Origin of the sequence: Nonomuraea sp. NPDC048881 (genome assembly GCF_040649795.1) — a bacterium.
In the GTDB taxonomy this organism is placed as follows: Bacteria; Actinomycetota; Actinomycetes; order Streptosporangiales; family Streptosporangiaceae; genus Nonomuraea.
On record NZ_JBEZGC010000006.1, the window covers coordinates 328,028 to 385,086 of the forward strand.

At 73.2% G+C, this 57,059-nt stretch carries 49 protein-coding genes and 1 tRNA gene (1 of these 50 cut by a window edge); 29 read left to right on the forward strand and 21 right to left on the reverse strand.

The annotated features are described in order from the left end of the window. Positions 1-360: the 5' portion of a CGNR zinc finger domain-containing protein gene (locus AB0C33_RS23635; protein ID WP_358291412.1), read on the reverse strand. Its footprint begins 162 nt before the window's first position; only the first 360 of its 522 coding nucleotides appear in the window; its start codon is at positions 358-360; the stop codon falls past the left edge of the window. Between the two features lie 97 nt (positions 361-457). Between AB0C33_RS23635 and AB0C33_RS23640 the strand changes: the two genes are divergently transcribed. Both AB0C33_RS23640 and AB0C33_RS23645 read left to right on the forward strand, forming a co-directional pair. Next, positions 458-1,318: an alpha/beta hydrolase gene (locus AB0C33_RS23640; RefSeq protein ID WP_358291414.1), complete on the forward strand. Its 861-nt coding sequence runs from the start codon at positions 458-460 to the stop codon at positions 1,316-1,318. Positions 1,319-1,330: 12 nt separating this feature from the next. Further along, the gene (locus AB0C33_RS23645) at positions 1,331-1,978 is read left to right on the forward strand and encodes an HPP family protein (protein WP_358291416.1); all 648 of its coding nucleotides are present in this window, start codon (positions 1,331-1,333) and stop codon (positions 1,976-1,978) included. Positions 1,979-1,982: 4 nt separating this feature from the next. On the opposite strand, the gene AB0C33_RS23650 is transcribed toward AB0C33_RS23645, so the two are convergent. Genes AB0C33_RS23650 through AB0C33_RS23660 form a run of 3 tightly spaced genes read right to left on the reverse strand, consistent with a single transcriptional unit; the run spans position 1,983 to position 4,336 of the window. Further along, a complete protein-coding gene (locus AB0C33_RS23650) occupies positions 1,983-2,900 on the reverse strand; it encodes an aminoglycoside phosphotransferase family protein (protein ID WP_358291418.1) in 918 nt (305 codons plus the stop codon). A gap of 34 nt (positions 2,901-2,934) precedes the next feature. After that, a complete protein-coding gene (locus tag AB0C33_RS23655; RefSeq protein ID WP_352366206.1) occupies positions 2,935-3,813 on the reverse strand; it encodes a 1,4-dihydroxy-2-naphthoyl-CoA synthase in 879 nt (292 codons plus the stop codon). Between the two features lie 10 nt (positions 3,814-3,823). Continuing rightward, positions 3,824-4,336 carry a PadR family transcriptional regulator gene (locus tag AB0C33_RS23660; protein ID WP_357702057.1) on the reverse strand — a complete coding sequence of 171 codons (513 nt, stop codon included), beginning with the start codon at positions 4,334-4,336 and terminating at the stop codon, positions 3,824-3,826. A gap of 76 nt (positions 4,337-4,412) precedes the next feature. On the opposite strand from AB0C33_RS23660, the gene AB0C33_RS23665 reads away from it, so the two are divergent. Further along, complete coding sequence (locus AB0C33_RS23665) at positions 4,413-4,976, forward strand: hypothetical protein (protein ID WP_358291420.1); 564 nt, start codon at positions 4,413-4,415, stop codon at positions 4,974-4,976. Here the strand turns inward: AB0C33_RS23665 and AB0C33_RS23670 are convergent. Further along, entirely contained in the window at positions 4,969-5,301 is a 333-nt protein-coding gene (locus AB0C33_RS23670) for a metalloregulator ArsR/SmtB family transcription factor (protein ID WP_090938046.1), read from the reverse strand. The genes AB0C33_RS23665 and AB0C33_RS23670 overlap by 8 nt on opposite strands. Positions 5,302-5,387: 86 nt before the next feature. On the opposite strand from AB0C33_RS23670, the gene AB0C33_RS23675 reads away from it, so the two are divergent. Next, entirely contained in the window at positions 5,388-5,558 is a 171-nt protein-coding gene (locus AB0C33_RS23675; RefSeq protein WP_358291422.1) for a DUF3073 domain-containing protein, read from the forward strand. Positions 5,559-5,710: 152 nt separating this feature from the next. On the opposite strand, the gene AB0C33_RS23680 is transcribed toward AB0C33_RS23675, so the two are convergent. Further along, a complete protein-coding gene (locus AB0C33_RS23680) occupies positions 5,711-6,538 on the reverse strand; it encodes an alpha/beta hydrolase (protein WP_358291424.1) in 828 nt (275 codons plus the stop codon). 115 nt (positions 6,539-6,653) lie between these two features. Here AB0C33_RS23680 and AB0C33_RS23685 point away from each other — a divergent pair, with 115 nt between their 5' ends. Continuing rightward, positions 6,654-7,220 (forward strand): NAD(P)-binding domain-containing protein, encoded by a 567-nt coding sequence (locus AB0C33_RS23685; RefSeq protein ID WP_358291426.1) that lies wholly within the window; start codon positions 6,654-6,656, stop codon positions 7,218-7,220. Positions 7,221-7,296: 76 nt separating this feature from the next. Here AB0C33_RS23685 and AB0C33_RS23690 read toward each other — a convergent pair whose 3' ends face one another. The 3 genes from AB0C33_RS23690 to AB0C33_RS23700 form a co-directional block, all read right to left on the reverse strand. Beyond that, positions 7,297-8,706 (reverse strand): LCP family protein, encoded by a 1,410-nt coding sequence (locus AB0C33_RS23690; RefSeq protein WP_358291428.1) that lies wholly within the window; start codon positions 8,704-8,706, stop codon positions 7,297-7,299. Between the two features lie 147 nt (positions 8,707-8,853). Next, the gene (locus tag AB0C33_RS23695) at positions 8,854-9,513 is read right to left on the reverse strand and encodes a response regulator transcription factor (RefSeq protein ID WP_358291430.1); all 660 of its coding nucleotides are present in this window, start codon (positions 9,511-9,513) and stop codon (positions 8,854-8,856) included. Continuing rightward, positions 9,510-10,640: a sensor histidine kinase gene (locus tag AB0C33_RS23700; RefSeq protein ID WP_358291432.1), complete on the reverse strand. Its 1,131-nt coding sequence runs from the start codon at positions 10,638-10,640 to the stop codon at positions 9,510-9,512. The genes AB0C33_RS23695 and AB0C33_RS23700 overlap by 4 nt, the downstream gene beginning before the upstream one ends. A gap of 166 nt (positions 10,641-10,806) precedes the next feature. Between AB0C33_RS23700 and AB0C33_RS23705 the strand changes: the two genes are divergently transcribed. Beyond that, positions 10,807-11,844 (forward strand): carboxymuconolactone decarboxylase family protein, encoded by a 1,038-nt coding sequence (locus tag AB0C33_RS23705; protein WP_358291434.1) that lies wholly within the window; start codon positions 10,807-10,809, stop codon positions 11,842-11,844. On the opposite strand, the gene AB0C33_RS23710 is transcribed toward AB0C33_RS23705, so the two are convergent. Further along, positions 11,833-12,315: an MSMEG_6728 family protein gene (locus tag AB0C33_RS23710; RefSeq protein WP_358291436.1), complete on the reverse strand. Its 483-nt coding sequence runs from the start codon at positions 12,313-12,315 to the stop codon at positions 11,833-11,835. The two genes, AB0C33_RS23705 and AB0C33_RS23710, sit on opposite strands and share 12 nt — an antisense overlap. Positions 12,316-12,403: 88 nt before the next feature. Between AB0C33_RS23710 and AB0C33_RS23715 the strand changes: the two genes are divergently transcribed. Both AB0C33_RS23715 and AB0C33_RS23720 read left to right on the forward strand, forming a co-directional pair. Continuing rightward, a complete protein-coding gene (locus AB0C33_RS23715) occupies positions 12,404-14,686 on the forward strand; it encodes a xanthine dehydrogenase family protein molybdopterin-binding subunit (protein WP_358291438.1) in 2,283 nt (760 codons plus the stop codon). Between the two features lie 61 nt (positions 14,687-14,747). After that, entirely contained in the window at positions 14,748-15,431 is a 684-nt protein-coding gene (locus AB0C33_RS23720; RefSeq protein WP_358291440.1) for a DUF2267 domain-containing protein, read from the forward strand. Positions 15,432-15,466: 35 nt separating this feature from the next. Here AB0C33_RS23720 and AB0C33_RS23725 read toward each other — a convergent pair whose 3' ends face one another. After that, entirely contained in the window at positions 15,467-15,727 is a 261-nt protein-coding gene (locus AB0C33_RS23725) for a hypothetical protein (protein WP_358291442.1), read from the reverse strand. A gap of 195 nt (positions 15,728-15,922) precedes the next feature. Here AB0C33_RS23725 and AB0C33_RS23730 point away from each other — a divergent pair, with 195 nt between their 5' ends. The 5 genes from AB0C33_RS23730 (at position 15,923) to AB0C33_RS23750 (ending at position 25,608) form a co-directional block, all read left to right on the forward strand. Beyond that, on the forward strand, positions 15,923-16,390 hold the full coding sequence (locus AB0C33_RS23730; RefSeq protein ID WP_358291444.1) for an ATP-binding protein: 468 nt from the start codon (positions 15,923-15,925) through the stop codon (positions 16,388-16,390). 47 nt (positions 16,391-16,437) lie between these two features. Continuing rightward, positions 16,438-19,728, forward strand: a complete 3,291-nt coding sequence (locus AB0C33_RS23735; RefSeq protein ID WP_358291446.1) for a BTAD domain-containing putative transcriptional regulator — start codon at positions 16,438-16,440, stop codon at positions 19,726-19,728. Positions 19,729-19,779: 51 nt separating this feature from the next. Then, a complete protein-coding gene (locus AB0C33_RS23740; RefSeq protein ID WP_358291448.1) occupies positions 19,780-21,495 on the forward strand; it encodes an acetolactate synthase large subunit in 1,716 nt (571 codons plus the stop codon). A 90-nt stretch (positions 21,496-21,585) separates the two neighbouring features. After that, on the forward strand, positions 21,586-24,372 hold the full coding sequence (locus AB0C33_RS23745) for a BTAD domain-containing putative transcriptional regulator (protein ID WP_358291450.1): 2,787 nt from the start codon (positions 21,586-21,588) through the stop codon (positions 24,370-24,372). A gap of 45 nt (positions 24,373-24,417) precedes the next feature. Further along, positions 24,418-25,608, forward strand: a complete 1,191-nt coding sequence (locus AB0C33_RS23750; protein WP_358291452.1) for a hypothetical protein — start codon at positions 24,418-24,420, stop codon at positions 25,606-25,608. Here the strand turns inward: AB0C33_RS23750 and AB0C33_RS23755 are convergent. Further along, complete coding sequence (locus AB0C33_RS23755) at positions 25,600-26,979, reverse strand: MFS transporter (protein ID WP_358291454.1); 1,380 nt, start codon at positions 26,977-26,979, stop codon at positions 25,600-25,602. The two genes, AB0C33_RS23750 and AB0C33_RS23755, sit on opposite strands and share 9 nt — an antisense overlap. 85 nt (positions 26,980-27,064) lie before the next feature. On the opposite strand from AB0C33_RS23755, the gene AB0C33_RS23760 reads away from it, so the two are divergent. The 3 genes from AB0C33_RS23760 (at position 27,065) to AB0C33_RS23770 (ending at position 31,353) form a co-directional block, all read left to right on the forward strand. Continuing rightward, positions 27,065-28,045: an AsnC family transcriptional regulator gene (locus AB0C33_RS23760; RefSeq protein WP_358291456.1), complete on the forward strand. Its 981-nt coding sequence runs from the start codon at positions 27,065-27,067 to the stop codon at positions 28,043-28,045. Positions 28,046-28,106: 61 nt separating this feature from the next. After that, positions 28,107-29,081 (forward strand): zinc-binding dehydrogenase, encoded by a 975-nt coding sequence (locus AB0C33_RS23765; protein ID WP_358291457.1) that lies wholly within the window; start codon positions 28,107-28,109, stop codon positions 29,079-29,081. 40 nt (positions 29,082-29,121) lie between these two features. Then, entirely contained in the window at positions 29,122-31,353 is a 2,232-nt protein-coding gene (locus tag AB0C33_RS23770) for a polysaccharide lyase 8 family protein (RefSeq protein ID WP_358291459.1), read from the forward strand. 5 nt (positions 31,354-31,358) lie between these two features. On the opposite strand, the gene AB0C33_RS23775 is transcribed toward AB0C33_RS23770, so the two are convergent. The 6 genes from AB0C33_RS23775 to AB0C33_RS23800 form a co-directional block, all read right to left on the reverse strand. Next, positions 31,359-33,497, reverse strand: a complete 2,139-nt coding sequence (locus AB0C33_RS23775) for a peptidase domain-containing ABC transporter (protein WP_358291461.1) — start codon at positions 33,495-33,497, stop codon at positions 31,359-31,361. Then, a complete protein-coding gene (locus tag AB0C33_RS23780; protein WP_358291463.1) occupies positions 33,497-33,739 on the reverse strand; it encodes a hypothetical protein in 243 nt (80 codons plus the stop codon). Before AB0C33_RS23780 ends, AB0C33_RS23775 begins: the two co-directional genes overlap by 1 nt. A 154-nt stretch (positions 33,740-33,893) precedes the next feature. Continuing rightward, on the reverse strand, positions 33,894-34,580 hold the full coding sequence (locus AB0C33_RS23785) for a hypothetical protein (RefSeq protein WP_358291465.1): 687 nt from the start codon (positions 34,578-34,580) through the stop codon (positions 33,894-33,896). Between the two features lie 151 nt (positions 34,581-34,731). Beyond that, on the reverse strand, positions 34,732-35,934 hold the full coding sequence (locus AB0C33_RS23790; protein ID WP_358291467.1) for a cytochrome P450: 1,203 nt from the start codon (positions 35,932-35,934) through the stop codon (positions 34,732-34,734). A gap of 9 nt (positions 35,935-35,943) precedes the next feature. Beyond that, positions 35,944-36,603 (reverse strand): helix-turn-helix domain-containing protein, encoded by a 660-nt coding sequence (locus AB0C33_RS23795; RefSeq protein ID WP_358291469.1) that lies wholly within the window; start codon positions 36,601-36,603, stop codon positions 35,944-35,946. Positions 36,604-36,682: 79 nt separating this feature from the next. After that, positions 36,683-37,561: an NAD(P)H-binding protein gene (locus AB0C33_RS23800; protein ID WP_358291471.1), complete on the reverse strand. Its 879-nt coding sequence runs from the start codon at positions 37,559-37,561 to the stop codon at positions 36,683-36,685. Between the two features lie 110 nt (positions 37,562-37,671). On the opposite strand from AB0C33_RS23800, the gene AB0C33_RS23805 reads away from it, so the two are divergent. The 3 genes from AB0C33_RS23805 to AB0C33_RS23815 all read left to right on the forward strand — a co-directional run bounded on the left by AB0C33_RS23805 (position 37,672) and on the right by AB0C33_RS23815 (position 40,706). After that, positions 37,672-38,559: a LysR substrate-binding domain-containing protein gene (locus AB0C33_RS23805; RefSeq protein ID WP_352366157.1), complete on the forward strand. Its 888-nt coding sequence runs from the start codon at positions 37,672-37,674 to the stop codon at positions 38,557-38,559. A gap of 177 nt (positions 38,560-38,736) precedes the next feature. After that, positions 38,737-40,068 (forward strand): histidine kinase, encoded by a 1,332-nt coding sequence (locus AB0C33_RS23810; RefSeq protein WP_358291473.1) that lies wholly within the window; start codon positions 38,737-38,739, stop codon positions 40,066-40,068. Further along, a complete protein-coding gene (locus AB0C33_RS23815) occupies positions 40,053-40,706 on the forward strand; it encodes a response regulator transcription factor (protein ID WP_358291475.1) in 654 nt (217 codons plus the stop codon). Before AB0C33_RS23810 ends, AB0C33_RS23815 begins: the two co-directional genes overlap by 16 nt. 38 nt (positions 40,707-40,744) lie before the next feature. Here AB0C33_RS23815 and AB0C33_RS23820 read toward each other — a convergent pair whose 3' ends face one another. Further along, positions 40,745-42,187 carry an MDR family MFS transporter gene (locus tag AB0C33_RS23820; RefSeq protein WP_358291477.1) on the reverse strand — a complete coding sequence of 481 codons (1,443 nt, stop codon included), beginning with the start codon at positions 42,185-42,187 and terminating at the stop codon, positions 40,745-40,747. A 338-nt stretch (positions 42,188-42,525) separates the two neighbouring features. Beyond that, a tRNA-Leu gene (locus AB0C33_RS23825) sits at positions 42,526-42,611 on the reverse strand. A gap of 373 nt (positions 42,612-42,984) precedes the next feature. Between AB0C33_RS23825 and AB0C33_RS23830 the strand changes: the two genes are divergently transcribed. Both AB0C33_RS23830 and AB0C33_RS23835 read left to right on the forward strand, forming a co-directional pair. Continuing rightward, positions 42,985-43,512: a hypothetical protein gene (locus tag AB0C33_RS23830; protein ID WP_358291479.1), complete on the forward strand. Its 528-nt coding sequence runs from the start codon at positions 42,985-42,987 to the stop codon at positions 43,510-43,512. Between the two features lie 198 nt (positions 43,513-43,710). Next, positions 43,711-45,834, forward strand: coding sequence for a chaplin family protein (locus tag AB0C33_RS23835; protein ID WP_358291481.1), 2,124 nt, complete (start codon positions 43,711-43,713; stop codon positions 45,832-45,834). Positions 45,835-45,956: 122 nt separating this feature from the next. On the opposite strand, the gene AB0C33_RS23840 is transcribed toward AB0C33_RS23835, so the two are convergent. Beyond that, a complete protein-coding gene (locus AB0C33_RS23840) occupies positions 45,957-46,142 on the reverse strand; it encodes a DUF5703 family protein (RefSeq protein WP_125641854.1) in 186 nt (61 codons plus the stop codon). A gap of 189 nt (positions 46,143-46,331) precedes the next feature. Between AB0C33_RS23840 and topA the strand changes: the two genes are divergently transcribed. From topA to ricT, 8 genes are all read left to right on the forward strand, one after another. Continuing rightward, positions 46,332-49,016, forward strand: coding sequence for a type I DNA topoisomerase (topA, locus tag AB0C33_RS23845; protein ID WP_358291483.1), 2,685 nt, complete (start codon positions 46,332-46,334; stop codon positions 49,014-49,016). A gap of 13 nt (positions 49,017-49,029) precedes the next feature. Then, on the forward strand, positions 49,030-50,259 hold the full coding sequence (locus tag AB0C33_RS23850) for a metallophosphoesterase (protein ID WP_358291485.1): 1,230 nt from the start codon (positions 49,030-49,032) through the stop codon (positions 50,257-50,259). 72 nt (positions 50,260-50,331) lie between these two features. Beyond that, the gene (locus AB0C33_RS23855) at positions 50,332-50,904 is read left to right on the forward strand and encodes a helix-turn-helix transcriptional regulator (RefSeq protein ID WP_358291487.1); all 573 of its coding nucleotides are present in this window, start codon (positions 50,332-50,334) and stop codon (positions 50,902-50,904) included. A gap of 141 nt (positions 50,905-51,045) precedes the next feature. After that, on the forward strand, positions 51,046-53,082 hold the full coding sequence (tmk, locus tag AB0C33_RS23860) for a dTMP kinase (protein WP_358291489.1): 2,037 nt from the start codon (positions 51,046-51,048) through the stop codon (positions 53,080-53,082). A 9-nt stretch (positions 53,083-53,091) separates the two neighbouring features. Next, positions 53,092-54,273 carry a DNA polymerase III subunit delta' gene (locus AB0C33_RS23865; RefSeq protein ID WP_358291491.1) on the forward strand — a complete coding sequence of 394 codons (1,182 nt, stop codon included), beginning with the start codon at positions 53,092-53,094 and terminating at the stop codon, positions 54,271-54,273. Between the two features lie 179 nt (positions 54,274-54,452). Beyond that, positions 54,453-54,980 (forward strand): SigE family RNA polymerase sigma factor, encoded by a 528-nt coding sequence (locus AB0C33_RS23870; protein ID WP_358291493.1) that lies wholly within the window; start codon positions 54,453-54,455, stop codon positions 54,978-54,980. Continuing rightward, a complete protein-coding gene (locus AB0C33_RS23875; RefSeq protein WP_358291495.1) occupies positions 54,977-56,023 on the forward strand; it encodes a permease-like cell division protein FtsX in 1,047 nt (348 codons plus the stop codon). The genes AB0C33_RS23870 and AB0C33_RS23875 overlap by 4 nt, the downstream gene beginning before the upstream one ends. Positions 56,024-56,143: 120 nt before the next feature. Further along, a complete protein-coding gene (ricT, locus tag AB0C33_RS23880) occupies positions 56,144-57,004 on the forward strand; it encodes a regulatory iron-sulfur-containing complex subunit RicT (RefSeq protein ID WP_358291822.1) in 861 nt (286 codons plus the stop codon). Positions 57,005-57,059 lie beyond the last annotated feature (55 nt).

Genomic DNA, 57,059 nt, shown 5'->3' on the forward strand with positions numbered 1-57,059 from the left:
CAGGAGCCGGACGAAGTCGGCGGCCGCCGTCCAGGCCGCCTCCCAGGCCGGATCGCTCACCACGACGGTCTCGCGCGGCCCGTCGGCGTCCACCCGCGGCCTGGTCGAGCCCTCGGCGAGCACCGCGTTGAGCGCGTCGTGCCCCCGGCCTTCGAGCGAGCCGCGCAGCGCGTCCCGCGTCCGGACGAGCCGGTCGCGCACCCGCTCCAGATCGTCCTCGCCCGGCAGGCCGTGGTCGCCGAGCCAGGAGCGCACGCCTTCCAGGTCGTCGAACTGGTCGAGCAGGGCGCCGTGCTCCACCCAGACGGTGTCGACCAGGTCGAGCGCCATGGGCTCGTCGCGAAGCGGCCGTATCCTCACTGCCTCTAACCCCCCAAAGCGATTTGACCGGTTACTGATCGCCATGCTATCACTTAACCAGCAAAACGGATTTAGCCGGTTATAGCTGGAGGATGAGATGACTGTTCGGTACCGCACCGCTGTGGTGGCCGGCCTCGACGTGTTCTACCGGGAGGCCGGTGACCCGTCGGCGCCCACGCTGGTGCTGCTGCACGGGTTCCCGACCTCGTCGGTGGCCTACCAGGAGCTGATCGCCGACCTGGCGGACGAGTTCCATCTGATCGCGCCGGACTACCCGGGCTTCGGTCACAGCTCGGCCCCCGCGGCTGAGGAGTGGGAGTACAGCTTCGACCACCTGGCCGACGTGGTGGACAGCCTCCTGGACACCCTGGGCGTCACCAAGTACGCGCTCTACGTGCACGACTACGGCGCCCCCGTCGGCTTCCGCCTCGCCGTCCGGCACCCGGAGCGCATCACCGGCATCGTCACCCAGAACGGCAACGCGTACGAGGAGGGTCTGACGCCGTTCTGGGAGCCGCTGCGCAAGGCGTGGGCCGACCCCTCCGAGGAGAACACCTCCGCGCTGCTCGGCCTGCTCACCCCCGAGGCCACCCACTGGCAGTACACGCACGGCGTCCCCGACGCCGCCATGGTCAACCCCGACAAGGCGGCCCTCGACCAGGCCCGCCTCGACCGGCCCGGCAACCACGCCGTCCAGCTCGCCCTCTTCGTGGACTACGGCCGCAACCCGGGCCTCTACCCGCAGTGGCAGGAGTACCTGCGCACGCACCAGCCGCCGGTGCTGGCCGTGTGGGGGCGGCACGACGAGATCTTCGGCCCCGACGGCGCCCTCGCCTTCGACCGGGACACCAAGCGCGCCGAGATCCAGCTCATCGACGCGGGCCACTTCGCCCTGGAGACCCGTGGCCGGCAGATCGCCGCGCTGGTCCGCGACTTCCTCCGCCGCCTCTCCGACTGACGGGAGCCTCCGATGCCCCAGCCCCGCCGCCGCGGGAACACCACGGCCCGCCCCGGCCTGTCCGCCGCGGCCGTCCACACGCACCGATCCCTGGGCTCCCGCCGCGCGCCCGCCCCCCACGGGCGCGCGGCGGGCCCGACGGCCGGGCCGCCGCCCACCCGGAGGTGGGGGTGGGCCGGGACGTCGGGGGCGCCCGCCCGTCCGTCCGGCAGGGCGGTGGCCCTGGCCACCGCGGCGGCGCTGGCCGGACTGTCGTTACTGGCCCTGCTGGCCGGCCTCACCGGCATGGAGCTGTTCGCGCTGCCGTTCGCCGCCACCGCCGGGATCGTGGCCCTGGCGCCCGCCGCGCCGTTCGCCCAGCCGCGCAGCATCCTCCTCGGCCACCTGAGCGCCACCGCGCTCGCCCTGGCGCTCACCGCCCTCACCGGCCCCTCGGTGTGGACGGCGGTCGCCGCGGCGGCGCTCTCCACGGCCCCGATGCTGCTGCTGCGGGCCCCTCACCCGCCGGCCGGGGCCACGGCGGCGCTGATCGGGCTCACCGCCCCCGACCCGGTGTACCTGCTCGACCCGGTCCTGGTCGCGAGCGTCGTGGTGATCGCCGCCGGGGTGGCGCTCGGACGGGCGCTGCCGGGCCACAGATATCCCGCCTACTGGCGGTGAACCGTCACTGCCGGTGGCGCACGGCCTCGGCGATCACCAGGGCGGTCTCGTCGAGCTCGTGCTCGCCGTCCTCGACGTCCCACAGGGCGTTCTGCAGGATCCGGCCGAGGGTCCAGCCGGCCGCCCTGGCGGGGTCGAGGCCCAGCCCGTCCACCATCAGGTCGAACCGCCGCAGCACGCCCCTGATCGGGTCGCCGGTGGCGACGACGGCGTCCCAGCGGTTGTCCAGGGCGGGCCACAGGTCGAACCCGGGGTCGCCGGCCAGCGGCTTGGGGTCGATGGCCAGCCACGGCTCCCGCTCGGCGGCCAGCACGTTGTCGTAGTGCAGGTCCCAGTGCAGCAGCCGGTCGCCCGGCTCGGCGACGAGCTCGGCGACCGCGTCGGCGCACCAGCGCAGCCAGTACCTGTCCTGCTCGCGGGGCAGCGCGGCGGTCGCGCGGTCGACGTCGGCCAGCATCTGCGCGGCGATGTCGCCCAACCGGCGCAGCCCCGGCGGGGCGGGGAAGGCGGTCAACCGGCCCAGCAACCCGGTCAGGATCATCAGCGCCTCGGTGTCGTCCGGGACGGCCGACAGCGGGCGGCCGGAGTCGAGGCGTTCCAGCAGCAGGGTGCCGGTCTCGGGGTCGTCGTCGAGCAGCAGGACCGAGCCCTTCCCGGCCCACGTGCGCAGGCCGGGCGCCTCGGTGGCGTTCTCGTCGGTGACGGGCTGGAGCTTGAGCGCCGCCCTGGTGCCGTCCTCCCGTACGACGGGCAGCACGAGGGAGACCACGCCGTGCATGGGGCGGCCCTCGTCCAGCCGCAGCCCCCACTCCTCCAGGTAACGCTCGGCCAGCGCGGGCAGGCCGGCCGACCAGGCCCGCCCCCGCTCGCCGTCGATCTTCACATGTGATGCGGTCAACGCCTCGGGAACCATGATCCTCATCGCCCCAGTCTGCCTCCGGCCGGGGCGCCCGCGGCTAGAAGTGCCAGGGGAAGGGCGACCAGTCGGGCGCCCGCTTCTCCAGGAAGGAGTCGCGCCCCTCGGCCGCCTCGTCCGTCATGTACGCCAGCCGCGTCGCCTCGCCCGCGAACACCTGCTGCCCGACGAGCCCGTCGTCGATCATGTTGAAGGCGAACTTCAGCATGCGCTGCGCGGTGGGCGACTTGCCGTTGACCTTGCGCGCCCACTCCAGCGCCGTGGCCTCCAGCTCCGCGTGCGGGACGACGGCGTTGACCATGCCCATGCGGTGGGCGTCGGCCGCGCTGTAGGTGTCGCCCAGGAAGAAGATCTCGCGGGCGAACTTCTGCCCGACCTGCCGCGCCAGGTAGGCCGAGCCGAAGCCGCCGTCGAAGCTGGCCACGTCGGCGTCGGTCTGCTTGAAGCGGGCGTGCTCGGCGCTGGCCAGGGTGAGGTCGGCCACGACGTGGAGGCTGTGCCCGCCGCCCGCGGCCCAGCCGGGCACCACGCAGATCACGATCTTGGGCATGAAGCGGATCAGGCGCTGCACCTCCAGGATGTGCAGGCGCCCGGTGGCGGGGGTGCCGTCGGCGTACTGGTAGCCGTCTTTGCCCCTGATGCGCTGGTCGCCGCCGGAGCAGAAGGCCCACCCGCCGTCCTTGGGCGAGGGGCCGTTGCCCGTGAGCAGCACGCAGCCGACGTCGGTGGCCTGCCTGGCGTGGTCGAGCGCCCGGTAGAGCTCGTCGACCGTCTGGGGCCTGAAGGCGTTGCGCACTTCGGGCCGGTTGAACGCGACCCGCACCGTGCCCTGGTCGAGGGCCCGGTGGTAGGTGATGTCGGTGAAGTCGAAGCCCTCGACGACCTGCCACATCTTCGGATCGAACAGCTCGGAGACCATGGGGGCGAGCCTAACGGATCTGCCCCTCGGCCCACTCGGCCCACTCCTTCTGCACGGCGCCGAGCCGCAGGCCGTACTCCAGGGCGAGCCGGCCGTAGACCGACAGGTTGTCCTGGCCGCTCTCGACGAAGCCCTTGATGGCCTCCATGTGCTCCAGGTGCTTGCCCACCACCTCGGCCTGGCGGCGCAGGTAGGCGCGGGCCTGCTCGGGATCGACCTGACCGAGGAAGAACACGCGCAGCAGCATGTCGCTGCGCCCGACCCTGACCGGCTCGACCTCGGTGATCCAGCGGCGCAGCTCGGCCCGGCCCTCCTGGGTGATCGCGTACTCCTTGCGGCCGCGGGGGCCCTCGGCCGCGACGCTCACGAGACCGGCGTCGGCCAGCTTGCCGAGCTCGGCGTAGAGCTGGCTCTGCGTGGCCGGCCAGACGTTGGACAATGAGACGTCGAAGGTCTTCAGCAGGTCGTAGCCGCTGGCCGGCCCCTCGGCGAGCAGACCAAGCACGGCGTGTCTCAAGCTCATATTCCTATATTGACATATCTCCACAGGAGGTTCTACATTCGACATGTCTACTTAGGAATGTCAAAGGAGTTGCGCGATGCGCGGTCTGCTCGGTTTCCTCCCCTGGGTCGTCTACGCGGTCATCGCCACGGGTGACGAGTGGCGCTGGGGCGCCATCACCGGCCTCGTGATCGCCCTCGCCCTCGTGGTCATCGACCGGCGGTCCGGCCGGGCCTGGGACGAGATCGTGATCGAGACGAGCGCCGCCGCCTTCTTCGCCCTGCTCACGGTGCTCTCCCTGGCGGCCCCGCACTCGCCGCTCACGCCGTACGGGCCCGCGCTGGTCAACGTCTGGCTGGCCGGCACCGCCTGGGGCTCGCTGGCCATCGGCAAGCCGTTCACGCTGGGCATCGCGCGCACGATGGCGCCGAAGGAGATCTGGGAGACCCAGGCGTTCCGCCGCGTCAACGTGGTGATCACGACGGTGTGGGCGGTGGCGTTCACGCTCGCCGCCGTCGCGCTGACGTTCGTGCTGGCCGCGACCCCCCACGCCACCACGGTCGTCATCGCGATCAAGGTGCTCTCGTTCGTCGTCCCCGCCGTCTTCACCGCCCGTTACCCGAAGGTGGTCAGGCGCCGCGCCGAGGCCGCCGCTAAGTGACCTCCGCCCGCAGCTCGGCCAGGAGCTCCCCCTGGTCGGCCAGCATGTCGGTGAGGATGCGGCGGGCGGCCCCGAGCAGGTCTGCCAGCTCGGGAGTGGCCAGGGTGTAGACCACCGTGCTGCCTTCGCGGATTGCGCTCACGATCCCGGCCCTGCGCAGGACCGCCAGCTGTTGTGAGAGGCTCGACGCCTCGATGTCGATCTGGGCCAGCAGGTCCCTGACGGGCAGTGGACCTTCCTGGAGTAGCTCCAACACTCTGATGCGAGCGGGGTGGCCGAGCGTCCTGAAGAAGTCGGCCTTGGCCTGGTGGACCTCCACGTGCATATTGCAAGACTAATCGAGCGCAGTTGCATAATTCTTCAAGTCGTAACGTTGTTGGATAGCATGACAGCGGGGACTAGGGAGTAGCCATGGGCCGAGGAAGAGCCAAGGCGAAGCAGACGAAGGTCGCTCGCCAGCTGAAGTACGCCAACCACAACATCGACTACGACCGGCTGCGCGAGGAGCTGGGTGCGGACACGCCGCGCGAGGAGATGTACACGTCCACGGCGTCCGAGCAGGAGTCCGAGCGCGCGCAATGACGCGCGCCGGCTTCGCGGGGGCGTCCGCGACGTTCTCGGGCCGCCTGGCCTCCGGCGCCTGACCGGTCGCCGCGAGTTCCAGGCGGTGTTCCCGTGCCCGCCCGGCGGCGTGCCGCAGGGCGCGGGCCGGGCCACGGTGGTCCGGCGGGCTGCTAGCCCGTCACCGCTTCGAGCAGGCGGCGCGCGTCGGCGAGCAGGCGGCCGGTGGCGGCCCGCGACACCGGGTCGGCGTTCTGCTGGAAGCCGTGCGTGAGGCCGGGCTCCCTGCGGCACGTGACCGGCACGCCCGCCTCGGCCAGCCGGCGGGCGTACGCCTCGCCCTCGTCCCTGAGGGCGTCGTGCTCGGCGGTGACCACCAGCGTGGCGGGCATCCCGCTCAGGTCGGGCACGAGCAGCGGGCTCAGCCTCGGGTCGGCGCGCCGCGCCGGATCGGGCGCCCACTGCCGCACGGCCCAGGCGAGGAAGCTCTCGTCGAGGCCGTGACCGGTGCCCTTCTCCCGCACGCTCGGGCAGGAGAGCGTGAGGTCGGTGTTGGGGCAGACCAGGATCTGGGCGGCGGGCGACGGGTCGCCCGCGTCCCGCAGCGCCAGGCAGGCCATCGTGGCCAGGTAACCGCCCGCGCTGTCCCCGGCCACCGCGACCGGACGGGCCTCGCGCAGCACGTCCACGACGTCCTCGACGGCCGCCGGGTACGGGTGCTCGGGCGCCAGCCGGTAGTCCACGGCTAGCACCTCCACGTCGCACTCGCGGGCCAGCAGGCGGCAGATCCGGTCGTGCGTGTCCAGGTCGCAGAGCACCCACGCGCCGCCGTGCACGTACACCACCAGCGGCCGCCGCTCCCGCGCGGGCCGGTAGTGCCGCAGCGGCAGCCCGCGCGGCCCGGCCAGGTCGGTCACCTGCGGCAGCTCGGGCCCGCGCGCACGCAGGTGCGCCCGCTCGGCGCTGCCCCTGCGCAGCTCGTGGACGTCGGGATCGTTCATGGACGACGAGTGTAGGGATCACCGGCGGGCAAAGATCTCGCGGCGCAGGCGCAAAGCCGGGCATGCGGGGAAGGCCGATGGGCAGGTGCCGATCGGCCGACAAGGAGATCCAGACATGCGCGTAGGAATCGTGGGTTCGGGCCGGCTCGGCGCGCCGCTCGGCCGGCTGCTCGCGGCGGCCGGTCACGACGTGCTCTTCAGCGACGCCCGGCCGGCCCTGGCCGAGGAGGCCGCGGCCGCCGCCGAGGGGCAGTCGGGCGTCGGCTCGCCGATCGAGGCGGCGCGCTTCGGCGAGGTCGTCGTCATGGCGGTGTGGTGGGAGGCGTTCCCCACCGTGGTCGAGGAGCTGGGCGCGGCGCTGGGCGGCAAGATCGTCATCGACCCCAGCAACCCGATCACCCGGCTCGACGGCGCCGAGGCGGTGGTGGCCGTGCCGGACGGGCTCACCAGCCCGCAGTACCAGCAGCACGTGCTCGGCCGCGAGGTGCGGCTGGTGCGCACGTTCAACACCAAATACCCCAACGAGCTGCTGGACCTGGGCACGGCCGGGCAGCGGGGCGGCCCGCGGGCCGACATGCCCTACTGGGGCGACGACGAGGCCGCCAAGAAGGCCGTGGTGCCGCTCATCGAGGACGCCGGCTTCACCGCCATCGACGGGGGCGGGCTCGCCGACGCCCTGTGAGCCGGGCCGAGCCGGGCTGGGCCCGGCCGGCCCTGCGTGAGCCGGGACGGGCCTGGGGGAGCCGAGGGGGCCGGAATCAGGCCGCGCAGGTGTCGTGGGTGGCGTCGAAGCCCTTGATCGCCTCGGTGTCGTCGGCGCGCAGCGGCTTGAGCCCCTTCCAGTCGTCGCCGATCACCAGCACCAGGTGGTTCGTCCGGGCGCCGGGGACCAGCTTGGGCGTGGCGGCGAGCAGGTCGTTGGTGAGCGTGGGCACCCGCGTCTCGGCGTTGGGGCCGTAGAGCAGCGTGGTCTTCGCCTGGGGCTTCCTGGCCGTGTCGCCGATCTTGCTGATGTGGTAGCCGCGCTGTTCCAGGAAGGCGGCCACCTGCGTGCCGAGGCCGCCGCGGTAGGTGCCGTTGCGCAGCTCGATCTGGATCTTCGACCGCCCCACCTTGGCCTGGCCGCCCTTGACGCCCTGGACGCTCTGGTCCCTGGCGACGATCTGGAACAGCCGGCCGGCCTGCGGCTGCACCCACTCGACCCGGCCCGGCTGGGTCAGCGAATAGTGCCAGGGGGTGGTGATGAACCGGATCTGCCCGGCGTTGAGGCCCTGGAGGCTGGTGGCGAGGTCCTTCATGACGCCCACCGACAGGTCGTCGTCGACGGTCACCGACTTGGTTCCGGCGTCGAGGAAGCCGAACAGCTTGGACGGGTCGGTGAGCGTCTCGCCGCTCATCACCTTCTTGAGCATCGAGGCGATGAACATCTGCTGCCGCTGGATGCGCCCGATGTCGGAGCCGTCGCCGAGGCTGTAGCGGGCGCGGACGTAGCCGAGCGCCTGCTCGCCGTTGAGCGTCTGCCGCCCGGCGGGCAGGTGGAGCAGGGCCTTCTTGTCGTTCACCGGGGAGGGCAGGCAGACCTCGACGCCGCCCACGGCGTTGACCATGCTCTTGAAGCCGGTGAAGTCGACCTTCACGAAGTGGTCGATGTGGATGCGGGTGAGCGACTCGATCGTCTTCCAGGTGCAGGCGATGCCGCCGGAGTTGAACGACTCGTTGATCATGCCCAGGTGCGGCTGCTGGCCGGGCAGGCCGCCCGTGGCCCGGCAGGCGGGGAGCTGGACCAGCGAGTCGCGCGGAAAGCTGATCACCATGGCGTTGTCCCGCTTGGACGACACGTGCGCCAGCATGATCGTGTCGGTGCGCTCGCCCGCGATGCGGCGGCCGTACCTGGCGTTCTTGCCGTCGCGCTGGTCGGAGCCCACGATCAGGACGTTCATCGCCGAGGTGGCGACCTTGGGGGGCCGCGTCTCGCCGAGGTCCTCCTTGGTGACCGTGGAGCGCTTGAGGTTGCCGCTGAGTTTCGCGGTGACGCCGACGGCCACGCCGGCGACCAGGAGGACGACGGCGACCGCGATCGCGATCACCCAGCGTAGCCAGCGCCCGTGGCGCCTCTTGGGGGCGCCGGGGTCGCTGGAGGGCGGAGCATCGACAAGCCCGCTGCTCACGTGACTCCAGAGGGACGGGGGCCGAGGGGCCACCGCCCCGGGCCAAGAGCCTCGCCGTACAAGTCTCGGCCGTTGAACGTGCCCGAGTGTACTCAGTCCGGGACGGGTATGCGGAGGGACCGCGTTCCTTGACGGTCAAGCCTCGGGTCAGCGCTCGCGCGGGGTCACCAGGCCGGACTCGTAGGCGAAGACCACGAGCTGGGCGCGGTCGCGGGCGTGCAGCTTGGTCATCGCCCGGCTGACGTGCGTCTTGGCGGTGGTCGGGCTGATCACCATCTGGGCGGCGATCTCGTCGTTGGACATGCCGCGGGCGACCAGGGCGGTCACCTCGCGTTCGCGGTTGGTGAGCACGTCCAGGCCCTGGGGCTCGGGCTCGGGGCGGCGGGCGACGTACTCGCCGATCAGGCGGCGGGTGATGGCGGGGGAGAGCAGGGCGTCGCCGCGGGCGGCCACCCTGACGCCCTGGAGCAGGTCAGCGGGCTCGGTGTCCTTGACCAGGAAGCCGCTCGCGCCGGCGCGCAGGGCCTGGAAGACGTACTCGTCCAGGCCGTAGTTGGTCAGGATCACCACGTGGACCCCGGCCAGGCGGTCGTCGGCGGCGATCCGCCTGGTGGCCTCGATGCCGTCCATGACGGGCATCTGCACGTCCACGAGCGCCACGTCGGGGCGGTGTTCCAGGGCGAGGGCGACCGCCTGCTCTCCGTTGGCGGCCTCGGCGACGACCTCGATGTCGTCCTCGGCCTCCAGCAGGGCGCGGAAGCCGCCGCGGATGAGGGCCTGGTCGTCCACCAGCAGCACGCGGATCACCGGGCCTCCTGCAGCGGCAGCTCGGCGCGCACGGTGAACCCGCCCTCGGGACGCGGCCCGGTCGCCAGCCGCCCGCCGAGCGCCGTGACGCGCTCGCGCATGCCCAGCAGGCCCACGCCGGGGTCGCAGGGGCCGCCGTTGGCGCGGCCGTCGTCGTCCACCTGCACGATCAGCTCCTCCTTGCCGTAGTCGACGCGTACCGAGGCGGTGGCGGGCCCGGCGTGCTTGGAGACGTTGGTCAGCGCCTCCTGGACGATCCGGTAGGCCGCCCGGTCGACCTCGGCAGGGAGGTCGCGGCGGTCGCCGGTGACCGTCACCGTAGCCGGGACGCCGGTCGAGCGGGCCCGTTCGACCAGGTGGGTGAGCCGGTCGAGGCCGCTGGCCGCGGGGGCGTCGTCGTCCTCGCGCAGCACCTCCAGCGTGGCGCGCAGCTCGCGCATGGCCTCGCCGCTGGCCTCCTGGATGGCCAGCAGCGCCGCCGGCACCTCCTCGCCGCGCTTGCGCGCGAGGTGCACGGCCACGCCCGCCTGCACCTTGATGACGGAGATGGTGTGGGTGAGCGAGTCGTGCAGCTCCCTGGCGATGCGCAGCCGCTCCTCGCCCGCCCGGCGCAGCGCGGCCTCCTCGCGGGTCCGCTCGGCCTCGGCGGCCCGCTGTTCGACCTGCACGAGGTACGCCTGCCGGTGCCGGGTCACGGTCGCGGTCACCCCGGCCGCCAGGAACCAGCCGAGCAGCAGCGTCGTCTTCTGCACGATCTCCTGCGCGGTCTGCCCGTCGGGGGTGGCCAGGTTGACCGCCAGGGTCCCGCCCAGGAACACCGCGCCGGCCGCCGCCGCGAGCGCCCGGTGACCGGCCCTGACCGTGGCGAACACGGTCACCATCACCGGGAAGGCGGCCGGCGGGCCGGGCTGGGCGTGCGCGGAGTAGACCAGCATGCACAGCGTGGTGACCAGCAGCGCCGGGACCGGCGCCCGCCGCCAGGCGACCAGCGCGAGCGACCCGGCGAGCACGGCAGCGTAGTCCGCGGGCCCCGCGTCCGGCGTGGCCACCACGGTCGCCGTCAGCAGCACGGCCACCACCGCCGCGAGCGCCGCGTCCATGACGGCGGGGTGCCATCGCAAGCTCATGCCAAGCACAGTAGAGCCTGATGTGTCGATAATCGTCCTCACATGGGCGGAATGGGGGACTACTCCCGCCGTCGTACGCCGTCCGCCTCTGCGCCCCGCGCCGTAGCCGCGGAAGTCATCCCGGGCAGGACGACTCCGGCCCGTCCCGCGGCCCACCATGGCGACCATGAACACGACGCAGACGGCCGCAGGCCAGTTCCGCTACGTCACGCCCGTCCGGCCGCAGGACGCCACGGGCCGGGTGGCCGAGGTCTACGCCCGCCTCGCCGACGACTTCGGCATGGCCCGCATGGCGGTCTTCCTGACCTTGTCGCCCGCGCCCGCCGTGCTGGCCGGGACCTGGGCGCTGCTGCGGGAGTCGCTGCTGGCCGGGCCGGGGTCCAGGACCGGCAGGGAGGTGGTGGCGCTGGGGGTGTCGCTGGCCAACCGGTGCCCGTTCTGCGTGGCCGCGCACACGACGCTGCTGCACGCCACCGGCGACCACAGGCTGGCCGAGACCGTCGCGGCCGGGGGCGTGCCGGCGGATCCCGGGCACGCCGCGCTGCTGCGGTGGGCCAAGGACCGGCGGGTGCCCGCGCCCTTCTCCGCGGAGGAGGCGCCCGCGTACGTCGGCACCGCGCTGACCTTCCACTTCGTCAACCGGATCGCCTCGTCCCTGCTCACCGAGAACCTGCTGCCGGGCAACCTGCAGAAGTCGCGCCTGGTGCGCAGCGTCGGCGGCCGGGCCATGTCCCGGACGGTGCGCAGGGAACTCCCGCCCGGCGCGGGCCTGGACGTGCTGGACGGCCTGCCCTCCGCGCCCGAGCCCGCCTGGGCGGCCGGCACGCCGGTCGGCACGGCGTACGCCACGCTCATGGCCGTCGCGGTGACGGGCGGGGAGCTGCTCGGCGAGGCGGCGCGGACGGCCGTCACCGAGGCGGTCGCGGCCTGGGACGGCGAGCACCCGCCGATGGGCGGCGACTGGCTGTCGGGCCCGCTGACCGGCGTGCCCGGCGGGGAACGGCCGGGAGCCAGGCTCGCGCTGCTCGCCGCCCTCGCGCCCTACCGGGTCACCGACGCGGACGTCGCCGCCTGGCGCGGCGCCGCGACGACGGACGAGGACCTGGTGCGGCTCGTCGCCTTCGGCGCCGCCATGGCGACGCGGCACGCGGAGGGCGTCCTCACCGGGACCCGCGTGGGCGCCGGCGGCAGGTCAGGCCGGTAGGCAGGCGGGGGGCCGGCCCGAGGCGGGCCAGACGTATTCCAGGTCGTCGGGCTCGTCGCCGAAGAGCGGGCGGTAGTGATCGGGGTCCTTGCGCAGGAGGGCGGAGCGGTGGCTGAGGTGGAAGGCGTCGTCGCCGAGCCAGGGCGGCAGCTCGCCGGCCGCCGCCAGCTCGTGCTGGGTGCGGATGACGGGGGTGCCGCAGGCGCGGCCCAGCTCGACGGACATCGTGGCCGCGCAGGTGTCGGCCCGGCCGGTCGAGCACCAGCGTTCGCACACGTCGAGCCCGTAGCGGACCAGGGCCTCCTCGTAGCCGGCCCACATCTTGACGGCGGGGTGGTGGCGCCAGCCGTAGCCGGGGACGGTCAGGGCGCGCAGCACCTGCAGAGCTTCCACCCGCTGCTTGCCCAGCCGCAGCGCGTCCAGGACTCCGGCACTGGCCGCGAAATCCGGATACGGAAGAAATGTCTGCATCTACGCCCCCGCTGACCTGGTCTTTCCCGCCTGCCGCCCCGCGAGATCGTATATGGACCGCACGGCTCGCGGCGCGCACAATCGGCCCATGGGCTATGTCGGCGCGCGGACGCCTCGCAGGGAAGACGCCAGACTGCTGACCGGAAAGGGGAGATACGTCGGCAACGTACGCCTGCCCGGCATGGCGTACGCGGTGGTGGTGCGCAGCCCCGTCGCGCACGGACGGCTCCTCGGCTGCGACGCCAAGGCGGCCTGGACGGTCGAGGGGGTGCTCGACGTCATCACCCCCGCCGACGCCGCGGAGCTGCTGCTGCTGCCCTGCGTCACCCTCGCCCCCGGCCAGCGGCTGACCTCCTACCGGGTGCTCGACGACACGATCAGGTACGCCGGCCAGCCGATCGCCGTCGTCGTGGCCGGCACCCCCGCCGCCGCCCGCGACGCCGCGGACCTGCTGGACCTGGAGCTCGACCAGTCGCCCGCGACCGTCGGCGCGGAACGCGCACTCGACGAGGACGCGCCGCTGCTCTACCCCGAGTGGGGCACGAACCTGGTCACCGACTTCCTGCTCGGCGACGCCGACTGCGCGGAGTTCGTCGAGTCCGCCGAGCACGTCGTCGAGATGACGTTCAGGATGGGACGGATCTCGCCGCATCCCGTCGAGCCGCGCGGCGTGGTGGCCTCCTACGCCGACGACGAGCTGACCGTGCACCTCTCCTCCCAGGCCCCGCACCACGTGCGCGAGCACCTGGCCGACGCGTTCGGGCTCACCCACGACCGGGTACGCGTGATCAGCCGGGACGTCGGCGGCGGGTTCGGCGGCAAGGAGCACGTCTACCCCGACGAGGCGCTCGTCTGCCTGGCCGCGATGCGGACGGGCCGCCCGGTGAGCTGGACCGAGTCGCCCGGCGACCGGCTGACGGCGACCCTGCCCGCGCGGGCCGCCGTCCACCGGGCCAGGCTGGCGCTCGACGGCCAGGGCCGGTTCGTCGCCCTGGACGCCGACATCCTCGGCGACCTCGGCGCCCATCCCTCGAACGTGGGCATCTCGCCCTTCGCGGTCTCGGCCACCCTGCTGCCGGGGCCGTACCGGTTCGAGCGGGTCGGCGTACGGGTGCGCGGAGTGGTCACCAACACCACCCCGACCGGCTCCTACCGCGGCTTCGGGCAGCCCGAGTGCACCTGGACCAGGGAGCGCCTGATCGACGAGGCGGCCCGGCGGCTCGGCCTGGACCCGGTCGAGCTGCGGCTGCGCAACATGCTGACGCCGGACGAGCTGCCGTGCACGAGCCGGGTTTACCAGCAGTACGACTCCGGCGACTACCCCCGGGCCCTGCGCACCCTGCGCGACCTGGTCACCCCGGTCACCGGCGTGGACGACGGCCGCCTTCGCGGCGTCGGCTACTCCTGCCACGTCGAGACCACCGGCCTGGGCCCGTCGATGGAGATGAAGGCGTCGGGCATCCAGGCGGGCGGCTACGAGACGGCGGTGCTGCGCATGGAGCCGGACGCGTCGGTGGTGGTGTCGTCCGGGGTGGTCTCGATCGGGCAGGGCATCGAGACCGCGCTGGCCCAGGTCGCGGCCGACCGGATGGGGGTGCCGATCGAGCAGGTGCGGGTGGTGCTGGGGGACACGGCGGCGACGCCGTACTCGTCGATCGGGTCGATCGCCAGCCGGTCGCTGGCGGTCGGCGGCGGGGCGCTCGTCCAGGCCGCCGCCCGGCTGCGGGACAAGCTGCTGGCCATCGCCGCCCACCGGCTGGAGGCGGCGCCCGGCGACCTGGAGATCGCCGAGGAGTGCGTGCGCGTCAAGGGCGACCCGCGGGCGTCGGTGTCGCTGCGGGAGCTGGCCACGTCCGCCTGGCGGGCCTGGGACCTGCCCGAAGGCGTCACGCCGGGGCTGGAGGAGCGGGTCAGCTACGACCCGGCCGCCTACACCTTCGCCTACGGCGCGCACGCCGCCGCCGTCGCGGTGGACCCCGAGACCGGCGCGGTCGAGGTGGAGCGCTACTGGGTGGTCAACGACGCCGGGACGCTGGTCAACCCGTCCGTGGTCGAGGGCCAGATCCGCGGCGGGGTCGCGCAGAGCATCGGCATGGCGCTGACCGAGGAGATCGTCCACACCGAGGACGGGCAGCCGCTCGCCGAGTACCTGCTGCCGACCACCCGCGAGGTGCCCGACATCGAGGTCGTGCTGCTGGAGACCCCTTCGCCGCTCACCCCGGGCGGCATGAAGGGGGCGGGCGAGGCGGGCACGATCGGCCCGCCCGCCGCCATCGGCAACGCGGTCGCCGCCGCCATGCCCGAGCTGGCCGGACGCGTCACCGACGTGCCCCTCACCCCTCAGGCCGTGTGGAGGTGTCGGCACCTCTGACCTGGGCACGAGGAGCCTGAAGGTTCGGATCGGGGGACGAATCATGGAATATCGTGCACTCTTGGCGTCCATCGGCCGCATGACGGGCCTGGGCGCCGGCCCGGCCAGAGCGGCGGCGGAGGCCACGCTGACCACGCTCGCCCGCACACTCGACGACGACGACCGGCGCGAGCTCATCGACGCCCTGCCGCCCGAGCTGACCAACGACTTCCCCATGGACCATCCGCGCAACGACGGCACCGAGGAGGGCTTCGTCCGGCAGGCGGCGCTGCTCGGCCGTCGTCCGCCCGAGCAGGCCAGGATCAGGGCCCAGGCCGTGCTGGCCGCCGTCGCCGAGCAGGACCCCGAGCTGATCGCCCGGTTGCACATCCCCGAGCAGGTACGCCCCCTGTTCGACCCGCCGGACAGCGGCGGCGGCATCACCGGCCCCAAGGGGCACGCCGCCCCGCTCACCGCCGACGAGATCGCCGCGGCCCTCGCCACCCTGCCGCTGTGGACCGGCGACCGCTCGGCGCTGCGCCGCGAGATCTCCCTGCCGCGGGAGAACCTGCGTGCCGTCCGCCGCGCGCTCGACCGGCTCAAGGCCACCTACGGCCGGCAGCCCCAGCTCCACGACACCGCCGACGGCCTGGCCATCGTGGTCAGGACCGTCTCCGTGGGCGCGGTGACGGCCCTCGACGTGCAGCTGGCCAGGCGGGTCGACGACCTCATCGAGGAGGTGGGCGCCGGCATCGGCCGCCCGTAGCCGCGGGCCCGGCCGGTCTCGGGGCGCGGGCCTGGCTAGCCGCGCGGCCGGTCGGGCGTCGTCTCGCCGGTCAGGTCCTCCAGGTGCTTGCCCGACTGCGACAGGGCCTGTTCCAGCGCCGCCTGCCCGGCGGTCTTGTGCTCCGCCGGGATCCTCCCCGCCACGCCCGGACGCCCGGCCGGGCGCTCACCCGGACGTTCACCCGGACGTTCACCCGGGCGCTCGGCCGGACGCCTGGCCGCGTCGAGGAGCGGCGTGGTGTCGGTCTCGGGGGTGTTCTCGTCAGGACTGCTCATGGCCCTGTCCGTACCCGCTGACCTGGGAAGACATGTCGGACCGCGAAGAAAGTCAGGATTTCTCGGAAAACGTTCGACCCGAACGGCCCTTGCGTGCGTACAGGTTTGGACAGCCGCATGTCCGACAACTCGGAGGCAGGTCTCGTGTTGACTGAAACGAGCATTCGTCGCCGCCCTTCCCAGGATGGAGAGGCCATGTCCAGGCTGCGGTCGGCCCGGCGGAGCCGGATGCAGTACGTATGGCCGTTGCGCCCGGACGCCCGGACCGTCGGCCACGCCCGGTCGATCGTCCGCGAGGAGCTGTCCGGGCTCGACCTGCACGACGACGTCGTGGACGACGCCGTCCTCATGGTGAGCGAGCTGGTCACCAACGCGTTCATGTACGGCGAGGGCCCCTACGAGCTGCTCCTGCACGTGGACGCCAAGGAGGTCATGTGCGTCGTCGTGGACGCCGGCCCGCCCCTGCCCGCCCCCTCGGTCCCCGACCCGTCCGCCGAGCACGGACGGGGGCTGCGCATCGTCGCCCGGCTCTCCGACGGCTTCTACGGCTGCCATCCCCAGCGTTACCTGACCCACCCCGACCTGGTCGGCAAGGCCACCTGGTTCGCGCTGCCACGCCGCGGCGGGCCCGGCAACGTCGTGCCGATCAGGGCGGGCACGTAGGGGGTTTCCAGTCTCCTGCAAGTCGGCCCGACCATACTGTGATCAATTTGGACGAAGCCGATGAGTGGGACAACGTGGAATTCCGAGTTCTGGGGCCGCTGGAGGTCCGCGACGCCGACGGGGGCGCGGTCGGTCTCGGCGGCCCCCGTCCGCGAGCCGTGCTGGCCCGGCTGCTGGTCGCGCAGGGGGCCGTGGTCCCCGCCGAGACGCTGATCGACGACCTGTACGGCGACGCCGCCCCGCCCAGCGCCCTGCCCACCCTGCACTCCTACGTCTCCAACCTGCGCCGCGCGATCGAGCCGGACCGGGGGCCGCGCGCCCGGCCCAGGACGCTGATCGCCCGCCCGCCCGGCTACCTGCTGGCCGCCGCCGACGTGGACGCGCTCCGCTTCGCCGAGCTGGTGAACCGGGCCGAGTTCCGGTCGGCCGAGGAGGCGCTGGCCTGCCTGGAGGAGGCGCTCGGGCTGTGGCGCGGCTCGCCGTACGAGGAGTTCCAGGACGAGCCGTGGGCGATCGTCGAGGTGAGCCGCCTGCGCGAGCTGCGCCTGGTCGCGGTCGAGCGGCGGGCCCGCGCGCTGCTCGACCTGGGCCGTCCGCAGGCGCTGATCACCGAGCTGGAGGCCGAGACCGTCGCCAACCCGCTGCGCGAGCGCCTGTGGTGCCTGCTCGCGCTGTCCCTGTACCGCACCGGCCGCCAGGCCGAGGCGCTGGCCGTGCTGCGCACGGCGGCCAGGCGGCTGTCCGAGGAGCTCGGCCTCGATCCCGGGCCCGAGCTGCGGTCGCTGGAGTCGGACATCCTGCGCCAGGCCGGCTCGCTCGCGCCGGTGGACGACACTCCGGCGCTGGTGGCCGCGCCAGGCCCCCTGGACGTCCCGCACGGGCGGGAGGCCGAGCTGGCCGAGCTGGTGGCGGTGGCCGAGCGGGCCGCGCCCGCCGGGCTCGCGGTCGCCGAGGTCAGCGGTGAGCCGGGGATCGGGAAGACGCGGCTGCTGGAGGCGTTCGGCGAGCACTGCGCGCGGCTCGGCCGGCTCGTGCTCCACGGACGCTGCCACGACGCCGAGGGCACGCCCGCGCTGTGGCCGTGGACGCAGGTCTTCCAGGCGCTGGAGCCGCACTGCCCGCCGCCGGACCGCGAGCCCCTGTCCGGCCTCCTCGACGCCCGCCCCGAAGCACCGCCGGACGCCGGAGGCCCGGCCGAGGCGTTGTTGTCGCGCCGGAACCAGGCCGCCGCCCGGTGGCTGGTCACGGCCTCGCGCGCCCAGCCGCTCGTCATCGTCCTGGACGATCTCCAATGGGCCGACCCGGCCTCGCTCGACCTGCTCAGGCATCTGGTCATGCTGCTGCGCGGCGGCGCGGTCACGCTGGTCGCGGCCTTCCGCACCGGGACCGGCGACGTGCTCGGGCGGCTGGTCCGCTACGACCTGTCGCGGGTGCGCCTGACCGGCGTCGGCCCCGAGGCGGTCCGGGCCATCGCGGCCGACCTCGGCGTCGAGCTGGACGACGAGTCGTGCGCCAGGATGGCCGACTGCACCGGCGGCAACCCGTTCTTCCTGCGCGAGAGCATCAGGCTGCTGGCCCAGAACCCGGATGTGGACGAGGTGCCCGAGGCGGTGACCGAGCTGGTCCGTCTGCGGCTGGACGCGCTCGCCGGGGTCACGGACGTGCTGGCGGTCGCGGCGCTGGCCGGCCGGGAGTTCGACCCGGCCGTGGTGGCCCGGGTCGCGGGGGAGGAGGCGTACGGGCCGCTCGACCGGGCCGTGCGCGGCGGCCTGCTGGCGGCGCGGGCCGGCGGGCGGCTGGCGTTCGTGCACGACCTGGTGCGCGAGGCGCTCGTCAGGGACCTGCCGCCGCTGCGCAGGGCGGCGCTGCACCGGGACCTGGCCGCCGCGCTGTCCGCCCGTCCGGCGACCGACGTCGAGGTGATCGCCCACCACGCCGTGCAGGCCGGTCCGGTGGCGTACGGGGAGGCGGTGCGGTGGGCGCGGGCCGCGGCCGAGCAGGCCGAGCTGCGCCTGGGCTACGCCGAGTCCGCGTCCTGGCTGGGGCACGCGGTGACCGCGCACGACGCCTGCGGCGGCGACCCGGCCGAGCACGTGGAGCTGCTGCTGCGGCAGGTGCGCGCGCTGCTCGCGGCGGGCGAGCCGGCCGCCGCCCGCCGGGTCAGGGACCAGGCCGTGCGGGCGGCCGACCGCGTCACGGACGGGGGAGCGGCGCTCCGGGTCCGGGCGCTGACCTCGTTCGACACGCCGACGATCTGGACGCTGCGGGACCCGTACGGCGCGGCCGACCCGCTGCTCGTCCGCCGCTTCGAGAACGCGCTGCGCGAGCTGCCGGAACCGGACGGACCCGAGCGCGCGATGCTGCTGGCCGGGCTGGCCCAGGAGCTCTACGACGCCTCCGGCGACCCGCGGGCCGAGGGGCTGTCCGCGCAGGCCGTGGCCATGGCCCGGCGGCTGGGCGACCGGCGGCTGCTGATGCGCGCGCTCAATGCCAGGCACCTGTCGCTGCCGCGTCCGCCGCACGTGCACGAGCTGGCGGACCTCGCCGCCGAGCTGCACGAGCTGGCGGACGGCGAGCCGGCCTACCAGCTGCTGGCGAACATGATGGACACCCACAATCGGCTGGAGCTGTTCGACGTCACCGGCGCCGACCTGGCCGCGGCCCGCTGCGACGACCTGCTCGACCGGCTCCCGCTGCCCTGGCCGCGCTTCCAGCACACGCTGTGGCGGGCGGGCCGGCTGGTGCTCGGCGGCCACTTCGACCAGGCGGACGACCTGTACGCCGACGCCGCCGACCAGGCGTCCTGCCTCGGCATCTGGCACGCCACCCGCGCGGTGACCGCCGGCCGCCTGGCCCTGGACTACCACCGGGGCACGATGGCCGCCGCGGGCCCGCTCATCGACGTCCTGCGCGGCGCGAACCACGCCCTCGACCAGGCCGCCCGCACCCTCCACCGGCACGCCCAGGGCCGCCTGGACGAGGCCCGCAAGCTGGACGGCCAACCGCTGCTCGACCGGTCGCGCCCGTCCACCCTGTGCCTGCGGGCCGCCGCCGCGGCGGCGCTCGGCCGGGTGCACGAGTGCCGCCTGCTCTACGAGGCGCTGCTGCCCTTCGGCGGCCGGATCACCGTCCTGTCGGCCTGCGCCTGGGTGGGGCCGGTGGACTGGCACCTCGCGCTGCTGGCCGAGGCGACCGGCCGGCACGAGAGCGCGGTCCGGCACCTGACCGAGCTCGAACGGCTGGCCGCCCGCAACGGCCTGACCTGGTGGCGCGACCGGGCGGCCGAGGCCCGCCGGGGGCCCGGCCGCAAGCACCTGCAACTGGCCACCAGCGGATGACAAGAGCCCCCTGATCAACTCTCCTGACGATCGCCGGGAGGGGAGTGCGGGATGACGGGTGCGCAGGCTTTGGTGAGGGCGCTTGAGCGGGTCGGCGTGGACACCGTGTTCGGCATCCCCGGCGGCGCCGTCCTGCCCGCCTACGACCCGCTGTACCGCTCGACCTCGATCAGGCACGTGCTGGTCCGGCACGAGCAGGGCGCCGGGCACGCGGCCGAGGGCTACGCGCAGGCCACCGGCAAGGTGGGGGTCTGCATGGCGACCAGCGGCCCGGGGGCCACGAACCTGGTGACGCCGCTCGCCGACGCCTACATGGACTCGGTGCCGATCGTCGCGATCACCGGCCAGGTGCCCAGCTCGCAGATCGGCACGGACGCCTTCCAGGAGGCCGACATCACGGGCATCACCCTGTCGATCACCAAGCACAGCTTCCTGGTCACCGACGCGGCCGACATCCCCCGCACGATCATGGAGGCGTTCCACCTCGCCTCCACCGGCCGTCCGGGTCCGGTGCTGGTGGACATCACCAAGGACGCGCTCCAGGCCGAGACCGCCTTCGTCTGGCCTCCGGTCATGCGGCTGCCCGGCTACCGCCCGGTCACCCGGCCGAACGCCCGGCAGATCAGGGCCGCCGCCGAGCTCATGGCCACGGCCCGGCGGCCGGTCCTGTACGTCGGCGGCGGCGTGCACAAGGCGGGCGCGTCCGCCGAGCTGCTGCGCCTGGCCGAGCTGACCGGCATCCCGGTCGTCACCACGCTCATGGCCCGCGGCACGTTCCCCGACAGCCACCCGCTGCACATGGGCATGCCCGGCATGCACGGCTCGGTCGCGGCCGTCGGAGCCCTCCAGCGGGCCGACCTGATCGTCGCGCTCGGCGCCCGGTTCGACGAGCGCGTCACCGGCGACCTGGGCACGTTCGCGCCGCACGCCAAGGTCGTGCACGCCGACGTGGACCCGGCCGAGATCTCCAAGAACCGGCACGCCGACGTGCCCGTCGTGGGCGACTGCAAGGAGGTGCTGGCCGAGCTGACCGCCGCCCTGGACGGCCGGCCCGGCGACCGGGCGGACTGGTTGCGCACGCTGGAGGGGTACCGGCGCACGTACCCGCTGGGCTACGAGACGGTCGAGGGCGCGCTCGCCCCGCAGTACGTCATGCAGCGGCTGAGCGCCCTGGCCGGTCCTGAGGCCGTTTACACCTCCGGCGTGGGCCAGCACCAGATGTGGGCCGCCCAGTTCATCGCCCACGAGCGGCCGGGCTCGTTCGTCAACTCCGGCGGCGCGGGCACGATGGGCTTCGCGATCCCCGCCGCGATGGGGGCCAAGATCGGCTGCCCGGACCGCACGGTGTGGGCGATCGACGGCGACGGCTGCTTCCAGATGACCAATCAGGAGCTGGCCGTGTGCGCGCTGGAGGGCGTGCCGATCAAGGTGGCCGTCATCAACAACGGCAGCCTCGGCATGGTCCGCCAGTGGCAGACCCTCATGTACGACGGCCGCCACTCCAACACCGACCTGCGAGCCGCCCGCCGCATCCCGGACTTCGTCGCGCTGGCCGAGGCGTACGGCTGCCACGGCCTGCGCTGCGAGCGCCCCGAGGACGTGGACGCGGCCGTCGAGCAGGCCATGGCGATCGACGACCGGCCGGTGGTGGTGGACTTCGTCGTGCACCGGGACGCGATGGTGTGGCCCATGGTGCCCGCCGGCACGAGCAACGACGACATCCGGATCGCCAGGAACCTGGCTCCGAACTGGGGAGATGACGAATGAGTCAAGTCGTAACAAAGCAGCCAAAGGTGCCGACCCTCATTTAAGCTTCCTTGACCCGGGGCGGCCCGGGCCGCGGAACCGAGGTGGAAAGTGGCGCTGCGCGTCAAGGTGCTGGGGCCCATCGTGGCCGAGATCGACGGGGTGGAGGTCGCGCTCGGCGGCCCGAGACAGCGCGCGGTGCTCGCCGTGCTGGTCGCGGCGCGCGGGCAGGTGGTCTCGGCCGAACGCGTGCTCGACGCCGCCTGGGACGAGGGCGAGCCCGCCTCGATGCCCACTCTGCACTCCTACATCACCAGGCTGCGCAGAGCACTCGAACCCGGCCGGACCAGCCGGTCGCCGCAGAGCGTGCTGGCCCGCGTCGGCAACGGCTACACGCTGCGCGTCGAGCCCGACGCCGTGGACGCCGAGCGGTTCGCCCGCAAGGTCGCCGAAGGGCAGCTCCTGCTGGAGTCGGGCGACCACAGCTCGGCGCTGGCGGTGCTGAGCGAGGCCGTGGAGCTGTGGGGCGGGCAGCCGTACGGGGAGTTCGCGGGCGCGGCCTTCGCCGTCCCGGAGATCGCGCGGCTCCAGGGGCTGTTCCTGTCGGCGCGGGAGAGCCTGTTCGCCGCGCAGCTCGCCCTCGGACGGCACGCGGCCGTGGTGCCGGAGCTGGAGAAGCTCACCGCCGAGCAGCCCATGAGCGAGCGCGGCTGGGAGCTGCTGGTGCTGGCCCTGTACCGGTCGGGCCGCCAGGGCGACGCGCTGGCCGCGCTGCGCTCCGCCCGCCGCGTGCTGGCCGAGGAGCTGGGCATCGATCCGGGGCCGGGGCTGCGCGAGCTGGAGGCGGCGGTGCTGGCCCAGGACGACGCGCTGCGTCCCGGCGGCGCCGCGCCGCTGCCGGAACGCGGCGGCAACCTGCCCTTCCCCGTGACCGCGCTGGTCGGCCGGGCGGCCGAGGTCGAGCAGGTGGCCGCGCTGCTCGCCGAGCACCGGCTGGTCACGCTCAGCGGGCCGGGCGGCATCGGAAAGACCCGGCTGGCGCTGGAGACCGCGCGGGCCAGGGACGACGCCGACGGGCCGTGGCTGGTCGAGCTGGCCGGGCTGGCCGACCCCTCGCTGGTGGCCGGGGCCATCGCCCAGGTGCTCGGGCTCACCGGGCCGGTCACCGGGCAACGCCTGGCGTACGCGCTGCGCGGCCGCAGCCCGCTGCTGGTGATCGACAACTGCGAGCACCTCGTGACGGCCGTCCGGGACACGGTGTCCGAGCTGCTGGCCGGGGCGGGCGGCGTACGCGTGCTGGCCACCAGCCGCGAGACGCTCGGCGTGCCGGGCGAGGCCCTGTACGACGTGCCGCCGCTGTCCACGGCCGACGCCCGCGACCTGTTCCTGAGCCGGGCCAGGGCCGCCGCCCCCGGCTGGGAGCCGACGCCCGCCGAGCTGGCCAACGCCGAACGCCTCTGCCTGGGGCTCGACGGGCTGCCCCTGGCGGTCGAGCTGGCCGCCGGACAGTGCCGCATGTTGTCGGTCGAGCAGATCCTCACCTCGATGGACGACAGGTTCAGCGTGCTCACCGACGGCGCCGGCCCGCAGCGGCACCGCACGCTGGCCCGTACCGTGGAGTGGAGCTACGACCTGCTCGAACCCGCCGAGCGCGAGCTGTTCCACCGGCTCGGCGCGTTCGCCTCCGGCTTCGACCTGGACGCCGCGGCCGCGGTGTGCGGGCGGCCGGTCCTGGGCGGCCTGGGCGCGCTGGTGCGCAAGTCGCTGGTCGCCGTCGAGCCCGGCACCTCGCCGCGCCGCTACCGGCTGCTGGAGACGATCAAGGAGTTCGCCCGCGCCCGGCAGGACCCGGCCGAGCTGGCCGAGGCCCAGGCCGCGCATCGCGCCTGGGTGCTGACCCGCGCCGAGGCCGCCGACGCCAGGATCCGCGGCGAGGGGGCGACCGCCGCGATGGAGGTGCTCCTCGCCGACCAGGCCGAGCACCGGGCCGCGTTCACCTCGGCGATGCTGGCCGGCGACGGCGGTTACGCGCTGCGGCTCACCGGCCTGCTGTCGTGGTTCTGGTACCGCCGGGGCCACGTCGCCGAGGGGCTGGCCAGCCTGTCGGCGGCCATGGAGCTCTACCCCGACGCCGAGCCCGGCGTGCGCTCCCAGGCGCTGATCGGCATGGCCGGGCTGCACTACCTGGCTGGCGACTTCGTCGCCGCGAGCCGGCGGGCCAGGGAGGCGGCCGAGATGGCCCGCCTGGCCGACGACCTGGTCGCCGAGGGGCGCGCCCTGACCTACCGCGCGCTGTTCGGCGGCCTGTGCGGGGCGCCGAACGCCCTGGCCGACGCCCGTGCCGCGCTCGACCTGGCCGAGGTGGCCGGCATGGCGTGGCTGCACGCCGAGGCGCTGATGGTGCTCGGCATGCTGCTGGTGTTCGCCCGGGAGACCGGTGAGGCGGCCGGCTGGCTGACCCGGTCGATCGAGGTGGCCACCAGGACGGGACACCGCTTCGTCACCGCCTCCTCGACCTGGCTGCTGATGAAGATCGACCTGCTGGGCGGCCGTACCGACCGGCCCCTGGCGTCCGGGCTGCCGATCCTGCGCATGCTCGACGAGGACAAGGACGTCACGTCCTGGCTGGTCATGGCGCACACGCTGGCCGGGGTGCTCACCGCGGGCGGGCTGCCGCGGGACGGCGCCCGCCTGCTCGGCGCGGTCGAGGCGGTCGGGACCCGGGTCGGCTTCTCGCCGCCGGAGCTGGACCCGGCCGACGGCGCCGAGCGGGAGGCGCTGATCCGGCACGCGCTGCCCGCCGCCGAGCTGGCCGAGTGCCTGCGCGAGGGCGCCGCCCTGTCACCCGCCCAGGTGCACGCCCTGCTCGACCGGCTGATCCGGAGCCGCGTCCACTGACCTGGGATTCTTGCGCCGGGCGGGCCGGCAGGCTTTGGTACAGGTATGCCCCCAGGTGATCGGCTCGCCGTGCAGACCATCGAGTTCCACGGTGACAAGGTCGCCTTCGGCGAGGCCGGCGTGACGGACGAGGAACGCGCCGCCGCCGGCCGCGAGACGCTCGCCCAGCGCAACCAGGCGCTGCTGCGGGGCAACCGCCGCCGGGCCAGGCGCCGCTACGCCCACGAGCTGCCCGACGGCGTGCACTTCGCCCGCGTGTGGCGGCGGCGGGCCCTGGCCGAGCTGCGGCCCATGCTGACCGGCGGGCCGCTGGCCGTCTGGGGCGAGGACGACGACGTGCTGCACGTGCTCTGGCAGGGGCCGAACGCCCAGCTCGCCGGCGGCGTGCGGTTCCCGATGTGGCCGGTCAAGGGGGCGGCCGACCTGTGGGAGCTGTCCCTGCGCGTACGGCACCTGGACCGGGCCGTGATCGGCGTCACCGCGGTGCCTCCCGGCGGCCGGCCGGTGGAGCGGATCTGGCACGGCTCCCGCGCCGCCCCCGCCCCCGCGACGGCCGCCCGGCTCGCCGGCACGCTGGTCACCCGCGAGATCAGCAGCGTCCACCTGGGCGAGCGCCGCGCGATCACCGTCTACCGGCCGCCCGGCCCGATCCGGCCGATGCCCCTGTGCCTGCTGGCCGACGGGCAGGCCGCCGAGTCGCACGCCCGGGTGCTGGAGCCGGCGATCCTGGCCGGCGCGCTGCCGCCGCTGATCCTGGTCGGCCCGCACGCCGCCGGCGCGCCGGGGCCGTACCCGGACGGGCGGGCCAGGGAGTACCTGCCCTACGCCGACCCGCGGCGCTTCGCGGCGCACCTGGCGTTCGTCGTCGGCGAGGTCCTGCCCGGCTTCCCCGAGGCGAGCCACGTCATCAGCGCAGGCTTCTCCGAAGGCGCGGCCTTCGCGCTGACCGCCGCCGACCGGTGCCCCGGCCGGATCGCCGCGGCCGTCGCCCTCAGCCCCGACCTGCTGCCGCAGCTCCTCGACACCTCCGTACGGGTGCCCCGCTACCTCGCGGCGGGCACGCTCGAACCGGCCTCGCTCGACTGCGCGCGCTCGCTGGCCGCGCGCCTGGCCGGGGCGGGCGTGGCCCACCGGTGCACGGCGTGGATCGGCGGCCACGACGGCTACTGGTGGCGGGTGCACCTGCTGGCCGCCCTCACCTGGCTGGCCCGCGAGCCGCCGCCCCGCTCACGCTGACCGCGCCGGCCGGACGGCGGCCAGCACCAGCAGCCCGGCGAACAGCCCGGTGACCGCGGCGGCCAGGTAGACGGCGTTCAGCGCCGAGGGGAACGAAGCCGGCCCGGTCATGCCGTCCTGGAACAGGATGCCGAAGGCGGCGACGCCGAGGGCGTACCCGAGCTGCCTGACGGTGTTGACCGCGCCCGCCGCCATCCCGGCCCGGTGCGGCGGGACGTGCGCCATGGCGGCCGAGCTGAGGGCCGGGATGGCCAGGCCGACGCCGATCCCGGTCACCACCAGGCCCGGCGCGAGCGCCGTCCACGTGGAGTGCTCGTCGAGCATGCCCTGCAGCAGCGCGCCCGCGGCGATCAGCAGCAGCCCGCCGCCGACCGCGGCGCGCGCCGTCAGCCGGGGGAGCAGGCGGGCGGCGGCGACCGAGACGACCAGCGAGGTACCGGCCATCGGCGTCAGCGCCAGCCCCGCCTGGACCGGCCCGAGCCCCAGCCCGCCGGCCTGCTGCAACCACAGCGAGGTGAAGGCCAGGCAGGCGAACGCGGCCGGCATGAGCAGCCCGGCCCCCGCCATGATCCCGCTGAACGCCTTGTTCGCGAACAGCCGCAGGTCCACCATGGGATGCGCGCCGCGCGACTCCACCAGCACGAACGCGGCGAACGCGAGCACCGCCACGGCGAGCGGCGCCAGCGCGCGCGCCGACGTCCAGCCGTTCGGCCCGGCCTCGATCAGCCCGTAGGTGAGCGCGCCCGCCGCCAGGGTGAACGTGCCCATCCCGGCCAGGTCCAGCCGGCCCCCGCCCGGCAGGCGGGACTCGCCGACCGTGCGCCAGGTCATCCAGGCGGCGGCCAGGCTGATGGGCAGGTTCACCAGGAAGACGGCCCGCCAGTGCAGGTGCTCGGTGAGCAGCCCGCCGAGCACGGGGGCGAGCGCCGCGGCGGCCCCGTTCACGCCGCCCCACACGCCGAACGCGATGCCGCGCTCCCGGCCGTGGTAGGTGGCGCTGATCAGGGCCAGCGTCGTGGCCATCATGGCGGCGCCGCCCGCCCCCTGCAGCACGCGGGCCGCCAGCAGCAGGCCCCCGGTGGGCGCGAGGCCGCAGGCCAGGGAGGCGAGCGCGAACACGCAGAGGGCGATCAGGTACACCTTGCGCCGCCCTGCGTGGTCGGCGACCGAGCCGGCCGCCAGCAGCAGCGCGGCCAGGGCCAGGGCGTAGCCGTCCAGGAGCCATTGGGCGTCGGTGAAGGACATCTTCAGGTCGGCGGTGATGCCGGGCAGGGCCACCATGACGATGGTCACGTCCACCAGGAGCATGAAGGCGCCCAGGCAGGCGGCGGCCAGCGGCCACCAGCTCGTACGGGTCAGTGTCGTGTTCATGGCGGCAAGGGTCCGGCCCGGACGGGGGATAACCCTAGCCGTCGAGGCTCTTCTGCCGGTTTTCCGCGCTCTGTAGCCTGATCTGGTGGAAAACGTCACCCTCGACGAGGTCGACCGCGGGCTGCTGCACGCGTTGCAGGTGGACGGGCGGGCCTCGTTCAGCCGGATCGCCGAGGTGCTGGGAGTGTCCGACCAGCGGGTGGCCCGCCGCTACCGGCGGCTGCGCTCCGGCGGCGGGATCCGGGTCGTCGGCGTGGTGGACCGGCAGCGGCTCGGCCACCAGTCGTGGGCCATCCGGCTGCGCTGCACGCCCGACGCCGGCGCCTCGATCGCCGAGGCACTCGGACGGCGGCCCGACACGTTCTGGGTGCACCTGCTGTCCGGCGGCACCGAGATCTCCTGCGGCGCCATCCAGCGCCTCGACCGGGAACGCGAGCCGCTGCTGCTGACCAAGCTGGCCAGGACCAACCGGGTGCTCGCGGTGTCGGCGCACCGGACCCTGCACATGTTCGTCGGCGGCCGCATCGGCTGGGCCGGGCTCGCCGCGCTCTCCGCCGACCAGGTCGCCCACCTGCGGGCCGGCCGCGTGTACGCCCCCCGCGACACCGGCGAGGACGTGACGCTCGGCCCCGGCGACGACGCGCTGCTGGCCGAGCTGTCCCGCGACGGCCGCACCGGCCACGCCGACCTGGCGGCGGCGACCGGCTGGTCGGAGTCCACGGTCCGGCGGCGGATGGAACAGCTCTGCGCGGCCGGCGCCCTGTTCTTCGACATGGACGTGCTGCCCCGGCTCCTGGACTACCGGGTCGAGGCCCAGCTGTGGATGTCGGTGCCGCCCGCCGACCTCGACGCCACCGGCCGGGCGCTGGCCGAGCACCCGGAGGTCGCCTTCGCCGGGGCGACCACGGGCCCGACGAACCTCGCGGCCAGCGTGGTGTGCCGCGACGACACCGCCTTCTACCGCTACCTCACCGACAGCCTGGGCGCGCTGCCCGCCATCCGGCACATCGAGACCGCGCCGATCATCAGGACCATCAAGCGGGCGGGCGCCGGGCTGACGAGTTGACCTCAAGTCGTCTTGAGGTTGCACGCTGGCCGTGGACGTTTTCGCGGGATGAGGAGTGGTCATGAGAGTGGTGCAGGTGACGCGGTTCGGCGGCCCCGAGGTGCTGGAGACGCGGACCGTCCCGGACCCGGTGGCCGGGCCGGGCGAGGTCGTGGTGAAGGTCGGCTTCGCCGAGATCAATTTCATCGAGACGCAGCTCAGGCGGGGGATCACGCCGGGGCCGCCGCTGCCGGAGCCGCCGTACGTGCCGGGTGCGGGCGTCGGCGGGCTCGTGTTGTCCGTGGGCGCTGACGTCGATGCCGGGCTGGTGGGGCGGCGGGTGGTGACCCGTACGCCGGGCTTCGGCGGCGGGAACGCCGAACTGGTCGTGGCCAGGGCCGCGGACCTGATCGAGGTGCCGGACGGGCTCGCGCTGGCCGACGCCACGGCGCTGCTCATCGACGGCAACACGGCCGTGGGCCTGTTCGCGAACGCCGCGATCCGGCCCGGCGAACGGGTGCTCGTCCAGGCCGCGGCCGGCGGGCTCGGCAGCCTGCTCGTGCAGCTCGCACGCGCGGCCGGTGCCCGGGTCATCGGGGCGGCGGGCGGTGCGGCCAAGCTGGCGGTGGTCGCCGGGCTCGGCGCCGAGGCGACCGTCGACTACTCGCGTCCCGGCTGGACCCAGGAGGTCCTCGACGCGACCGGCGGGCGCGGCCCCGACGTGGTCTTCGACGGCGTGGGCGGCGAGCTCGGCCGCCAGGCGTTCGAGGTGACCGCGCGCGGCGGGCGGTTCTCCGTGCACGGCGCGTCCAGCGGCAGCGCCACGACCGTCGATCCGGCGGAGGCCGACCGCCGGGGCGTCACGGTGATCGGTCTGGAGCAGCTGGCCGGCCTGGGCCAGGACGGGAACGAGCGGGCCGTGCGTGCGCTCGCCGAGGCGGCGGCCGGGCGGCTCAAGGCGGTCGTCGGGCGCACGTTCCCGCTGGAGCGGGCGGCCGAGGCGCACGCGGCGATCGAGGCCCGCGCGGTGAACGGCAAGACCCTGCTGGAGGTCTGACCGCCCGCGGGCCCTGGGATGCCGGGGTCATAATCGAGGCGTGCACCGGCCGTCCAGGCGACTCCTCCTCCAGGCGGGCGCGGTCGCCGTGGCCGCCGTGGCGGGGGCGCTCGCCCGGTCCGAGCCCGCCCACACGCCGGACGACTCCTTCGTCAGGCTGCGCCGCCAGTGGCGCGAGGTGACGCTTGGGTCGGGGTTCGACGCGGGCGCGGAGCCGTACCGGACGCGGCTGGCCGAGACGGGCCGGCGGGCGGCCCGGTACCGCGCGGCCATGGCGTACACGGGCACGTCGCTCTGGGCGGACCAGCCGTTCCCGTCGTTCGCCGCGACGCCGGGGCGGCTGCTGGCCATGGCCCGCGCGTACGCGCTGCCGGGGACGGGGCTGACCGGCGACGCCACCCTGGCCGCCGCCGTCGCCGCCGGGATCGACCACTACCGCCGCCACGTGTACGCCGCCGGCGCCGACCCGGCGGGCAACTGGTGGCACTGGGAGATCGGCGTGCCGAGGGCGCTGCTCGACGCGGCCGTGCTGGTCGGGCCGCACCTGGGCGAGCGGCGCAGCGCCGCGCTGCGGGACGCGGTCGACCACTTCGTGCCCGAGAGCCGCCTCGGCGACTACAGCGGCACCAGCACCGCCGCCAACCGGGTGGACCTGTGCGTGGTGACGTTGCTGCGCGCCATGCTCAGGGCCGACCCCGGCAAGGCGGCGCTGGCGGCCTCGGCGCTCGCCCCGGTGTTCCGCGTGGTCGCCGAGGGAGATGGTTTCTACCGGGACGGGTCCTTCGTCCAGCATTCGACCGTGCCGTACCAGGGCGGCTACGGGGTGACGCTGCTCACCGGGCTCGCGACGTTGTTCGCGGTGCTGCGCGGCACGCCGTGGGAGGTCGTGGACCCGACCGTGTTCGCCATGGTGGAGCGGTCGTTCGCACCGTTCGTGCACGACGGGTTCTGCATGGACCTGGTGCGCGGCAGGGGGATCGGCAGGAAGCCGTTCGGCGACCACGACAGGGGCCGCGAGCTGGCCGCCGCGATCCTGCTGCTCGGCGAGATGGCCCCGGCCGCCGACCGGGCCCGCTGGCAGGCGATGGTCAAGGGCTGGGCGGTACGCCAGACGTGCCGTCCCATGCAGGACGAGGCCGGCCCGGCCTTCCACGCCCGCCTGACCGCCGTCCTGGCCGACGACGCCGTGGCCGCCGCGCCGGAGCCCGTCGGCCACCGGCTGTTCCCGATGAGCGCGCGGGCCGTGCACCGCCGGCCGGGCTGGTGCGCCGCGCTCAGCATGGCCTCCGCCACGATCGGCCACTACGAGCACGGCAACGGCGAGAACCTGCGCGGCTGGCACACCGGCTCCGGCCTGCTCTACTGGTGGGCCGGCGGCCACGCCGACCAGTACTCCGACTCGTTCTGGACGACCGTCGACCCCTACCGGCTGCCCGGCACGACCGTCTCCACCCGGCGGCTGCCCGACGGCGCGGGCCCGGCCTGGGGCGACACCTGCCCGCCCGGCCGCTGGGTCGGCGGCGCCACGGACGGCATGTACGCCGTCGTCGGCCAGCACCTGAACGGCCTCGACAGCACGATGGAGGCGTTCAAGTCGTGGTTCTTCCTCGACGACGCCGTGGTCTGCCTCGGCGCGGGGATCAGCGCCGCGGACGGCGTGCCGGTCGAGACGATCGTGGACAACCGCAGGACCGCCGCCCCCCTGACCGCCGATCTCCGGGCGGGGTGGGCGCACCTCGACGGCCACGGCGGCTACGTGGTGCCGGACGGCCTGCGCACCCTGCGCGAACGGCGCGGCGACCGCGACTACGTCACGCTCTGGCTCGACCACGGCGTCGATCCGGACCAGGCGGACTACGTCTACCTGCTGCTGCCGGGCGCGAGCCGCGCGCGCACGGCCGCCAGGGCCGCCGATCCCGGGTGGGCCCGCGTGCTCGCCAACACCGCGCGGCGGCAGGCCGTCCGGGTGGACGCGCTGGGCGTCACCGCGGCCGCCTTCTGGAACGAGGGCGCCGCCGGCCCGCTCGCCGCCTCCGGGCCCTGCGCCGTGCTGGTCAGGGAGGACGCCGCGGGCACGGCCACCGTGACCGTGGCCGACCCCCGGCGCGACCTGGACGGGCTCACCGTGACCTGGGACCGGCCGGTCGCCGGCGTGCTGCGCGGCCACCCGCTGCTCACGGGGGCGGCGACGGGCGACCGGCTGAGGCTCGTCTTCGGGCCGACGGCCGACCTGGAGGGCGCTTCGGTGACGGTGACCGTCCGGCTGTCGTGACGGGGTCAGGAGAGCACGGCCTGGGCGGCGACCAGCTCGGCGTACTTGCCGCCGATGGCCGTCAGCTCGTCGTGGGTGCCGCGTTGCACCACCCGGCCCGCGTCGATCACGAGGATCAGGTCGGCGTCCCTGACCGTGCTGAGCCGGTGGGCGATCACGATCCTGGTCTGGACGAGCCGGCTCAGGTTCGCCTCGATGGCCGCCTCCGTGGCGCTGTCGAGGTTGCTGGTGGCCTCGTCGAGCAGCAGCACCTTCGGGCGCGACAGGACGGCGCGGGCCAGGGCGAGCCGCTGCCGCTGGCCGCCCGACAGGCCGCCGCCGTCGGTGAGCATCGTCTCGTACCCCATGGGCATGTCCATGATCTCGTCGTGCAGCGCCGCCAGGCGGGCCGCGGCGACCACCCGCTCCAGGGACGCGCCCGGCTCGTTCAGCGCGATGTTCTCCCTGATCGAGCCGTTGAACAGGGACGGATCCTGGGTGACCACGCCGAACTGGCGGCGCAGCGTGCGCAGGTTCAGCTCGGCGGCCGGGACGCCGTCGTAACGGATCTCGCCGAGCACGGGCGTGTGCAGCGCGAGCAGCAGCCGGGCCAGCGTGCTCTTGCCCGAGCCGGACGCGCCCACCAGGGCGACCTTCTGACCAGGGCGGATGGAGACCGAGACGTCGCGCACGGTCCAGGGGGCGCGCGGGTCGTGGCGGAAGCTCACCCCGCGCAGCTCGACCGCGCCCCGCAGCCGCAGCACCTCGATGCCGTTGCTCGGCTCCGGCTCCGAGGCCAGGATGTCGGACAGCCGGTCGAAGTGCGCGCCGGCCTGCTGGAGGCTCTGCAGCCCGGTCATCAGCGAGCCGAGCGGGGTCAGCGCGCCGAGCGCGATGGCGTTCAGCGCCACCAGCGCGCCCACCGTGAGCTGCCCGTCGAGCACCCGCCAGGCGCCCAGCCACAGCAGCCCGAGCGGCGCCGTCACCCGGATCGCGGCCAGCGCCGATTCCAGCAGCCCCCTGGTCAGCCCGGCCCGCACGTCCGCGTTGAGCTGCCTGGCGAAGTGCGACGACCACTGGTCCACGGCCCGCTTCTCGGCGCCCGACGCCTTCAGCGTCTCGATGCCGGTGATCGTCTGGATCAGGCTGGTCTGGGACGCCGACAGCGCCGTCAGCTCCTGCCGGGTCAGCGTGGCGATCCGGCTGGTCGTGGCCAGCAGCAGGACCGTCTGCAGCACGGCCAGCCCGGTCAGCGCCAGCCCGAACACCGGGTCCCAGAGGTAGACCAGCACCAGGTAGCCCACGGCCAGCGGGCCGTCCAGCAGCGCCGCCACGACCTGCCCGGTGAGGATGTCGCCGAGCGTCGAGACGCTGCCCGCCCTGGTCACCAGGTCGCCCTTGCCGCGCTGCTGGAAGTACCGGTACGGCAGCGTCACCAGATGGCTGACCAGGCTCTCGGTGAGCTCCTGGTCGGCACGGGCCCGTACGGCGACCAGCAGCGCCGCCCGCAGGTACCCGATCACCAGCTGAGCCGCCCCCGCGAGCAGCACGGAGACGCCCAGCAGGGACAGCACGTCCACCGCCCGCCTGGGCACGATGGAGTCCAGGAGCAGCTGCGAGAACATCGGCAGCGCCAGCCCGAGCACCTGCAGCAGCAACGAGGCCGCGATGAGCTGCGCGAGCAGCCCCCTGCGCCGCCGGAACAGCGTCCGGACGAACTCCCTGCGCCAGGCGCTCGCCGCCGAGGTCGTGCCGCGCCGGAACCCCTCGCCCGGCTCGAACACCAGCAGCACGCCGGTGAACCCGGCCCCGAACTCCTCCGGCGTCAGCCTGCGGCGGCCGTGCCCGGGGTCGACGACGTCCACGCGGTCGGGGGACCAGCGTTCGACCACGATGAAGTGGTTGAACTCCCAGTGCGCGACGGCGGGGAGCGGCACGCGGGCCAGGTCCTCGGGGGCCAGGGAGAAGGCGCGGGCCTTGAGGCCGTGGTCGCGGGCGCCGTCCACGACGGCCTTGGCGCTCAGGCCGTCCCTGCCGACCTGGAGGCGCTCGGCGACCTGGTGGAGCGTGGTGCGGTGCCCGTGGTGGCACAGCACCATGGCCAGGCAGGCCGCGCCGCACTCGGTGTCGGTGTTCTGGAGCAGTACGGGCAGGCGGCGCAACATCAGGCGACCGCCTCCACCGCGGCCATGGTCAGCAGGAGGCCGGTGGCGAGGAGCGCGGCCACCAGCAGCCACAGCGCGAGGAACGACGGGGTGCTGATCACCGGCGGCATCCGGGTGACCCGCGACATCGCCCGGTGCCGCAACGCCTCCTCCCGGTAGATGCCCTGCCCTTCCCGCGGGTCCCGCGCGGCGGGTGCCGCGTGGCGCGGGGCAGGGCGCGTCTTGCCGTACGGATCGTTCAAGGCCGGCGTCCCCCGCCTGGAACCGTCACCCGCCACCCCCATGGCTCACCCGCTTCTCCACTCGACTCCCGGCAAGCCTAGGAACGCCTACTTGGAAGCCACTTGGGATCCACTGCTCGGCGCACCGCCCGCCGGCGGCCGCCTGACGCTCGGATCAGCGGAAGAGGAGGTCGCCGAAGTTCGGGTCGGCCGGCTCGCCCGGGTCCCTGTCGGTCGGCGAGGGCAGGGCGGTGGGGACGGGGTCCGAGGGGGTGGCGTCCGGCGTGGCCGTGGGGGACGGGCCGGCCGACCCCGTCCCGCCCGGTGTGGGCGTCGGCGTGACCGTGACCGGCACGGACGGCGTGGGCGTCGCGGACGGGCCGGTGGACGGCCCGGGTGACGGCGTCGGGCTCGGCGGCCGGGTCGCGGGACGTTCGCGCCGCGGCTCCCCGGCCGCCCGCCCGTCCCTGCGGTCCTTGCGGCCGGGGGCCTTGCCGGCCTGGCCCGGGGTCCGTCCGGCGACCTGGTCGGCCACCGTGCGGTCCGCGATGACCTCGTAGATCACGATGCTGCCCATGCTGACGGTGAACACCAGGGCCGCGGCGCCGCCCACCCTGGCCCACCGCGGCCTCTTCCCGCGCAGGGCGACCGCCGTGCGCTGCTTCACCCTGTCGCCCGTGCGCTTGAGGTAATGCGTGTAGACGTCGGCGATGACGGTGCTGGCCACGCTCATCATCGCGGCGCCGATCACCGTCCCCGCCGTCCCGAGGTAGGAGGCCGCGACCGCGGCGGTGACCGCGGCCAGGGCGCTTCCCACGATCTGCGGCACGCTCAGCTCCAGCTTCCGCTGCTTGCCGCTCATAGCCAGGATCGTCCCCTCTTGTGGTGCGACGAAGGTGAACAAGCCACCTTGGCCCCCACAGGACGGGACGCCCACGGCGACGCGCGGCACTTTGCCGCGTCCTGGACCCGCGCTTGACGAGGGCGGGAACCGGCCCCCGCCCAGCGGCGGGTCACCGCACGAGCGGAAGCCGGTTCACCCCCGTCATGGTCGGCGTGGGCATGAAGACCACCGGGTCGCCGGGATCGGTGCGCAGGACGCCGACCCGGTCGAGCAGGATGTTCAGCGCCACCCGCCCTTCCAGCCGGGCCAGCGGAGCGCCCAGGCAGAAGTGGATGCCCCGGCCGAAGGCGAGATGCGGGTTGGGGTCGCGGCCGGCGTCGAAGACGTCGGGGTCGGGGAACTGCTCAGGGTCTCGGTTGGCCGAGCCGAGCCAGAGCATGACCACCTTGTCGGCCGGGATCGTCACCCCGCCCAGCTCGACCTCGCGGGTGGTCGACCGGCCCAGCGCGGCGAACGGGGTGAACAGCCGCAACGACTCCTCGATCACGGCCGGGACGGTGGAGCGGTCGGCCCGTACCTTGTCCTGCTCGCCGGGGAAGGCGTCCAGGCACACCACCGTGTTGCCGAGCAGCATCGTCGTGGTGATGTGCCCGGCGAGCAGCAGCAGTATCGCGAAGTTGACGACCTGGTCGTCGGGCAGGCGCTCGCCGTCCACCTCGGCCTCGACCAGCTTGGTGAGCAGGTCGGCGCGGGGCCGCGGGCGGCGCTCCGCGGCGTGCCCGGCGAGGTACTGCGTCATCTCCCGCCATGGTTTGAGGGTGTTCGCCACGTTCGCGCTCTGGTCCTCCACCGGCTCGGCGAGCGAGACCTTGGCGTCGCGCTGGAACAGCCCGTCGGCCCACTGCCTGAACAGGGCGCGGTCGCTGCTCGGCACCCCCAGCAGCTCGGCGATGACGATGACGGGGAGCGGGTAGGCCAGGTCGGCCACCAGCTCCAGGCGGTCGCGGCCGTCGGCCGCGTCGAGCAGCTCGTGGGTGAGCTGGGCGATCCGCGGTTCGAGGTCCGCGACGACCTTGCGGGTGAACGCGCTGCTGACCAGCTTGCGCAGCTTGCCGTGCTCCGGCGGGTCGATCTGGGTGATGAACCCCTTCATCGAGAAGTCCTCGCCCTCCGGCAGCAGCCCCTTGGGGATCAGCCGCATGGTGTCGGAGGAGAACGTGACGGGGTCGGCGAGCACGTCGTGCACTTCCTGGTAGCCGTGGACGTTGTACATCCCGGCGGCGGCGTCGTACTCGACGGACGGGCCCGATCGCGGCCCGTGCAGCCAGAAGTGCTGTTTGGAGATGTTGTACCGTTCGACGATGTCGGACATCGCCTCTCCTTAGTCGTAGATCCACTTTCGGTAGGGCGGGATCAGTTCCTCAAGAATTGCGACGTACTCCGCCGCCGCCGCCTCCAGAACCTCGGCGGACGGCTGCACGGCGGGCTCGAAGGCGTGGCGCACGGTGAAGGCGAGCGCGTCCGCCTGCTCCTCGACGCTCAGCTCCGTCCCGACGGTGTCGATGCCGCCGAGCAGGTAGAAACCCGTGGACGCGGCGCTCAGCGTGTACCGGGGGTGCGGCATGTCGGGCCTGAGCAGGCCGTACCGGTCGGCCACCCGCTGGAACCGCTCGGCCGCGAGGACGTCGTGGCTGCGCAGCGGATGCTTGGCCAGCTTGCCCAGCAGCTCGATGTCGGTGGTGAACAGCGCCCGCAGCAGCGGCCTGCGGCTCATGGAGACGAAGGCCGCCCGCGAGAAACGATGCGGCAACACCTGGGCGGGGTCGTGCCGCAGCAGCGCCGCGAACTCCTCCACGACCTCGATGGACTCCCGCAGCAGCAGCGCCTCGAACAGCTCGTTCTTGGTCCGCCAGTGCAGGTAGATGGTGCCCTTGCCGACCCCGGCGCGGCCCGCGATGTCGTCGACGGTGACCCTGCGGTAGCCGTGACGCAGGAGCAGCTCGCCCGCGGCGTCGAGGATCCGGTCCGCCCTTTCCGCCATGCGCCACACCTCGTGACTAGATATGAAATCTGGTCATCAGTCACGCTACGCCGCACCCGAGCCCCGCACAAGGGACCGCTCAGCCCAGGACGGCCGGCCGCAGCTCCTCCTCGCACCACTGACGGAAACCGGTGGGCGTGCCGGCCTGCGGGGTACGCGGCTCGGCGTTGTCCAGCCCCTGGTTCTTGGCCTCCATCATGTCGGCCATCCCCTGGGCCATCGCCTCCGACCAGCCCTGCTCGGCCAGCATGGCCCTGAACGCCGCCATCGGCACGTGCCGCAGGCCGACCGGCCGTCCCAGCACCTCGGACATGATCCGCGCCATGTCCTCGCCCGACAGGTCCTCCGGACCGAGCACCGGGACGTCGGCCCGCCCGGTCCAGTCGCGGTCGAGCAGCAGCCCGGCGGCCACCGCCGCGATGTCGCGGGTGGCGCAGGCGGGGGCCTTCAGGTCACCGTGGACCGGCGAGAAGAACACGCCCTGGTCCCTGATCACCGCCGCCTGGTCGAGCAGGTTGTCCATGAACGAGGGCATTGTCAGGGCCCGGTAGGGCACGCCCGTGGCGGCGATCAGGTCGTCCATGGCCAGCGAGGCCGTCACGAGACCGGCGTTCAGCGGCAGGCCGCGGCCCAGGGCCGAGACCCCGACCACCCGGCCCACCCCGCGGCGCACGAACGCCTCGCAGGCCGGACGGCTGAAGTCCAGGTAGGCCGCGTCGAGGCCGGCGGCCCGCGGATTCGGCGGGACGATCCAGAGCACGGCGTCGGCGCCCGCGAACGCCTCCTCGACGACGCGGGCGTCGCCGTGCGAACCCGGCACGACCTCCACCCGCTCCCGCACGGCCGCCGGCAGCCGGGCCGGGTCCCGCACGACGACGCGGACCTGCTCGTCCGCGGCCAGGACGAGGTCGAGAACCTGCCGGCCGATCCGGCCGGTGGGCGTGGTGATGACGATCAAGGAGAACTCCAGGGGAATCGGTGACAGTCGTGCTGGGGGGCACGGCCAGTCAACCGAGCGCGGCGGCGAACCTGAAGGACCGATCCGATCACCATTGATACCCTGCGGATATGAATGACCTGGAGGTCCGCGAGCTCCGCTACTTCGTGGCCGTGGCCGAGGAGCTGCACTTCGGGCGGGCCGCCGAGCGGCTGGGCATGGCGCAGCCCCCGCTGTCCCGGGCGATCCGCGAGCTGGAACGCCGGCTGGGCGTGCGCCTGCTGGAGCGCACCACGCGGCAGGTCGCGCTCACCCCGCCGGGCGAGGTCTTCCTGCGCGACGCCCGGGCCGCCCTCGACGCGGTCGCCGCGGCGGCCCGCCGGGTCCGGCACGCGGCCCGTCCCGAGCCGGGGCTCCGGGTGGCGCTCAAGGCCGACTACGACGCCGGGCTGCTGCCGCGGATCCTCGCGGCCTACCGCGACGAGGAGGGCGCGCTCCCGGTCGAGCTGCTGCTGGGCGGGCGCAACGAGCAGGCCCCCGCCCTGCGCGACGGCCGGGCCGACGTCGCGCTGCTGACCACCCCCTTCGACGACCGCGACCTCGACACCGAGCCGCTGCTGAGCGAGCCCCGTCTGGTCGCGCTGCCGGCCGCCGACCCGCTGGCCGCCCGGCCCGTCCTCGCCATGGCCGACCTGGCCGGCCGGCCGCTGCCCGACGGCACCCCTGCCGAGCGGGACGGCGCCGAACCCCTCCCCGGCCACCGGCCGCGCCGCACCGGCCTGGACCTGGCCCAGGTCTGCAACCTGGTGGAACTGGGGAGCGCCGTCTGGTTCGTCCCCGTCTCGGTGGCGCGGCGGCACCCCCGGCCGGGCATCGCCTACCGGGAGGTCGCCGACCTGTCGCCGTCCGAGCTGGCCGTGGGGTGGCCGCAGGGGTCCCGCTCGCCGGCGGTGGCCGCGTTCGTCCGCGCCGCCGTCGCCGTCGCGGTGGGTCTGGGCCCACTTCGTACGGGGGCGTAGCGGGATACCGGGGGAGGGGCATGCAGCCGTACGTTCTCCCAGGTCGGGCGGCACCGCCCGGGAACCGGAGAAGACAGACGTGACAGCCCGCCCGCTCAGGACGATCAAAGGGGTGCCCGGACCTCGCCGAAAAGGGCAGCCTGGCACAATTGGCGCCGTGCCGAAGGACGCTGGCAGGTGAGACCGCCCGCGAGGGGCGGGCCCCTGCGCTGGGGCGCCGAGATCGTGCTCGGGCTCTGCCGCTCGGCCGTCCTGGTCCTGCTGACCTGCCTGATGCCGGCCGTCGGCGTCGTCGTCGGCCACTTCGGCGCCGCGCTGGCCTACTCCTGGTCGGCGAACCTGACCGCGCCCTCGTTCGTCGTGGCCCTGGCGCTGCTGGGCGAGACGCTGGTGGTGATCCTGTGGATCGCCGTCGCCCTGTGGGTCGTGCACCCGCTGACCAGCCGCACCTTCAGCCAGGCCGCCCGCCGACTCGCCGCGCGCTGGCTCGGCCTGCGCATCGAGGTCGCCTACCGCACCCCCTCGCCGGTCACCCGCATGGCCACCGGCCACTGGTGGGACGGCGAGGAGTACCACAAGTCCGAACGGGAGGCCCGCCGCCGCGCCCGGATGAACGCCCGCTTCCACGACCCCCAGCTGCACTGGGACGGGCTGTGGTGCGTGCTCGCCGGGCTGACCGTGCTGCCGGTCGCCGCCCTGCCGCTGGTCGGCCTGGCCGGCGGTGCCTACCTGACGCTCGTCCCGGACTTCCGCGGCCTCGGCCTCGCGCTCATCGTCGCCGGGCTGGCCGCCGCGCCGTTCGCCTGGCGCGTCCTCGGCCCCCTGGCCGGCCGCTTCCTCGGCCCGATCCCGGACTCGCGGCTCGGCCGGCGGGTGGCGGAGCTGGAGGCCGTCCGCGCCGATCTCACCCAGACCCAGGCCGCCGAGCTCGAACGCATCGAGCGCGGCCTGCACGACGGGGCCCAGGCGCGGCTGGTCGGCATGGGCATGTCGATGCAGGCCGCGGAACACCTCCTGGAGACCGACCCCGCCGCCGCGCGCGCCATCCTGGCCGACGCCCGCGCCTCGTCGATCGCGGCGCTGGCCGAGCTGCGCTCGCTGGTGCGCGGCATCAACCCGCCGGTGCTCACCGAGCGCGGCCTGGTCGACGCCGTCCGGGCCCTGGCGCTCGACGCGCCCGTCGAGGTGGCCGTACGCAGTTCCGTGCCCGCGCGGCCCGAGCGTCCGGTCGAGTCCGCGGTCTACTTCGCCGTCGCCGAGCTGCTGGCGAACGTGGCCAAACACGCCCGCGCCACCCGGGCGACCGTCGAGCTCGGCTACCAGCCGCAGGCGCGGACCCTCACCGCGACCGTCACCGACGACGGCGCCGGCGGGGCGAGCGCGTCCGCCGGCTCCGGGCTGGACGGCGTCAGACGCCGGATGGCCGCCTTCGGCGGCCGTCTGGACATCGACAGCCCCCTCGGGGGTCCCACCCGCGTCTCAGTGGCGGTGCCGTGCGAATTGTCATAGCCGAGGATCTCTTCCTGCTCCGCGACGGGCTCGTCCGTCTCGTCCAGGCGTACGGGCACACCGTCGTCGCGGCCGTCGACTCCGGGCCCGCGGCGCTCGAAGCGCTGGTCGGCCACCGTCCCGACGTGGCCGTCGTGGACGTGCGGCTGCCGCCGACCTTCTCCGACGAGGGGCTCCAGGCCGCGCTCGCCGCCCGCCGCGAGGTGCCGGGCCTGCCCGTGCTGATCCTCTCCCAGCACGTGGAGCAGCTCTACGCCCGCGAACTGCTGGCCGACGGCCAGGGCGGCATCGGCTACCAGCTCAAGGACCGCGTGCTCGACGCCGGCCAGTTCATGGACGCGCTCGCCCGCGTCGCCGACGGCGGCACGGCGCTCGACCCGACGGTGGTCGCGAAGCTGCTGGGCCGCCCCGCCCACGCCGACCCCCTCGCCACCCTCACCGAACGCGAGCGCTCGGTGCTCGAACTGATGGCCGAGGGCCTGTCGAACGCGGCGATCGCGGCCCGGTTGTTCCTCAGCGAGGGCGCCATCAGCAAGTACACGACCACGATCTTCGCCAAGCTCGGCCTCGCCGCCGACGACGACACCAACCGCCGGGTGCGCGCCGTCCTCACCTACCTGGGCGCCACCGCCCCCTAGCGCTCGACGGCGCGCTCCTAGCGCTCGACGGTGCGCTCCTAGTGCTCGGCGGCGCGCTCCGCCCGGGACGGCAGCAGCAGCGCGGTCACCACCACCGCCACCGACAGGACCGCGCCCACCACGAACGCCAGCCGCATGCCGCCGAGGGTCGCCAGCGCCTGCGTCAGGCCCTCGGCCCGCAGGGTGTCGGCCCGCGCGCTCATCACGGTGACCACCAGCGCGGTGCCGATCGCCGCGGCGACCTGCTGGAGCGTGCTCAGGATCGAGCTGCCGTGCGGGTACAGGTGCGGCGGGACCGCTCCGAGCCCGAGCGTGAAGACCGGGGTGAAGGTCGCGGCCAGGCTCACCATGAGCAGCGCGTGCAGGCCCAGAAGCTGCCAGTAGGGCATCGTCATCGTGACCTGGGTGAACCCGGCCAGCGCGAGCATGATCCCGATCGCGCCGGGGATGACCAGCACCCGGCCGCCGTGGTTGTCGAACACGCGGCCGACGGCCGGGCCGAGCAGGCCCATCGCCAGCCCGCCCGGCATCACCAGGAGCCCGGTCTCCAGCGGGCTGAGCGCCCGGACGTTCTGCAGGTAGAGAGGCAGCAGGATCATCGACCCGAGCATCGCCATGAAGGCCACCGACATCAGCACCAGCGCCACCGTGTACGTGCGGTGGCGCAACGTGCGCAGGTCCATCAGCGGCGCGCCGCGCCTCTGCAGCACGAGCTGGCGCACCACGAAGACGGCGATGGTGACCAGCCCGGCCGCCGTGATCGCGGCGGCGACGCGCACGTCCCCGCCCTCGAACCGGCTGAGCCCGTAGACCAGCCCGCCGAACCCGGCCGCCGCCGTCACCACGCTGAACCAGTCGATCGTGCTGACCTCGGGCTCACCGGTGTTCCTGAGCTGCCGCAGGCCGCTCCACGTGATCAGCCCGGCGATCGGCAGCACCACCGCGAACAGCAGCCGCCACGACCCGAAGTGCAGGATCACCCCGGAGATCGCCGGGCCCATGGCCGGGGCGACGGAGATCGCCAGCGTCACGTTGCCCATCACCCGCCCCCGGTCCTTCTCCGGCACGACCTGCATCAGCGTGGTCATCAGCAGCGGCATCATCACGGCCGTGCCGGACGCCTGGACGATCCGGGCCCCCAGCAGCACCCCGAACACCGGCGCGACCGCGGCCAGCGCCGTGCCCAGCAGGAACAGCCCCATGGCGGTGGTGTACGCCGTGCGGGTGGTGACCCGCTGCAGGAACCAGCCGGTGATCGGGATGACCCCGGCCATGGTCAGCATGAAGGCCGTGGAGAGCCACTGGGCGGTCTGCTCGGTGATGTGCATGGCGTCCATCAGCCGGGGGATCGCGTTGATCATGATCGTCTCGTTGAGCACGACCACGAACGTCGCCAGCACCAGCAACCGGATCACGGCGGGCGTACGGCCCGAACCGGCGGACACGCCCTTGGCGGATGATTCGAGTTGTGGGCTGGACACGGTACCTCTATCGGTCTCGGGCCCGACCTCGTCACGGCCGGCCTGGCGGTCATGGGTTTCGTCAGCAGTCCTCGTCACCCCCATACTGACCACCCCCACCGACGAAACTCATCGCCGCCCCCGGGAACCGCCCCCTCCTCACCCGCTCCCCAGGCCCTCACCGCCCCACGACCTGGCTCGCGAGAAGGTGAACGTGCTCACGGTGGCGCAGCGCAGCACCGTCATCGAGAAGGGAGTCTGCGGGCTCGGGGTCCCCGCAACCCGGGCTGATTCACGTACTGCCCCGGAAAGCAGAATGTGGAGGCCCGGTCAACCGGTGCCTCCACATGTGTGCGGTGTGTCCGAGGGGGGACTTGAACCCCCATGCCCATCACTGGGCACTAGCACCTCAAGCTAGCGCGTCTGCCTATTCCGCCACCCGGACTTGGTGCCTGCACGCGGGACGTCATCTCGCGTCGGCTCCGTAAGGTTAGCAAACTCTGGGGGGTGAGTCATACCAAGTATCGGCACAGGGGAGAGGCGCCGCCTCTCCGGCGGCCCGCCGGCGGCCCCGCCGGACCGTCCTGATGACCCTCCCAGGTGTCTTCCGTGAAGCGGACCAGCGTGTCCTTGGCCTTTTTCGGGGTCTCTGCTGAAAAGCCCTTGCGGCAACTTTGGGTGCTGCTACGGTTACGGATCGTTGAGGGGTGAGTCCACGGACCGGCCTCACGACGTGAGGCCGGTTCCGGAAGCTGGGAGGTCACGTGGCACGCACGAAGGTCGGGCAGTCGAGGGCGTCGTCCCTCACTGTGCGCCGCGTGCCCACGACGCTCCCGGAGCAGGACACGACCGCCGAGCGGGCCGACCGGATGGCGCGGTTCGCGGCCGGTGCCCGCAGGGTTGTCGTGCGGGCAGTCACGATGGGCGCCCTCGTGGCGGCCGGATGGCTGCTCGCCGTCGTGTTCGGAGCCATGTCCGCCGCTCCGGCGGCCGCGGACGCCACCGCGGCCACCACAGGAGCCGCCGACGCGGCCCCCGCTCCCCTTTCGGTCCCCGGCTACCTCTCGGCGTCGGACAACGCCGAGGCGATGGCCGGCCGCACCGTGGACGGTCTCAACAGCCAGCAGGATCCTGGTCTGCCACCACCATCCTCCGCCGGAAAGATCTTGGACACCGATGGACTGGTGCCCAACGGTGGTGGCAGCGGCCCGTTCGGGCCCGGTATGGGGGATGTCGCGAGGTCCGGTGTCGACCCGCGGCTGCAGTACCAGTCCGCCGTCATGGCGCGTGTGCTGCCCCCCGTCGTCCGCACAGCGGCGGACGACCCTTCCTTCTCACCTGACTGATCCCGCCATCTCCACACTCCCCGGACGTCCCGTCCGGAGAGCGACGGCGGAGCGTGGTCAGATCCCCTCCGCCGGCGGGTGAGACGTCAGTCAACCTGTTCGCGAATCCGAGGTCACCGTTGTGTGCGACCTCGCACGGCCTCGGCTGCCCGCGAACCGTTTCAGGTATCCCCCCAAGAACCACTAGGAGCATTCACCATGCGTACGTGGGCTAGAGCATCTACTCCTGCGGCCCTTCTGGCGGTCGCGGTCATGTCGTTCGGCAGTGGTGCGGCCTTCGCCGACACCTCGGGCAACTCCTCCGTCGGCGGCGGCAACCAGGTCAACCTGCCGATCAACCTGCCCATCGACATCAGCGGCAACGCCGTCGGCGCGGCCGGCCAGTCGTCCGCCGGGTCCCACGGCGGCGCCTCGGTCGAGAACGCCGGCCCGAGCGACATCCCCAACCGCACCTCGGGAAACTCCAGCGTGCTGGGCGGCAACCAGGTCAACGCGCCGATCACCGCGCCGCTGAACGCCTGCGGCAACGCGGTCTCCCTGTTCGGCAAGTCGGACGCGGGCTGCCGGGGCGGCGCGACCGTCCACAACAAGGGCAAGGGCGGCGCCGGGGGCAACCAGACCTCGGGCGACTCCAGCCTCATCGGCGGGAACCAGCTCACGGCGCCGATCACGGCTCCGATCAACGCCTGCGGCAACGCGCTGGCCATCTTCGGCGACGCGACCGCGGGCTGCAAGGGCGGCGCCTCCGTGCACAACAGCGGCGTCGGCAACGCGGGCGGCAACCGCACGTCCGGGCGCTCGTCCGCGCTGGGCGGCAACCAGGTGATCGCGCCGGTCAACGGGCCGATCAACATCTGCGGGAACGCGGTGGCGGTGTTCGGGCGGGCGTTCGCGGGCTGCCAGGGCGGCGCCAGCGTCACCAACTCGGGCGGCGGCGGCTGGCTGCACCACATGGCCGCGCCGGGCTCCACGGGCAACGACACCGACGGGCGTTACGGCGCCGGCAGCGGCAACCAGGTGATCGCCCCCGTCAACCTGCCCATCACGGCCTGCGGCAACGCCGTCGGCAACGCGGTGGCCAACTGCCGGGGCGGCGCGACGGTGCTGAACACCCGCGCCGGTTCCGGGGCGGGCGGCAACACGACGTCCGGGCGTTCGGGCGTGCTGAGCGGCAACCAGGTGATCGCGCCGATCACGGCTCCGGTCAACGTCTGCGGCAACGCCGTGGCCGCCTTCGGCAAGGCGTTCGCCGGGTGCCGGGGCGTCGTCTCGGTCAAGAACGGCGGCCGGGGCGCCGGCGGCAACCACACCTCCGGGCAGTCGGGCGTCGGGGCGGGCAACCAGGTGATCGCGCCGATCACGGCTCCGCTCAACGTCTGCGGCAACGCGGCCGCGGTGCTCGGCGCCTCCAACGCCCACTGCAAGGGCGGCGCGGCCGTCTGGCCGCACAACGGTGTGGGCGGCGGCGGCAACTCGACCTCCGGGCGTTCGGGCGTGCTGAGCGGCAACCAGGTGATCGCGCCGATCACGGCTCCGGTCAACGTCTGCGGCAACGCCGTGGCCGTGCTGGGCGACGCCGCGGCGGGCTGCCTGGGCGGCGCGCACGTCGGCAAGCCGGGCTACCCGGGCGGCGGCTACAACGAGTTCCTGCGGTCCACCGGCCACCAGGCCGCGGCCAAGAGCGGGCTGCTGCCCGCGGTGCCCGCCGTCCCGGCGCTCAACGGTGTCAACGGCACCGGCGCCGTGCCCGGGCTGCCCGACGTCGGCGGCCTGCCGAAGGCGGGCGGCCTGCCGGTTCCCGGCAACGTGACGCAGCAGCTGGAGGGCTCGGGCCTGCCGGTCGGCGGCGGCCTGTCCTCGCTGCCGCTCGTGGACGACGCGTCCAAGACCCTGGGCCTGCCCGCCCTGCCCGAGCTGCCCGGCCTTCCCGGTCAGGCGCAGGCTCCGGTGCAGGGTCCGGCGCAGGCCAGGCCCGGCGAGGTGGACATGCCGGCCAAGTCCTGGGAGAAGCGGGTGCCCGTCCGGCCCGGCAAGCGTCACATGGCCGACAGGACCGACCACGCGCGCAGGGCGCCGGCCCGTCCCTCTTCGCCGCTCTCCCCGGCCACCGACCTGCTCTCCTCCACCCCGGTCGGCGGCGCCGTGACCTCGGCCACCGGCGGCCTGCCGGTCGGCAACCTGAGCCTGATGAGCGCCGCCCAGCCCGCCGGTCTCACCGGGATGAACTCCAGCTCGCTGCTCGCGCTGCTGCTCGGCTCGATGTTCGCCGCGTCGGCCACGCTGTTCGCGACCGCCCGCCGGTTCCGGTTCGGCCGTAAGTAGATATACGGCATAGGTCGGTAACCACAGATACCGCTACCGCTCCACCGCCTGGGAGCGGTAGGCGATAGATGCTTTGCCCGTTCCGGGGGCGCGGCCCGGAGCGGGCAAAGCCATGTCCAGGCTCAGAGCGTGCTGCGGACACGGATGACCTTGCGTCGCAGCCGTACGTGCCGGCTCCCGTCGGGGTGCACCCGCACCCGCGCGAGCTCCCACTGGCCGTACTCTGCGTGTTCGGTCAGCAGTTGACGTGCGGCTTCGCGAGTGAGGTCGCGCGGAATGAAGATATCCATGTAGGAGTAGTCGAGCACAACGATTAGTCTCCAGGGTGAGTCAGGGCGCCATGCCGCTCGATGGGGCTTATTCTGCGTGCTTGTGGGTGGACCCGGAAGCTAGTGGGTAGCCCGGGGGAAGGAAATTTCCGCGAGTCGGGTTACCTTTCAGATCTATGCCGACTCCCGGCAGGGGGATTGCAAGCGAACAGTGAGGTAGGAAGCAGCGTGCCAGCCAAGAACGGCAGCTCCGGCGGAACACGCCTGGTGATCGTCGAGTCGCCCGCCAAGGCGAAGACGATCGAGAAATACCTCGGCGCCGGCTACACGGTCGAGTCCAGCATCGGCCACATCCGTGACCTGCCGGAGCGGGCCGACGACATCCCCGAGGCCTTCAAGAAGGAGTCCTGGGCGCGCCTTGGCGTGAACGTCGAGCACGAGTTCGAGCCGCTGTACGTCGTCAACCCCGACAAAAAGGCGCAGGTCAGCAAGCTGCGGCAGCTGTTGAAGGGTGCTGACGAACTCTACCTGGCCACTGACGAGGACCGGGAGGGCGAGGCGATCGCCTGGCACCTGCGCGAGGTGCTCAAGCCGACCGTGCCCGTCCACCGCATGGTGTTCCACGAGATCACGCCGCAGGCCATCCGCGACGCCGTCGCGAACCCGCGCGACCTCAACCTCCGCCTGGTCGACGCCCAGGAGACCCGCCGCATCCTCGACCGGCTCTACGGTTACGAGGTCAGCCCGGTCCTGTGGAAGAAGGTCAAGCCGCGGCTGTCGGCCGGCCGGGTGCAGTCGGTGGCGACGCGGCTGGTGGTGGAGCGCGAGCGGGAGCGCATGGCGTTCACCTCCGCCCACTACTGGGACCTGCAGGCATTGTTCGACTCGGGCAAGCCCGAGGAGCGGCCGCGTGACTTCACCGCGACGCTGACCTCGGTAGGCGGCAAGAGGGTGGCCCAGGGGCGCGACTTCGCCAGCACCGGGCAGCTCAAGACGGCCGACGTGCTGCACCTGTCCGAGGCCGCCGCCGGTGAGCTGGCCGGCCGGCTCCAGGGCACGTCGTTCTCGGTCAAGTCCGTCGAGCGCAAGCCGTACACGCGCAAGCCGTACGCGCCGTTCCGGACGACCACATTGCAGCAGGAGGCCAGCCGGAAGCTGGGCTTCTCCGCCAAGTACACGATGCAGGTCGCCCAGCGGCTGTACGAGCAGGGCTTCATCACCTACATGCGTACCGACAGCATCACGCTGTCGGAGACCGCGATCGCCGCCGCCCGCTCGCAGGCCATCAAGCTCTACGGCGCCGCGTACGTACCCGACAAGCCGCGCGTCTACACCAGCAAGGTCAAGAGCGCGCAGGAGGCTCACGAGGCGATCCGGCCCTCCGGCGAGGAGTTCCGCACGCCGGGCGAGACCGGGCTGTCCGGCGACATGTTCCGCCTCTACGAGCTGATCTGGCAGCGCACCGTCTCCTCGCAGATGAAGGACGCGGTCGGCGAGTCGATCAGCGTCAAGGTCGGCGGCCGTTCGGCTTCCGGCGAAGACGTCGAGTTCAGCGCCTCGGGCCGGACGATCACCTTCTACGGGTTCCTCAAGGCGTACGTGGAGGGGGCCGACGACCCCTCGACCGACCGCGACGACTCCGAGAAGCGGCTGCCCAACCTGGCCGAGGGCGACGCTCTGACCGTGTCGCGGCTCGACGTGGCCGCCCACTCCACCAAGCCGCCCGCCCGTTACACCGAGGCCTCGCTGGTCAAGGAGATGGAAGACCGCGAGATCGGGCGGCCCTCGACGTACGCGTCGATCATCGGCACGATCCTCGACCGCGGCTATGTGTTCAAGAAGGGCACCGCGCTGGTGCCGTCCTTCCTGGCCTTCGCCGTGGTCAACCTGCTTGAGCAGCATTTCGGCAACCTGGTCGACTACGACTTCACGGCCGAGATGGAGAAGGTGCTCGACGACATCGCCAACGACCGCGCCGAGCGGGTGCCCGAGCTGCAGCGTTTCTACTACGGCGCGGGCGACGGCGACGAGGGCCTGAAGGAGATGGTCACCGACCTCGGTGACATCGACGCCAAGGAGATCAGCTCGTTCCCGATCAAGGGGACGGACATCGTCCTGCGGGTCGGGCGTTACGGGCCGTACCTGGACAGAGACGGCGCGCGGGTCAACGTGCCCGAGGACACCACGCCCGACGAGCTGACGGCGGAGAAGGCCGAGGAGCTGTTCTCGCGGCCGACCGGCGACCGCGAGCTGGGGTGCGACCCCGTGAGCGGCCACATGATCGTGGCCAAGGACGGCCGTTACGGGCCGTACGTGACGGAGATCCTGCCCGAGCCGGCCGAGGACGAGACGCCGAAGAAGCGGACGAAGAAGGCAGACGCCCCCAAGCCGCGCACCAGCTCCCTGTTCAAGACGATGTCGCTCGACACGATCACCCTCGACGACGCGCTCAAGCTGCTGGCCATCCCCCGGGTGGTGGGCGAGCTCGACGGCGAGGAGGTCGTGGCGCACAACGGGAAGTTCGGGCCGTACATCAAGAAGGGCACCGACTCCCGCTCGCTCACCTCGGAAGAGGACCTGCTGACGGTCACGATCGAGCAGGCCAAGGAGCTGTTCGCGCAGCCCAAGCAGCGCGGGCGGCGGGCCGCGGCGGCGGCGCCGCTGCGGGAGCTGGGCGACGATCCGGCGTCGAAGAAGCCGGTCGTGGTCAAGGAGGGGCGTTTCGGCCCCTACGTGACCGACGGCGAGACGAACGCGTCGCTGCGCAAGGGCGACACGGTCGAGGACATCACCATCGAACGGGCCGCCGAGCTGCTGGCCGAGCGCCGCGATCGGGCGCCCGCGCCGAAGAAGACCACGCGGAAGGCCCCGGCGAAGAAGACGACCGCGAAGAAGCCGGCGGCCAAATCGTAAGTAGCATCGACGTGTGATCGTGCTGGTCTTCGTCGCTCTCGTCGTGGTGGCGCACCTTTATCTGTGGCATCGGATGGTGCGCTCCGCGACCCGCCCCGGGCGCGCCCGCAAGGCGCTGACCTGGGGCCTGGTCGGGCTCGTCCTGCTCGTGGTGGCCGCGTTCGCGGGCACGCGGATGGAGCTGGGCAACTGGCTGGCCTGGCCGGGCTACCTGTGGGTGGCGCTGATGTTCTACCTCGTGGTGTTCCTGCTGGTGCTGGAGGTGCCGCGGGCCGTCGCTTCGATGATCATCCGCAGGGGCGAGCGCGGGTCGGTGGCGGTCAAGGAGCCGGTCCCGGTCGCGGCGGTGGCGTCCGCCGCCCCGCCGTCCGGGCCCGCCACTGAGCCTGTTCCCCCTGCCGTGCCGCCCATGAGCAGGCGGCTCTTCCTGGGGCGCACCACCGCGGTGGTGGCCGGGGTCGGCGCGCTCGGCACGGTCGGTTACGGCATGACCAGCGCTCTGGGCGACCCGGTGCTGGAGCCGGTGCGGGTCCGGCTGCCCAAGCTCGACCCGAGACTGAACGGCCTGCGCTTCGCCGTGGTGAGCGACATCCACCTGGGCCCGCTCACGGGCGTCGGCCACACCGAGCGCATCGTCAGGATGATCAACGGCCTGCGTCCCGACGTGGTGGCCATCGTCGGCGACCTGGTGGACGGGTCCGTGGCCCAGTTGGGCGCCCTCGCCAAGCCCCTCAAAAGCCTTGAGTCCCGCTACGGGGCATATTTCGTGACCGGTAACCACGAGTACTACACGCAGAACGGCCCCCAGGAATGGATCGAGGAACTCGACCAGCTCGGCGTTCGCTCGTTGCGTAACGAGCGCGTGGAGATCAGCCACCAAGGCGCCGTACTCGACCTGGCCGGGGTGAACGACCTCAACGGCGAGGCCGTCGGCGACGGGCCCGACTTCGCCAAGGCGCTCGGCGGACGGACGCCCGGGCGCTCCACCGTGCTGCTCGCCCACCAGCCGGTACAGGTGGACCAGGCGGCCGGATTCGGCGTCGACCTGCAGCTGTCGGGGCACACGCACGGCGGCCAGATCGCGCCGTTCAACCTGGTGGTGGGCCTGCAGCAGCCCGTCGTGTCGGGGCTGGCCACGGTCGACGGCGTGCAGGTGTACGTCACCAGGGGCGCGGGGTTCTGGGGGCCGCCGGTGCGGGTCGGCGCGCCGCCCGAGATCACTATGCTGGAGCTGCGCTCCTGACTTTGCGCGACGCGGTCGCCACGTGGTGTCATCGTGGCGTAGTATCCGACCGGATACTCGCAGGAGGTGAGCATGGTGTCCTCCCCGGCCGAAGGGGCGTTGCGTCAGGCGGCTTCGCTCGCGCCCGACGTCGCCTTCTGGGCCAGGCGCGGCGGGCTGCTGTTCAGGCAGGCGCGCCACGCGGCGAGCATGAACCAGAAGGCGCTGGCCAGCAGGAGCGGCACCTCGCGCACCACGCTGTCGGCCTACGAGCACGGCAGGAAGTCGCCGACGCTGGAGACCGCCGGGCGCATCCTCGACGCGGCCGGGTTCCGGCTGGCCCTTGAGCCCAAGGTCGAGTTCGCCGTGCAGTCGGCGGGCGGGCGCTGCTTCCACGTCCCGAGCCGGCTACGGCGGCTGCCGGTGGCCGCGGCGCTGGGCGTCCTGAGGTTCGGCGGCCGGGTCTACGACCTGGCCGACCGCCACCAGCGCCGGGCGGCCTACTCGGCGCTGCTGAGCGAGGGCGGCCCCGCCGACCTGCTCGACCACGTCGACGGCGCGCTGCTGGTCGAGCTCTGGGGCGAGCTGGCGCTGCCGGCCGCCGTCCGCGCCGCCTGGATGCCTCTGGTGGAGCAGATCAGGCAAGAGGCCGGAGTAATGAATTGACGACGTTTTCGAGGGCCTATTCCATGTGGGTAACCTGCACGCCGACCCGCGAACGTAATACCCTCAGCCACGGACAAGCGGGTAATTCCGCGTTGTCTCCTGCCTTCCCATGTCCGGCCGACACCTGGATACGCTGAAATCATGACTGCCCCTAGGCGCGCTGCACATGTGCTGGCCCATGCGCCGTTCCGCCGTCTCTGGACGGCCATGTCGGTGTGCAGTCTGGGCGACTGGCTCAACATCCTGGCCCTGACCGCCCTCGCCGGAAACCTCAACCAGGGCGACTACCGCATGCAGTCGCTGGCCGTGGGCGGCGTGTTCATCGCCAAGATGTTGCCCGCGGTGCTGCTCGGGCCGCTGGCCGGGGTGTTCGCCGACCGGTTCGACCGGCGGCTGACCATGTTCACCGCAGACCTGGCCAGGTTCGCGGTCGTGTTGTCGATCCCGGTCATCGGCACCTATCAGTGGGTGATCGTCGCGACCGTCCTGGTCGAGTGCGTCAACCTGTTCTGGGTCCCGGCCAAGGACGCCACGGTGCCCAACCTGGTGCCCAAGGACCAGCTCGAATCCGCCAACCGCCTCAACCTGCTGGTCACCTACGGCAGCGCGCCGATCGCGGCCCTGCTGTTCGCCGCGCTGTCCCTGGCCGGCGACATGGGGCGCAGCGTCCTGCCGCTGCTCAACGGCATGGACCCGACCGCTCCGGCGCTGATCGTCAACTCCCTGGCCTACCTGGTGTCGGCCTTCCTGATCTTCACGTTGCGCGGCATCCCCAAGCGCGACGGCGCGATCTCGACGCCCTCGGTGCTCAAGCAGGTCGTCGAGGGCTGGCGTTTCGTGGGCGGCAACCGGCTCGTGCGCGGCCTGATCATCGGCATGCTCGGCGCGTTCGCCGCGGGCGGGGCCGTGGTCGGCGTGGCGAAGATCTACGTGGTGGCCCTCGGTGGCGGCGACGCGGCCTACGGCGTCGTGTTCGGCGCGGTCTTCGTCGGCATGGCGCTGGGCATGTTCGTCGGCCTCAGGCTGCTGCGCGGGCTGTCGCGGCGGCGGCTGTTCGGCCTGGCCATCACCGTGGCCGGGGTGGTGCTCGTGGCCATCGCGCTGATCCACAACCTGCCGATCGTCGTCATGCTGACCGTGCTGCTCGGGGCGTGCGCGGGCATCGCGTGGATCATCGGCTACACCCTGATCGGGCTGGAGGTCGAAGACGCGCTGCGCGGGCGCACGTTCTCGTTCCTGCAGTCCACGGCGCGGGTCACCCTGCTGCTCGTGGTGGCGGTGGCCAACCCGCTGGCGGCGCTCTTCGGCGCCCACGAGTTCGGCCTCGGCGCCATCGCCTACCGCTTCGACGGCACCAACCTGGTGCTCGTCATCGGCGGCGGTCTCGCGATGGCCGTCGGGATCCTGGCGCTGCGCCACATGGACGACAGGCAGGGCGTCTCGCTGTCGGCCGACCTTCTCGCGGCGGTGCGCGGCGAGCGTTACCCCGCCGAGCCGGCCGAGCACGTGCCGGGGCTGTTCATGGCGTTCGAGGGCGGCGAGGGGTCGGGCAAGACCACCCAGTCGCGACTGATCGCCATCTGGCTGCGCGACCAGGGCTACGACGTGGTCCAGACGCGGGAGCCCGGCTCGACCAAGATCGGCATGCGGTTGCGGGCCATCCTGCTCGACGCGGCCGAGCGAGGTCTGTCGGCCCGTTCGGAGGCCCTGCTCTACGCGGCCGACCGGGCCGAGCACGTCGAGAAGGTGATCCGCCCGGCGCTCTACCGGGGCTCGCTGGTGATCAGCGACCGCTACGTCGACTCGTCCCTGGCCTACCAGGGCGCCGGCCGGGCGCTCGATCCCGAAGACGTGTCCAAGATCAACGCGTGGGCGACGGGCGGCCTCGTGCCGCATCTGACCGTGCTCATCGACACGCCGCCCGAGGTGGGGCTCACCCGGCTGGGCGGGGCGGCCGACCGCATCGAGTCCGAGCCGCTGGAGTTCCACCAGCGGGTGCGCAAGGAGTTCCGCGCGCTGGCCGCCGCCGATCCCGGCCGCTACCTCGTGGTCGACGGCACGATGCCGCCCGAGGTGCTGACCCGCCAGATCCAGGACCGCATCCGCGAGATCCTGCCCGACCCGGTGCCCCGGGAGTCCGAAGACGCCACGGGCACGATGCCCGCCATCCGCGACTAGCCTTACGCCGTGACAGTTTTCGATGACCTCGTCGGGCAGAACCAGGCGATCTCCGTGCTGTCGCGGGCCGCTGCGGCGGCCGGCGAGGCCGTCAAGGGCGGTCGCGGCGCCGGAATGACGCACGCCTGGCTGTTCACCGGCCCGCCCGGCTCGGGCCGGGAGGAGGCCGCGCGCGCCTTCGCCGCCGCGCTGCTGTGCCCCGACGCCGGTTGCGGCCACTGCGACCAGTGTCACCAGGTGCTCATCGGCTCTCACCCCGACCTGGAGTCCGTACGTCCTGAAGGCCTGTCCTACAGCGTCAAGCAGACCCGCGAGCTCATCCTGCGGGCCGCTGGCGCGCCCACCCAGGGTCGCTGGCGGGTCATCCTGTTCGAAGACGCCGACCGCGCCACGGAGTCGGCGGCCAACGCCCTGCTCAAGGCCATCGAGGAGCCGCCGCCGCGCACGGTCTGGCTGCTGTGCGCGCCCGCTCCCGACGACCTCATGATCACCATCAGGTCGCGTTGCCGTCAGGTCACGCTGACCACGCCGTCCACCGAGGCCGTCGCGCACGTGCTGGCCACCCGCGACAGCGTGCCGTGGGAGACCGCCGCGTTCGCCGCGCGGGCCGCGCAGGGGCACATCAGCAGGGCGCGGTCACTGGCCCTCGATGAAGGCGCCCGCCTCCGGCGGGAGGCCGTGCTCGGCATCCCGCGCACGCTGACCGGGGTGGGCGAGTGCGTGTCCGCCGCCGAACGCCTGGTCAAGACGGCCGAGGAAGAGGCCGCGGCGGCCACGGCGGCGCTCAACGAGAACGAGACGGCCGAGCTGCGCAAGATCTACGGCGAGGGCTCCACGGGCAAGGGGCTCAACCGGGGGCTGGTGCGCGGCGGGGCGGGCGCGCTCAAGGAGCTGGAGGACCGGCAGAAGTCCCGGGCCACCCGCATCAAACGGGATTCGCTCGACGCCGCGCTGCTGGAGCTGGTGTCGTACTACCGCGACGTGCTGGCCATGCAGTTCGGGGCGGGGGTGGAGCTGGCCAACGACGACATCCGGTTCGATCTCGACCAGCTCGCCAGGTCGTCCACGCCGGAGGAGACGCTGCGGCGGATCGACGCGATCATGCGGTGCCGGGAGCGGCTGGGGGCCAACGTCAATCCGCAGATGGCGGTGGAGGCGATGATGTTGTCGCTGCGCGGGGCGGCGGCCTGAGCCGATCCCGGCCACTGCCTGTGGTGGCTGCGCGGGCTGCTTGAGGGGTCGCCTGGGGAGGCTCGCCTTGGGGGCCTGGCCGCGGCTGCCTGCGGTTTCCGCCTTCTCGCTTGTCAGGAGGGCGAAAAGATAGCTGGGTGACCGGAGCAGCAAGTGAGCCCGCGAAGCGTCTCTGTAGCGTGGAAGTCGAACTGCTCTCCCAACAACAGGCCCTGGCGCGGCAACAGGTCGATGTGGCATCGATCTTCGCCGAGCATCATGTCGGCCTCGTGCGGCTCGCCCTGATCATGGTCGGTGATCAGGCCACCGCCGAAGACGTCGTACAGGAGGCGTTCGCACGTACGCACGCCGGCCGGGCCCGTCTGCGGGACGCCGACAAGGCGCTGGCCTATGTGCGTTCCGCCGTGCTCAACGGGTGCCGGTCCGTCCTGCGCAGACGGGCGACGGTGTTCCGGCGGGCGGTGCCCTACGAGCCGCCGGTCTGGTCGGCGGAGAGCGCCGCGCTGCTGGGCGAGGAGCGGCGGGAGGTGCTGCTCGCCCTGCGGGAGCTGCCGCGCAGGCAGCGTGAGGCGCTGACCCTGCGCTACTACTTCGACCTGTCCGACCAGGAGGTCGCCGCGACCATGGGCGTCAACGCGAGCACGGCCAGGTCCACGATCGCGCGAGGGCTCGCCGCTCTCGGCCGGGCGCTTGGGGAGGAATCATGAACAGTCCGATGGAAGACAGGCTTCGTGCCGCGCTCGTCGAGGCCGGCGCGACCGTCGACACTGGCGCGCTCAAGCCGCTGCGCACGCCGGAGCGGCGCCGGAGCCGGGTGGACCTCCGGCTGGTGAGCGCGGCCGTGGCGGTGGTGCTCGCGGGGGCTACGACCGCCGTCTGGCTGGGCGTGCGAGGCGACGAGCACGTGGCGACGCTGGCCGGCCCCCCCGGCGGTCAGGCCGATGCCCAAGAGCTGACGATCTTCCTCTGTTCGAGGTCGGCCAGCGGGAAGGCGCCGTCCTGTCAGGGGCAGGGCGTCACGCCTGATCAGGCGAAGTCGATCGCCAAGGCGGCGAAGGAGGTGTCCGGCGTCATCTCGCTCATGTATGTGGATCAAGCCGAAGCCTTCGAGAGCTTCCGGCGCGACTTCGCACACAATCAGCGGCTGCTCGACGCGGTGACGGTCGACGACCTGCGTGCCTCGTTCCGGCTGCGGCTTGAGCCCGGCACGGACCCGGTGCCGGTGAAGCAGGCACTCAGCTCGCTCCCGGGGGTCGAGGACATCGACTTGGTGCCCTCCGCCGCTTCTCTTCCGTCATCCGGCACTCAGGTCAGCGTCTTCCTCTGCGGCGACGGTTCGGCGCTGCCCGCCTGCGGGGCCGAACGTGCGGCGGACGGCGAGAAGATCGTGAAGGAGGGCAAGGGGGCCACGACCAGACAGAAGGCCGAGATCGTCGCACTCCTGCGCGCGTCCAAGCAGGTCAAGTCCATCCTCTTCGAGGACCAGTCGACGGCGTACGAGAACTTCAAGCGCAGCTACCAGGACAACAAGGCGCTGCTCGCCGCCACCAAGGTCGGGGACATGCCGGAGTCGTACCGGTTGCAGATGAGGTCGGAGCGCGACGACTGGAGCGCGCTGCTGAAGGCCCTGAGACGGCAGCGGGGTGTCGCATCCGTCGTCGACCGCCGTTGTACGGTCGACGCGGCTCTGGCCATGGCCCGCTACCGGGTCTCCCTGCCGAAGGGCCAGGACTGCCGAATGGGCGGTTGATTCAAGATCGGGCCCGGTGCCCCTCACGTTCACCGGGTGGACACACGTAGTGTGGCAACGGAAGGCCGTAACAACCCCCGAGGCCGTCAGGGAGGCGAGCTCGAGCCCATGGGAATGATCATGGCCGTGAGCTTCACGCGCTACGGGAGGCTCTACTACCTCGATCCGGGCGGGCACACCTTCAAGGTCGGCGACAAGGTGCTGGTGCCGACCGATTCGGGCCCCGAGGTGGCGGAGTGTGTGTGGGCGCCGCAGTACACGAGCGAGGACATCGACGGTCTGCCCGTGTGCGAGGGGCCGGCGGGTGAGGAACACCTCTCGCGTGACGAGTCCAACAAACGCCGCAGGGCCGAGGCCCGCAGCGTGTCGAAGAAGCTGATCAAACGGCACACGCTGCCGATGAAGGTCGTCGGCATCGACTATCTCGACCAGGACAACGTCTACACCGTCTACTTCTCGGCCCCTCATCGGGTCGACTTCCGGGCCTTGGTCCGCGACCTGGCCCGTAACCTGCGGGCCAGGGTCGAGCTGCGGCAGATCGGTCCCAGGGACGAGGCGCGGCTGCAGGGCGGCATCGGTCCCTGCGGCCGTGACCTGTGCTGTGCCACGTTCCTGAAGGATTTCGAGCCCGTGTCCGTGCGCATGGCCAAAGACCAGGATCTGCCGGTCAACCCGTTGCGCATCGCGGGGGCTTGTGGGCGGCTCATGTGCTGCCTGAAGTACGAGCACCCGTTGTACGTCGAGAGCCGGTACAGGATGCCTCGCGCGGGAAGCCGGGTGAGCACGCCGCAGGGCGAGGGGATCGTCACCGGGCACAACGTCCCCGCCGACACGGTGACGGTGCGCCTGGACGATGGTGGGAGGCGCTGTGCGTGCCCTTCCGCATCGGTGTGTTCGCCCCGCATCCAGCACGACACGATGTACGGCAACCAGGAGGAATCGCCCGACCACAAGGCTTCCGGGGGCGGTGAGGACGTCTGAACCCTCATCCCGTTCTGGCCCAAGTGGCGTTCATGGGCGGCCGGTAACAGGCTGA

Coding starts and splice junctions, on each gene's coding strand:
- AB0C33_RS23640 (WP_358291414.1), top strand. CDS start 458: ATGACTGTTCGGTACCGCACCGCTGTGGTGGCCGGCCTCGACGTGTTC.
- AB0C33_RS23725 (WP_358291442.1), bottom strand. CDS start 15,727: ATGAGCAGTCCTGACGAGAACACCCCCGAGACCGACACCACGCCGCTC.
- AB0C33_RS23700 (WP_358291432.1), bottom strand. CDS start 10,640: ATGAGCTTGCGATGGCACCCCGCCGTCATGGACGCGGCGCTCGCGGCG.
- AB0C33_RS23675 (WP_358291422.1), top strand. CDS start 5,388: ATGGGCCGAGGAAGAGCCAAGGCGAAGCAGACGAAGGTCGCTCGCCAG.
- AB0C33_RS23835 (WP_358291481.1), top strand. CDS start 43,711: ATGCGTACGTGGGCTAGAGCATCTACTCCTGCGGCCCTTCTGGCGGTC.
- ricT (WP_358291822.1), top strand. CDS start 56,144: ATGGCCGTGAGCTTCACGCGCTACGGGAGGCTCTACTACCTCGATCCG.
- AB0C33_RS23855 (WP_358291487.1), top strand. CDS start 50,332: ATGGTGTCCTCCCCGGCCGAAGGGGCGTTGCGTCAGGCGGCTTCGCTC.
- AB0C33_RS23750 (WP_358291452.1), top strand. CDS start 24,418: ATGCCCCCAGGTGATCGGCTCGCCGTGCAGACCATCGAGTTCCACGGT.
- AB0C33_RS23790 (WP_358291467.1), bottom strand. CDS start 35,934: ATGTCCGACATCGTCGAACGGTACAACATCTCCAAACAGCACTTCTGG.
- AB0C33_RS23795 (WP_358291469.1), bottom strand. CDS start 36,603: ATGGCGGAAAGGGCGGACCGGATCCTCGACGCCGCGGGCGAGCTGCTC.
- AB0C33_RS23705 (WP_358291434.1), top strand. CDS start 10,807: ATGAACACGACGCAGACGGCCGCAGGCCAGTTCCGCTACGTCACGCCC.
- AB0C33_RS23765 (WP_358291457.1), top strand. CDS start 28,107: ATGAGAGTGGTGCAGGTGACGCGGTTCGGCGGCCCCGAGGTGCTGGAG.
- AB0C33_RS23685 (WP_358291426.1), top strand. CDS start 6,654: ATGCGCGTAGGAATCGTGGGTTCGGGCCGGCTCGGCGCGCCGCTCGGC.
- AB0C33_RS23785 (WP_358291465.1), bottom strand. CDS start 34,580: ATGAGCGGCAAGCAGCGGAAGCTGGAGCTGAGCGTGCCGCAGATCGTG.
- AB0C33_RS23775 (WP_358291461.1), bottom strand. CDS start 33,497: ATGTTGCGCCGCCTGCCCGTACTGCTCCAGAACACCGACACCGAGTGC.
- tmk (WP_358291489.1), top strand. CDS start 51,046: ATGACTGCCCCTAGGCGCGCTGCACATGTGCTGGCCCATGCGCCGTTC.
- AB0C33_RS23710 (WP_358291436.1), bottom strand. CDS start 12,315: ATGCAGACATTTCTTCCGTATCCGGATTTCGCGGCCAGTGCCGGAGTC.
- AB0C33_RS23755 (WP_358291454.1), bottom strand. CDS start 26,979: ATGAACACGACACTGACCCGTACGAGCTGGTGGCCGCTGGCCGCCGCC.
- AB0C33_RS23665 (WP_358291420.1), top strand. CDS start 4,413: ATGCGCGGTCTGCTCGGTTTCCTCCCCTGGGTCGTCTACGCGGTCATC.
- AB0C33_RS23645 (WP_358291416.1), top strand. CDS start 1,331: ATGCCCCAGCCCCGCCGCCGCGGGAACACCACGGCCCGCCCCGGCCTG.
- AB0C33_RS23680 (WP_358291424.1), bottom strand. CDS start 6,538: ATGAACGATCCCGACGTCCACGAGCTGCGCAGGGGCAGCGCCGAGCGG.
- AB0C33_RS23740 (WP_358291448.1), top strand. CDS start 19,780: ATGACGGGTGCGCAGGCTTTGGTGAGGGCGCTTGAGCGGGTCGGCGTG.
- AB0C33_RS23875 (WP_358291495.1), top strand. CDS start 54,977: ATGAACAGTCCGATGGAAGACAGGCTTCGTGCCGCGCTCGTCGAGGCC.
- AB0C33_RS23650 (WP_358291418.1), bottom strand. CDS start 2,900: ATGAGGATCATGGTTCCCGAGGCGTTGACCGCATCACATGTGAAGATC.
- AB0C33_RS23715 (WP_358291438.1), top strand. CDS start 12,404: ATGGGCTATGTCGGCGCGCGGACGCCTCGCAGGGAAGACGCCAGACTG.
- AB0C33_RS23730 (WP_358291444.1), top strand. CDS start 15,923: ATGTCCAGGCTGCGGTCGGCCCGGCGGAGCCGGATGCAGTACGTATGG.
- AB0C33_RS23655 (WP_352366206.1), bottom strand. CDS start 3,813: ATGGTCTCCGAGCTGTTCGATCCGAAGATGTGGCAGGTCGTCGAGGGC.
- AB0C33_RS23660 (WP_357702057.1), bottom strand. CDS start 4,336: ATGAGCTTGAGACACGCCGTGCTTGGTCTGCTCGCCGAGGGGCCGGCC.
- AB0C33_RS23805 (WP_352366157.1), top strand. CDS start 37,672: ATGAATGACCTGGAGGTCCGCGAGCTCCGCTACTTCGTGGCCGTGGCC.
- AB0C33_RS23670 (WP_090938046.1), bottom strand. CDS start 5,301: ATGCACGTGGAGGTCCACCAGGCCAAGGCCGACTTCTTCAGGACGCTC.